The organism is Streptomyces sp. NPDC058664 (assembly GCF_042716635.1).
In the GTDB taxonomy this organism is placed as follows: domain Bacteria; phylum Actinomycetota; class Actinomycetes; order Streptomycetales; family Streptomycetaceae; genus Streptomyces.
This window is the reverse complement of sequence record NZ_JBHXRW010000018.1, coordinates 1-55,430: the sequence shown is the minus strand read 5'-3', so window position 1 is coordinate 55,430 and position 55,430 is coordinate 1. Positions and strand designations below refer to the sequence as shown.

The 55,430-nt window shown below is 68.2% G+C and carries 62 protein-coding genes and 1 tRNA gene (1 of these 63 running past the window's edge); 7 read left to right on the top strand and 56 right to left on the bottom strand.

Annotated features, from left to right (window positions below; translation table 11 throughout):
• From ACFWUY_RS16850 to ACFWUY_RS16840, 3 genes are all read right to left on the bottom strand, one after another.
• On the bottom strand, positions 1-154 hold the 5' portion of the coding sequence (locus ACFWUY_RS16850; RefSeq protein ID WP_384108057.1) for a holo-ACP synthase. The gene continues 215 nt to the left of window position 1, outside the view; the window shows 154 of its 369 coding nt (coding positions 1-154); it begins with the start codon at positions 152-154; its stop codon lies beyond the left edge, outside the window.
• A 7-nt stretch (positions 155-161) separates the two neighbouring features.
• Positions 162-2,009, bottom strand: coding sequence for a glutamine--fructose-6-phosphate transaminase (isomerizing) (gene glmS, locus ACFWUY_RS16845; RefSeq protein ID WP_384108054.1), 1,848 nt, complete (start codon positions 2,007-2,009; stop codon positions 162-164).
• A 138-nt stretch (positions 2,010-2,147) separates the two neighbouring features.
• Complete coding sequence (locus tag ACFWUY_RS16840) at positions 2,148-2,909, bottom strand: hypothetical protein (protein WP_384108052.1); 762 nt, start codon at positions 2,907-2,909, stop codon at positions 2,148-2,150.
• Between the two features lie 172 nt (positions 2,910-3,081).
• On the opposite strand from ACFWUY_RS16840, the gene coaA reads away from it, so the two are divergent.
• A complete protein-coding gene (gene coaA / locus ACFWUY_RS16835) occupies positions 3,082-4,143 on the top strand; it encodes a type I pantothenate kinase (RefSeq protein ID WP_384108050.1) in 1,062 nt (353 codons plus the stop codon).
• A gap of 37 nt (positions 4,144-4,180) precedes the next feature.
• Complete coding sequence (locus tag ACFWUY_RS16830; protein ID WP_384108048.1) at positions 4,181-5,128, top strand: DUF389 domain-containing protein; 948 nt, start codon at positions 4,181-4,183, stop codon at positions 5,126-5,128.
• Positions 5,129-5,225: 97 nt separating this feature from the next.
• Here the strand turns inward: ACFWUY_RS16830 and glmM are convergent, their stop codons facing one another.
• The 4 genes from glmM to ACFWUY_RS16810 form a co-directional block, all read right to left on the bottom strand.
• The gene (gene glmM, locus ACFWUY_RS16825; RefSeq protein ID WP_384108046.1) at positions 5,226-6,584 is read right to left on the bottom strand and encodes a phosphoglucosamine mutase; all 1,359 of its coding nucleotides are present in this window, start codon (positions 6,582-6,584) and stop codon (positions 5,226-5,228) included.
• Between the two features lie 152 nt (positions 6,585-6,736).
• Positions 6,737-7,255, bottom strand: coding sequence for a 30S ribosomal protein S9 (gene rpsI, locus ACFWUY_RS16820; protein ID WP_384108043.1), 519 nt, complete (start codon positions 7,253-7,255; stop codon positions 6,737-6,739).
• A 44-nt stretch (positions 7,256-7,299) separates the two neighbouring features.
• Complete coding sequence (gene rplM, locus ACFWUY_RS16815) at positions 7,300-7,743, bottom strand: 50S ribosomal protein L13 (protein ID WP_384108040.1); 444 nt, start codon at positions 7,741-7,743, stop codon at positions 7,300-7,302.
• A gap of 330 nt (positions 7,744-8,073) precedes the next feature.
• Complete coding sequence (locus ACFWUY_RS16810) at positions 8,074-9,705, bottom strand: ABC-F family ATP-binding cassette domain-containing protein (RefSeq protein ID WP_384108038.1); 1,632 nt, start codon at positions 9,703-9,705, stop codon at positions 8,074-8,076.
• A gap of 47 nt (positions 9,706-9,752) precedes the next feature.
• Here ACFWUY_RS16810 and ACFWUY_RS16805 point away from each other — a divergent pair, with 47 nt between their 5' ends.
• Positions 9,753-10,736 (top strand): hypothetical protein, encoded by a 984-nt coding sequence (locus ACFWUY_RS16805; protein ID WP_384108035.1) that lies wholly within the window; start codon positions 9,753-9,755, stop codon positions 10,734-10,736.
• On the opposite strand, the gene truA is transcribed toward ACFWUY_RS16805, so the two are convergent.
• The 33 genes from truA to ACFWUY_RS16640 form a co-directional block, all read right to left on the bottom strand.
• Complete coding sequence (gene truA / locus ACFWUY_RS16800) at positions 10,707-11,564, bottom strand: tRNA pseudouridine(38-40) synthase TruA (protein WP_384108033.1); 858 nt, start codon at positions 11,562-11,564, stop codon at positions 10,707-10,709. The genes ACFWUY_RS16805 and truA overlap by 30 nt on opposite strands.
• 79 nt (positions 11,565-11,643) lie before the next feature.
• Entirely contained in the window at positions 11,644-12,108 is a 465-nt protein-coding gene (gene rplQ / locus ACFWUY_RS16795; RefSeq protein WP_017239591.1) for a 50S ribosomal protein L17, read from the bottom strand.
• A gap of 141 nt (positions 12,109-12,249) precedes the next feature.
• Positions 12,250-13,272, bottom strand: coding sequence for a DNA-directed RNA polymerase subunit alpha (locus ACFWUY_RS16790; RefSeq protein ID WP_024755423.1), 1,023 nt, complete (start codon positions 13,270-13,272; stop codon positions 12,250-12,252).
• Between the two features lie 125 nt (positions 13,273-13,397).
• On the bottom strand, positions 13,398-13,802 hold the full coding sequence (rpsK, locus tag ACFWUY_RS16785) for a 30S ribosomal protein S11 (protein ID WP_003956432.1): 405 nt from the start codon (positions 13,800-13,802) through the stop codon (positions 13,398-13,400).
• 66 nt (positions 13,803-13,868) lie between these two features.
• Positions 13,869-14,249 (bottom strand): 30S ribosomal protein S13, encoded by a 381-nt coding sequence (gene rpsM, locus ACFWUY_RS16780; protein WP_015035595.1) that lies wholly within the window; start codon positions 14,247-14,249, stop codon positions 13,869-13,871.
• A 205-nt stretch (positions 14,250-14,454) separates the two neighbouring features.
• Positions 14,455-14,568, bottom strand: coding sequence for a 50S ribosomal protein L36 (gene rpmJ, locus ACFWUY_RS16775; RefSeq protein ID WP_003956441.1), 114 nt, complete (start codon positions 14,566-14,568; stop codon positions 14,455-14,457).
• A 62-nt stretch (positions 14,569-14,630) separates the two neighbouring features.
• Positions 14,631-14,852, bottom strand: coding sequence for a translation initiation factor IF-1 (infA, locus tag ACFWUY_RS16770; RefSeq protein WP_003956442.1), 222 nt, complete (start codon positions 14,850-14,852; stop codon positions 14,631-14,633).
• A 284-nt stretch (positions 14,853-15,136) separates the two neighbouring features.
• Positions 15,137-15,988 carry a type I methionyl aminopeptidase gene (map, locus tag ACFWUY_RS16765; protein WP_384108031.1) on the bottom strand — a complete coding sequence of 284 codons (852 nt, stop codon included), beginning with the start codon at positions 15,986-15,988 and terminating at the stop codon, positions 15,137-15,139.
• A 96-nt stretch (positions 15,989-16,084) separates the two neighbouring features.
• Complete coding sequence (locus ACFWUY_RS16760) at positions 16,085-16,732, bottom strand: adenylate kinase (RefSeq protein WP_384108029.1); 648 nt, start codon at positions 16,730-16,732, stop codon at positions 16,085-16,087.
• The gene (secY, locus tag ACFWUY_RS16755) at positions 16,732-18,051 is read right to left on the bottom strand and encodes a preprotein translocase subunit SecY (protein WP_384108027.1); all 1,320 of its coding nucleotides are present in this window, start codon (positions 18,049-18,051) and stop codon (positions 16,732-16,734) included. Before secY ends, ACFWUY_RS16760 begins: the two co-directional genes overlap by 1 nt.
• Before the next feature lie 213 nt (positions 18,052-18,264).
• The gene (rplO, locus tag ACFWUY_RS16750; RefSeq protein WP_187623360.1) at positions 18,265-18,720 is read right to left on the bottom strand and encodes a 50S ribosomal protein L15; all 456 of its coding nucleotides are present in this window, start codon (positions 18,718-18,720) and stop codon (positions 18,265-18,267) included.
• A gap of 1 nt (position 18,721) precedes the next feature.
• Positions 18,722-18,904: a 50S ribosomal protein L30 gene (gene rpmD / locus ACFWUY_RS16745; RefSeq protein ID WP_015035589.1), complete on the bottom strand. Its 183-nt coding sequence runs from the start codon at positions 18,902-18,904 to the stop codon at positions 18,722-18,724.
• On the bottom strand, positions 18,904-19,506 hold the full coding sequence (rpsE, locus tag ACFWUY_RS16740) for a 30S ribosomal protein S5 (protein ID WP_017239585.1): 603 nt from the start codon (positions 19,504-19,506) through the stop codon (positions 18,904-18,906). Before rpsE ends, rpmD begins: the two co-directional genes overlap by 1 nt.
• Before the next feature lie 46 nt (positions 19,507-19,552).
• Positions 19,553-19,936: a 50S ribosomal protein L18 gene (rplR, locus tag ACFWUY_RS16735; protein ID WP_015035587.1), complete on the bottom strand. Its 384-nt coding sequence runs from the start codon at positions 19,934-19,936 to the stop codon at positions 19,553-19,555.
• A gap of 3 nt (positions 19,937-19,939) precedes the next feature.
• Positions 19,940-20,479 (bottom strand): 50S ribosomal protein L6, encoded by a 540-nt coding sequence (gene rplF, locus ACFWUY_RS16730; protein WP_030214030.1) that lies wholly within the window; start codon positions 20,477-20,479, stop codon positions 19,940-19,942.
• Positions 20,480-20,500: 21 nt separating this feature from the next.
• Positions 20,501-20,899 carry a 30S ribosomal protein S8 gene (rpsH, locus tag ACFWUY_RS16725; protein ID WP_015035585.1) on the bottom strand — a complete coding sequence of 133 codons (399 nt, stop codon included), beginning with the start codon at positions 20,897-20,899 and terminating at the stop codon, positions 20,501-20,503.
• A 206-nt stretch (positions 20,900-21,105) separates the two neighbouring features.
• Positions 21,106-21,291, bottom strand: coding sequence for a type Z 30S ribosomal protein S14 (locus tag ACFWUY_RS16720; protein ID WP_003948630.1), 186 nt, complete (start codon positions 21,289-21,291; stop codon positions 21,106-21,108).
• Positions 21,292-21,296: 5 nt separating this feature from the next.
• A complete protein-coding gene (gene rplE, locus ACFWUY_RS16715; RefSeq protein WP_351793114.1) occupies positions 21,297-21,854 on the bottom strand; it encodes a 50S ribosomal protein L5 in 558 nt (185 codons plus the stop codon).
• Positions 21,851-22,162, bottom strand: coding sequence for a 50S ribosomal protein L24 (gene rplX / locus ACFWUY_RS16710; protein ID WP_030214024.1), 312 nt, complete (start codon positions 22,160-22,162; stop codon positions 21,851-21,853). The genes rplE and rplX overlap by 4 nt, the downstream gene beginning before the upstream one ends.
• A 2-nt stretch (positions 22,163-22,164) precedes the next feature.
• Positions 22,165-22,533, bottom strand: a complete 369-nt coding sequence (gene rplN, locus ACFWUY_RS16705) for a 50S ribosomal protein L14 (RefSeq protein WP_003956455.1) — start codon at positions 22,531-22,533, stop codon at positions 22,165-22,167.
• Positions 22,534-22,631: 98 nt separating this feature from the next.
• A complete protein-coding gene (gene rpsQ / locus ACFWUY_RS16700) occupies positions 22,632-22,913 on the bottom strand; it encodes a 30S ribosomal protein S17 (RefSeq protein WP_030318650.1) in 282 nt (93 codons plus the stop codon).
• Positions 22,913-23,137 carry a 50S ribosomal protein L29 gene (gene rpmC / locus ACFWUY_RS16695; protein WP_015035581.1) on the bottom strand — a complete coding sequence of 75 codons (225 nt, stop codon included), beginning with the start codon at positions 23,135-23,137 and terminating at the stop codon, positions 22,913-22,915. The genes rpsQ and rpmC overlap by 1 nt, the downstream gene beginning before the upstream one ends.
• A complete protein-coding gene (gene rplP / locus ACFWUY_RS16690) occupies positions 23,137-23,556 on the bottom strand; it encodes a 50S ribosomal protein L16 (protein ID WP_015035580.1) in 420 nt (139 codons plus the stop codon). Before rplP ends, rpmC begins: the two co-directional genes overlap by 1 nt.
• A gap of 5 nt (positions 23,557-23,561) precedes the next feature.
• Positions 23,562-24,410 (bottom strand): 30S ribosomal protein S3, encoded by an 849-nt coding sequence (rpsC, locus tag ACFWUY_RS16685; RefSeq protein WP_033201982.1) that lies wholly within the window; start codon positions 24,408-24,410, stop codon positions 23,562-23,564.
• Complete coding sequence (rplV, locus tag ACFWUY_RS16680; RefSeq protein ID WP_004571827.1) at positions 24,410-24,757, bottom strand: 50S ribosomal protein L22; 348 nt, start codon at positions 24,755-24,757, stop codon at positions 24,410-24,412. Before rplV ends, rpsC begins: the two co-directional genes overlap by 1 nt.
• A gap of 43 nt (positions 24,758-24,800) precedes the next feature.
• A complete protein-coding gene (rpsS, locus tag ACFWUY_RS16675; protein ID WP_015035577.1) occupies positions 24,801-25,082 on the bottom strand; it encodes a 30S ribosomal protein S19 in 282 nt (93 codons plus the stop codon).
• Between the two features lie 12 nt (positions 25,083-25,094).
• Positions 25,095-25,931, bottom strand: coding sequence for a 50S ribosomal protein L2 (gene rplB / locus ACFWUY_RS16670; RefSeq protein ID WP_030318653.1), 837 nt, complete (start codon positions 25,929-25,931; stop codon positions 25,095-25,097).
• Positions 25,932-25,971: 40 nt separating this feature from the next.
• Positions 25,972-26,295, bottom strand: a complete 324-nt coding sequence (gene rplW, locus ACFWUY_RS16665) for a 50S ribosomal protein L23 (protein ID WP_024755407.1) — start codon at positions 26,293-26,295, stop codon at positions 25,972-25,974.
• A complete protein-coding gene (gene rplD / locus ACFWUY_RS16660; protein ID WP_384108021.1) occupies positions 26,295-26,945 on the bottom strand; it encodes a 50S ribosomal protein L4 in 651 nt (216 codons plus the stop codon). The genes rplW and rplD overlap by 1 nt, the downstream gene beginning before the upstream one ends.
• A 7-nt stretch (positions 26,946-26,952) precedes the next feature.
• The gene (gene rplC / locus ACFWUY_RS16655; RefSeq protein WP_017239574.1) at positions 26,953-27,597 is read right to left on the bottom strand and encodes a 50S ribosomal protein L3; all 645 of its coding nucleotides are present in this window, start codon (positions 27,595-27,597) and stop codon (positions 26,953-26,955) included.
• A 13-nt stretch (positions 27,598-27,610) separates the two neighbouring features.
• Positions 27,611-27,919: a 30S ribosomal protein S10 gene (gene rpsJ, locus ACFWUY_RS16650; protein WP_003948644.1), complete on the bottom strand. Its 309-nt coding sequence runs from the start codon at positions 27,917-27,919 to the stop codon at positions 27,611-27,613.
• A gap of 446 nt (positions 27,920-28,365) precedes the next feature.
• Entirely contained in the window at positions 28,366-29,607 is a 1,242-nt protein-coding gene (locus ACFWUY_RS16645) for an RNA polymerase sigma factor (RefSeq protein ID WP_384108019.1), read from the bottom strand.
• Positions 29,604-29,966, bottom strand: a complete 363-nt coding sequence (locus ACFWUY_RS16640) for a YciI family protein (RefSeq protein WP_384108017.1) — start codon at positions 29,964-29,966, stop codon at positions 29,604-29,606. The genes ACFWUY_RS16645 and ACFWUY_RS16640 overlap by 4 nt, the downstream gene beginning before the upstream one ends.
• A gap of 195 nt (positions 29,967-30,161) precedes the next feature.
• On the opposite strand from ACFWUY_RS16640, the gene ACFWUY_RS16635 reads away from it, so the two are divergent.
• Positions 30,162-32,144 carry a PIG-L family deacetylase gene (locus ACFWUY_RS16635; protein WP_384108015.1) on the top strand — a complete coding sequence of 661 codons (1,983 nt, stop codon included), beginning with the start codon at positions 30,162-30,164 and terminating at the stop codon, positions 32,142-32,144.
• 92 nt (positions 32,145-32,236) lie between these two features.
• Here the strand turns inward: ACFWUY_RS16635 and tuf are convergent, their stop codons facing one another.
• The 15 genes from tuf to ACFWUY_RS16560 form a co-directional block, all read right to left on the bottom strand.
• Positions 32,237-33,430, bottom strand: a complete 1,194-nt coding sequence (tuf, locus tag ACFWUY_RS16630; protein WP_360785336.1) for an elongation factor Tu — start codon at positions 33,428-33,430, stop codon at positions 32,237-32,239.
• A 150-nt stretch (positions 33,431-33,580) separates the two neighbouring features.
• Positions 33,581-35,710 carry an elongation factor G gene (gene fusA / locus ACFWUY_RS16625; RefSeq protein WP_017239571.1) on the bottom strand — a complete coding sequence of 710 codons (2,130 nt, stop codon included), beginning with the start codon at positions 35,708-35,710 and terminating at the stop codon, positions 33,581-33,583.
• 39 nt (positions 35,711-35,749) lie between these two features.
• On the bottom strand, positions 35,750-36,220 hold the full coding sequence (rpsG, locus tag ACFWUY_RS16620) for a 30S ribosomal protein S7 (protein WP_351213415.1): 471 nt from the start codon (positions 36,218-36,220) through the stop codon (positions 35,750-35,752).
• A gap of 2 nt (positions 36,221-36,222) precedes the next feature.
• Positions 36,223-36,594 carry a 30S ribosomal protein S12 gene (gene rpsL / locus ACFWUY_RS16615; protein ID WP_003948652.1) on the bottom strand — a complete coding sequence of 124 codons (372 nt, stop codon included), beginning with the start codon at positions 36,592-36,594 and terminating at the stop codon, positions 36,223-36,225.
• A gap of 469 nt (positions 36,595-37,063) precedes the next feature.
• Positions 37,064-37,891 carry a hypothetical protein gene (locus ACFWUY_RS16610; RefSeq protein WP_384108011.1) on the bottom strand — a complete coding sequence of 276 codons (828 nt, stop codon included), beginning with the start codon at positions 37,889-37,891 and terminating at the stop codon, positions 37,064-37,066.
• A gap of 135 nt (positions 37,892-38,026) precedes the next feature.
• On the bottom strand, positions 38,027-41,926 hold the full coding sequence (locus tag ACFWUY_RS16605; RefSeq protein WP_384108009.1) for a DNA-directed RNA polymerase subunit beta': 3,900 nt from the start codon (positions 41,924-41,926) through the stop codon (positions 38,027-38,029).
• A gap of 100 nt (positions 41,927-42,026) precedes the next feature.
• Positions 42,027-45,509 carry a DNA-directed RNA polymerase subunit beta gene (rpoB, locus tag ACFWUY_RS16600; RefSeq protein WP_384108007.1) on the bottom strand — a complete coding sequence of 1,161 codons (3,483 nt, stop codon included), beginning with the start codon at positions 45,507-45,509 and terminating at the stop codon, positions 42,027-42,029.
• Between the two features lie 547 nt (positions 45,510-46,056).
• Complete coding sequence (gene rplL / locus ACFWUY_RS16595; RefSeq protein WP_266968276.1) at positions 46,057-46,440, bottom strand: 50S ribosomal protein L7/L12; 384 nt, start codon at positions 46,438-46,440, stop codon at positions 46,057-46,059.
• A gap of 113 nt (positions 46,441-46,553) precedes the next feature.
• Entirely contained in the window at positions 46,554-47,084 is a 531-nt protein-coding gene (rplJ, locus tag ACFWUY_RS16590) for a 50S ribosomal protein L10 (RefSeq protein WP_384108004.1), read from the bottom strand.
• A 247-nt stretch (positions 47,085-47,331) separates the two neighbouring features.
• Positions 47,332-48,255, bottom strand: coding sequence for a hypothetical protein (locus ACFWUY_RS16585; protein ID WP_384108002.1), 924 nt, complete (start codon positions 48,253-48,255; stop codon positions 47,332-47,334).
• A gap of 119 nt (positions 48,256-48,374) precedes the next feature.
• Positions 48,375-49,103: a 50S ribosomal protein L1 gene (rplA, locus tag ACFWUY_RS16580; protein WP_384108000.1), complete on the bottom strand. Its 729-nt coding sequence runs from the start codon at positions 49,101-49,103 to the stop codon at positions 48,375-48,377.
• A gap of 82 nt (positions 49,104-49,185) precedes the next feature.
• A complete protein-coding gene (gene rplK / locus ACFWUY_RS16575; RefSeq protein ID WP_015035536.1) occupies positions 49,186-49,620 on the bottom strand; it encodes a 50S ribosomal protein L11 in 435 nt (144 codons plus the stop codon).
• Positions 49,621-49,779: 159 nt separating this feature from the next.
• Positions 49,780-50,715, bottom strand: a complete 936-nt coding sequence (nusG, locus tag ACFWUY_RS16570; protein ID WP_384107998.1) for a transcription termination/antitermination protein NusG — start codon at positions 50,713-50,715, stop codon at positions 49,780-49,782.
• 44 nt (positions 50,716-50,759) lie between these two features.
• Positions 50,760-51,047, bottom strand: a complete 288-nt coding sequence (gene secE / locus ACFWUY_RS16565) for a preprotein translocase subunit SecE (protein ID WP_384107996.1) — start codon at positions 51,045-51,047, stop codon at positions 50,760-50,762.
• A gap of 103 nt (positions 51,048-51,150) precedes the next feature.
• A tRNA-Trp gene (locus tag ACFWUY_RS16560) sits at positions 51,151-51,223 on the bottom strand.
• Positions 51,224-51,441: 218 nt separating this feature from the next.
• Here ACFWUY_RS16560 and ACFWUY_RS16555 point away from each other — a divergent pair.
• On the top strand, positions 51,442-52,668 hold the full coding sequence (locus ACFWUY_RS16555; protein ID WP_384107994.1) for a pyridoxal phosphate-dependent aminotransferase: 1,227 nt from the start codon (positions 51,442-51,444) through the stop codon (positions 52,666-52,668).
• A gap of 123 nt (positions 52,669-52,791) precedes the next feature.
• Complete coding sequence (locus tag ACFWUY_RS16550; RefSeq protein ID WP_384107992.1) at positions 52,792-53,811, top strand: adenosine deaminase; 1,020 nt, start codon at positions 52,792-52,794, stop codon at positions 53,809-53,811.
• Here ACFWUY_RS16550 and ACFWUY_RS16545 read toward each other — a convergent pair.
• Positions 53,804-54,400, bottom strand: a complete 597-nt coding sequence (locus tag ACFWUY_RS16545) for a TetR/AcrR family transcriptional regulator (RefSeq protein WP_384107990.1) — start codon at positions 54,398-54,400, stop codon at positions 53,804-53,806. The two genes, ACFWUY_RS16550 and ACFWUY_RS16545, sit on opposite strands and share 8 nt — an antisense overlap.
• Positions 54,401-54,485: 85 nt before the next feature.
• On the opposite strand from ACFWUY_RS16545, the gene ACFWUY_RS16540 reads away from it, so the two are divergent.
• Positions 54,486-55,118 (top strand): NAD(P)-dependent oxidoreductase, encoded by a 633-nt coding sequence (locus ACFWUY_RS16540; protein ID WP_384107988.1) that lies wholly within the window; start codon positions 54,486-54,488, stop codon positions 55,116-55,118.
• Positions 55,119-55,430 lie beyond the last annotated feature (312 nt).

Sequence of the window (55,430 nt, the reverse complement as noted above, 5' to 3'; positions counted from 1 at the left end):
ACCGCACCGCGAGCGAGGCGGGCCCGCGCCGTTCACCGCTGGGGAGCAGCAGCTCCCGTTCGACGAAGAGGCGCTGGAGCAGCCCCGGTGTCCGTTCGATCGACGTGGCGAAACGGTCGATCTCCGCCACGTCGATCCCCACCCCAATGATCATTTCCCACTCACTCCACAGTCACGGATTTGGCCAGGTTGCGCGGCTGGTCGACCTCGTTGCCCCGCGCGGTGGCGAGCTCGCAGGCGAAGACCTGGAGCGGCACCGTGGAGACCAGCGGCTGGAGCAGCGTAGGCGTGGCCGGGATCCGGACGAGGTGGTCGGCGTACGGGACGACGGCCTCGTCGCCCTCCTCCGCGATCACGATGGTCCGCGCCCCGCGCGCCCGGATCTCCTGGATGTTGGAGACGATCTTGTCGTGGAGGACGGAGCGGCTCTTCGGCGAGGGCACCACGACGACGACCGGCAGGTCCTCCTCGATGAGTGCGATCGGCCCGTGCTTGAGCTCTCCCGCCGCGAAGCCCTCGGCGTGCATGTAGGCGAGCTCCTTGAGCTTCAGGGCGCCTTCGAGGGCGACCGGGTAGCCCACGTGCCGGCCGAGGAAGAGGACGGTGTTCTTGTGGGCGAGGGAGCGGGCGAGGGCCCGTACCGGCTCCATGGTCTCCAGGACCCGCTCGACCTCGTCGCCGATCCTGGCGAGTTCGCGGACGACCGCCCGGATCTCGTCGCCCCACTTGGTGCCGCGCACCTGTCCCAGATAGAGGGCGAGGAGGTAGCAGGCGACGAGCTGGGTGAGGAAGGCCTTCGTGGACGCGACGGCGACCTCGGGTCCGGCGTGCGTGTAGAGCACGGCGTCCGACTCGCGGGGGATGGTCGAGCCGTTGGTGTTGCAGACGGCGAGGACCTTCGCGCCCTGATCGCGGGCGTGCCGGAGCGCCATGAGGGTGTCCATGGTCTCGCCGGACTGGGAGATGGCGATGACGAGGGTCCGCTGGTCGAGGATCGGGTCCCGGTAGCGGAACTCGCTGGCGAGCTCGACCTCGCAGGGGATCCTGGCCCAGTGCTCGATGGCGTACTTGGCGATGAGCCCGGCGTGGAAGGCGGTGCCGCAGGCGATGACGACGACCTTGTCGGCCTCGCGGAGGACGTGGCCCGGGATGCGCACCTCGTCGAGGGCGAGCCGGCCCGCGCCGTCGATCCGGCCGAGGAGGGTGTCGGCGACTGCCTTGGGCTGCTCGGCGATCTCCTTGAGCATGAAGTAGTCGTAGCCGCCCTTCTCGGCGGCGGAGGCGTCCCAGTCCACGTGGTAGGCCCGTACGTCGGCGGGCACCCCGTCGAAGTCGGTGACGGTGACGCCGTCCCTGGTCAGCTCGACGACCTGGTCCTGGCCGAGTTCGATGGCCGAGCGGGTGTGGGCGATGAAGGCGGACACGTCGGAGGCGAGGAAGTTCTCGCCCTCGCCGACGCCGACGACGAGCGGCGAGTTGCGGCGGGCGCCGATGACGACGTCGGGCTGGTCGCCGTGCACGGCGACCAGGGTGAACGCCCCGTCGAGCCGCCGGCACACGAGCCGCATGGCCTCCGCCAGGTCGCCGACGGAGGAGAACTCCTCGGCGAGGAGGTGGGCGACGACCTCGGTGTCCGTCTCGGAGACCAGGTCGTGACCGCGCTCGGCGAGCTCCTCGCGCAGGGCGGCGAAGTTCTCGATGATGCCGTTGTGGACGACGGCGACGCGGCCCGCGTTGTCCAGGTGCGGGTGCGCGTTGGCGTCGGTCGGCCCACCGTGGGTGGCCCAGCGGGTGTGTCCGATGCCCACGGACCCGCCGACGAGCGGCCGCTCCAAGAGCTCCTTCTCCAGGTTGACGAGCTTGCCCGCCTTCTTGGCCGCGGCCAGCCCTCCGTCGGAGAGCACGGCGACACCGGCCGAGTCGTAGCCTCGGTATTCGAGCCTCTTGAGACCCGCGACCACCACATCAAGCGCCGACTGCCTGCCGACGTATCCCACGATTCCACACATGACGGAAGCGTAGGGCGGAAGACGGCCGGAGGGCCGGAGTCAGCCGGGTTCGGCGGGCGCGCGTCGGCCGGTCGCCGCCGCGCGCCCGCCGGCCCTGACACCGACCCGTGCCTCCGCGCGCCCCCACCGGTCCCGGCGTCAGCCCAGCTTCTTGGCCTGCGCGTCGATGACGGCCGTCGGCAGCTCCTTGACGCCTTCGGGGGCGAAGCTGATGGTCGAGAACGACGCGAGCGCGTTGCCCTTGCGGAAGACGACGAGCTTGCTGACGAAGGGCCTGCCCTCCATGTCGCTGGTGACGGTGAACGCGACCGCCTCGTCACCGGCGGTGACGCTCACCGGCTCGACCTTGCTGACCTTCGTCTTCTCCTTGAGGTGGCCCACCGTGAAACCGCCGGCGCACTCGGTGCCGGCCGTCTTCACCGAGGCGAAGGCCTCCTGGGCACCCTGCCCGTCGTACGAGCCGAGCGTCACCGCCGTCACGTGGACGCCGAGCCCGCCGAGGAGCGCGTCCTCCGGCGAGGCCGTCGCGCTCTTCTTCGGCTCCGCCATCACCTTGCGCTGCGCCGAGGCGGCGGGTGAGCCGGGCGAGATGAAGGACATGGCGTGGGCGATCGGCGCGCAGGCGGCCTTTTCGGTGGTGACCTTGTCCGCCGACACGATGTCGCCGGTCCCGGTCTTCTGCACCTTGTGGCCCTTGACGTCCGCCGTCTCGACGATCAGCTTGTCCAGCTCGGCGGCGGACAGTGCCTTGGCCGCGGGCGCGTCGGACGTGGCGGAGGCGCCGGGCGCGCTGTCCTTGCCCTGGTCGTCGCTCTCCTTCCCGCCCCCGCAGGCGGTGAGGAGCAGCGCGAGGGAGACGGCGGTGACGGCGACGGGGGCGGTTCTGGCGGACGTACGCATGGGTGGTGGCTCTCTGCTTCTCTTCGTGCCGCCGGCCGGCGGCTCCCCCCGCGTGAAGTGCTGAGACACGCGGCAACGACATGATCACCCTAGAGGAGGGGGCGGACAACGGCTTTTGTCGCGTGACCCACCCCACGACCCACGAAGGCCGCCGACCCCCGACAATGGCGGGGTGATCACTTCGCCGCCACGAAGCCCTGACGGGGACGTCCCCGACGGGAACGGCCCCGCCCACGGGACCGGCCCCGCCCCCGGAGACGGCCCCCGCAACGGCTCCGGGCCCCGCCGCCCCTCCGAGGCGACCCCCTACGTCGACCTCACCCGGGCCGAGTGGAGCGACCTGCGGGACAAGACGCCCCTCCCCCTCTCCGCCGACGAGGTCGAGCGGCTCCGCGGTCTCGGGGACGTGATCGACCTCGACGAGGTACGGGACATCTACCTCCCCCTCTCCCGGCTGCTCAACCTGTACGTGCAGGCCACCAGCGGTCTGCGCGGCGCCCTCAACACCTTCCTCGGCGAGAGCGCGGAGCAGCGCGGCACCCCCTTCGTCATAGGGGTCGCGGGTTCGGTCGCCGTCGGCAAGTCGACGGTCTCCCGCCTCCTCCAGGCCCTGCTGGCCCGCTGGCCCGAGCACCCCCGCGTGGAGCTGGTGACCACGGACGCCTTCCTCTACCCGATGGAGGAGCTGAAGGCCCGCGGCCTCATGTCCCGCAAGGGCTTCCCCGAGTCGTACGACCGCCGGGCCCTGACCCGGTTCGTCGCGGACATCAAGGCCGGCAAGGAGGAGGTCACGGCCCCGGTCTACTCGCACCTGATCTACGACCGGGTGCCCGACGAGCGGCTCGTCGTCCGCCGCCCGGACATCCTGATCGTGGAGGGGCTGAACGTCCTCCAGCCGGCCCTGCCCGGCAAGGACGGCCGGACCCGCGTCGGCCTCGCCGACTACTTCGACTTCTCGGTGTACGTGGACGCGCGGCCCGAGGACATCGAGCGCTGGTACCTCAACCGCTTCCGCAAGCTGCGCGACACCGCGTTCCAGAACCCCTCCTCGTACTTCCAGCGCTACACGCGGGTCTCCGAGGAGGAGGCCCTCGACTACGCCCGCACGATGTGGCGGACCATCAACAAGGTGAACCTCCTGGAGAACGTGGCGCCCACCCGGGGCCGGGCGACCCTGGTGGTCCGCAAGGGCCCCGACCACAAGGTGCAGCGGCTGAGTCTCCGCAAGCTCTGACCTTCCGTACGCCCCGGCCGTCCGTAAGCTCTTCCGCATGTTGCATCTCCGGATGATCGTCCCGCCCGAGCGCACCCCGGCCGCCGTCAAGCTCGTCGAGTCGACGGTGGGCACCGCCCACCTGGTGGTGCTGCCGGGCGCGGCCCGGGACCCGGCCGGCGACGTGGTCATGTGCGACGTGGCCCGCGAGGCGGGTGACGAGCTCCTGAACGGGCTGCGCGAGCTGAAGATCGACCAGGCCGGTTCGATCGCCGTCGGCAACATCGACCTGTCCCTCTCCAGTCGGGCGGACGCGGCCGAGGAGGAGGCGCCGGGCGAGCCCGCGGACGCGGTGATCTGGGACAAGCTGGCGGGGGCGACCCACGAGGAGTCGTCGCTGTCCGTCACGTACAGCGCGTTCATGATCCTGGCGACGATGATCGCGGCCTGCGGTGTCGTCCTGGACAACGCGGTCCTGATCGTGGGCGCGATGGCGGTCGGCCCGGAGTTCGGCCCGCTCGCCGGTGTCTGTACGGCGGTGGTGCAGCGGGCCCCGAAGCTGGCGGCGCGGTCGCTGACCGCGCTGCTCGTCGGCTTCGCGGCGGCGATCGCGGCGACGACGGTGTTCAGTCTGGGGATGGACGCGTTCGACCTGTTCAGCAGGGAGCAGCTGGACGCGGACCGTCCCAACACCGCGTTCATCTGGCAGCCCGACCCGTTCTCCTTCGTCGTGGCGCTGCTGGCGGGCGCGGCCGGCATGCTCTCGCTGACCTCCGCCAAGTCCGGTGCGCTCGTGGGCGTGGCGATCTCGGTGACGACGGTCCCGGCGGGCGCGAACGCGGCCGTGGCGCTCAGCTACGGGGACGTCGGCCAGATGTGGGGGTCGACCGAGCAGCTGCTGCTCAACCTCTTCGGGATCATGCTGGCCGGAGTGCTGACGCTGTACGGGCAGAAACTGCTGTGGCGCATCCAGCGCGGCCGCCGGCGCCGCACGCCGAAGGCCTGAGAACCCGGGGCGCACGGCGGCGGCAGGGCCCCGTGACGGCGGAGGGCCCCCACCGGCACGGTGAGGACCCTCTTCGCATGACGATGCCTCAGAAAGACTAGCCCAGCGCGGACTTCACCACGTCCGCGAGCCGCTGCGCGACCGAGCGGGCCTGCTCGATGTCCGCGGCCTCGACCATGACCCGGACCAGCGGCTCGGTGCCCGAGGAGCGGAGCAGCACGCGGCCGGTCGAGCCGAGCTCGCGCTCGGCCTCGACGACGGCGGTGGCCAGGTCGGCGGAGGTGGCGACGCGCGACTTGTCGACGTCCTTCACGTTGATGAGGATCTGCGGCAGCCGCTCCATCACCCCCGCCAGCTCCGCGAGCGACTTGCCGGTGGCGGCCAGCCGGGCGGCCAGCATGAGACCGGTGAGGGTACCGTCGCCGGTGGTGGCGTGGTCGAGGACGATGACGTGCCCGGACTGCTCGCCGCCGAGCGCGTAGCCGTTCTCCTTCATGGACTCCAGGACGTAGCGGTCACCGACCGCCGTCTGGACGAGGTTCAGGCCCTCGCGCTCCATGGCGAGCTTGAAGCCCAGGTTGGACATGACGGTCGCGACGACGGCGTCCCCGCGCAGCGTCCCGGCCTCGCGCATGGCGAGGGCGAGGACGGCGAGGATCTGGTCGCCGTCGACCTCGTTGCCCGCGGCGTCCACGGCGAGGCAGCGGTCGGCGTCGCCGTCGTGGGCGATGCCCAGGTCGGCGCCGTGCTCGACGACGGCGGCCCGGAGCAGCTCCAGGTGGGTGGAGCCGCAGCCGTCGTTGATGTTGAGGCCGTCGGGCTCGGCACCGATGGTGACGACCTCGGCGCCGGCCCGGGAGAAGGCCTCGGGCGAGACGCGGGCGGCGGCGCCGTGGGCCTCGTCGAGGACGACCTTCAGTCCGTCGAGACGGTTGGGGAGGACGGCGATGAGGTGGGCGACGTACGTGTCGAAGCCCTCGTCGTAGTCACGGACCCGGCCGACGCCGGCACCGGTCGGGCGCTCCCAGGGGGCGCCGGTGCGGTGCTCCTCGTAGACGGCCTCGATCCTGTCCTCGAGGTCGTCGGCGAGCTTGTGGCCGCCGCGCGCGAAGAACTTGATGCCGTTGTCGGGCATGGCGTTGTGGCTGGCGGAGAGCATCACGCCGAGGTCGGCGCCGAGGACGCCGGTGAGGTGGGCCACGGCCGGGGTGGGCAGGACGCCGACGCGCAGCACGTCGACGCCGGCGCTGGCGAGCCCCGCCACGACGGCGGCTTCGAGGAACTCCCCGGACGCGCGGGGGTCACGTCCGACCACGGCGACCGGCCGATGCCCCTCGAAGGTGCCCGCCTCCGCGAGCACGTGCGCCGCCGCGACCGAGAGGCCGAGCGCGAGCTCCGCCGTCAGATCCGCGTTGGCCACACCGCGTACGCCGTCCGTGCCGAAGAGTCGTCCCACAGCTGTCCTCCGAAAATACGTGCCCAAGCCGATGAAAGAGCTGATCAAAGATGAAGGTGAGGATGAAAGAGAAAAAGGTTATGAAAAAACGTACGCCCCGACGGCACGGGCAGTGCCGCCGGGGCGTACGAAAGCAGACCGAGCAGGCGTGATTAACGCTTGCTGTACTGCGGGGCCTTACGGGCCTTCTTGAGACCGGCCTTCTTGCGCTCGACCGCACGGTCGTCGCGGGAGAGGAAGCCGGCCTTCTTCAGCGCCGGGCGGTTGTTCTCGACGTCCGCCTCGTTCAGCGCACGGGCCACACCGAGGCGCAGGGCGCCGGCCTGGCCGGAGACACCGCCACCCGCGATGCGGGCGATGACGTCGTAGCGGTTGTCGAGCTCGAGCACCTTGAAGGGCTCGTTGACTTCCTGCTGGTGCACCTTGTTGGGGAAGTAGTCCTCAAGGGTGCGACCGTTGATCTTCCACTTGCCGGTGCCCGGAACGATCCGGACGCGGGCGATGGCGTTCTTGCGACGGCCCAGGCCGGCGGCCGGCTGCGGGTCGCCGAAGCGGGAAGCGAGCGACTCGGAGGTGTACTCACCCTCGACGAGCTCGGTCTCGGTCTCGGTCGTGTACTCCTCGACGCCCTCGAACTCGTCGACGGGGGTCTCAGGGGTGGTCTCGGCCACGATTCTCCTCAGATTTCTTTCGTTCTTAGGGGGTGTGGCCGGAACTACTGCGCGACCTGGGTGATCTCGAACGGAACCGGCTGCTGAGCAGCGTGCGGGTGGTTCTCGCCCGCGTAGACCTTCAGCTTCGAGATCATCTGACGGCCCAGGGAGTTCTTGGGGATCATGCCCTTGATGGCCTTCTCGACGGCCTTCTCGGGGTTCTTGGCGAGCAGCTCGTCGTAACGGACGGAGCGCAGACCACCCGGGAAGCCGGAGTGGCGGTACGCCAGCTTCTGGGTCTTCTTGTTGCCGGACAGGTGGACCTTGTCAGCGTTGATGATGATGACGAAGTCGCCCATGTCCATGTGGGGGGCGTAGACGGGCTTGTGCTTGCCTCGGAGGAGGTTCGCAGCCGTGGTCGCCAGACGGCCCAGGACAACGTCCTGCGCGTCGATGATGTGCCACTGGCGAGTGACATCGCCGGGCTTGGGGCTGTACGTACGCACTTCGTAGCCTTCGCTTCTTCAGTGGATGGAGTCCAGACACACCTGAAGCGATCATGCAGCTGGGGCCTGCACTGCCGGGGCACCGCCCGTATGCGAGCCACTGGTAACTGCTCCAGGGAACCTGCGTAAGGGCCCTTCGTGCGAGAACGACGAAGCCAATACGCATAACAAACCGCAACAGTACCCGCGCCACCCCGGACGGGTCAAAACGCCGCGAGACACCAGGTCAGCGCACCCGCTCGACCTGTCCCCCACACCGCGCTCGCACGGCTGCGCCGGACTCCGTCCGCCGACCGTGGCCCGAGGTCGAGTTCCGCCGACCGCTCGAGGTCACCGCGCCCGCTCGACCCGCCGCTCGTCCCACACCGGCTCGCTCGTCTCCCGTACGACCCCGTCCGACCCGAAGACCAGGTACCGGTCGAACGACTTCGCGAACCACCGGTCGTGGGTCACGGCCATCACGGTCCCGTCGTACGCCTCGAGCCCGTCCTGCAGCGCCTCCGCCGACTCCAGGTCCAGGTTGTCCGTGGGCTCGTCGAGCAGCAGCGCCGTCGTGCCGGCCAGTTCAAGGAGCAGGATCTGGAAGCGGGCCTGCTGTCCGCCCGACAGCTTGTCGAAGGGCTGGTCCCCCTGCCGCTCCAGCTCGTACCGCCGCAGCACCGACATCGCCCCGCCCCGGTCCTTGGCGTGCTCCGTCCACAGGATGTCGACGAGCGGCCGCCCGGCCAGCTCCGGGTGCGCGTGGGTCTGCGCGAAGTGCCCGGGCACGACCCGCGCGCCGAGCTTCCAGTCGCCCGTGTGGGCGACCGACGGGTCCCCCGCGAGGAGCCGCAGGAAGTGTGACTTGCCCGACCCGTTCGACCCGAGGACGGCGACCCGCTCCCCGTAGAAGATCTCGAGTGAGAACGGCTTCATGAGCCCGGTCAGCTCAAGGTTCTCGCAGGTCACCGCACGCACACCGGTGCGCCCGCCCCGCAGCCGCATCCGGATGTCCTGCTCGCGCGGCGGCTCCGGCGGCGGCCCCGCCTCCTCGAACTTCCGCAGCCGGGTCTGCGCCGCCGCGTACCGGGAGGCCATGTCGTGGCTGACCGACGCCGCCTGCCGCAGGTTGACGACCAGCTTCTTCAGCTGGGCGTGCTTCTCCTCCCAGCGCCGCTTCAGCTCTTCGAAGCGGGCGAACCGCTCCCGCCGCGCCTCGTGGAAGGTGTCGAAGCCGCCACCGTGCACCCACACGTCCGAACCGGCCGGGCCGGGCTCGACCGCGACGATCTTCTGCGCGGCCCGGGAGAGCAGCTCCCGGTCGTGCGAGATGAACAGCACGGTCTTACGGGTCTCCCGGAGCCGCTCCTCCAGCCACCGCTTGCCGGGCACGTCGAGGTAGTTGTCCGGCTCGTCGAGGAGCAGCACCTCGTCGGGGCCCCGCAGCAGGGACTCCAGGACCAGCCGCTTCTGCTCGCCGCCGGAGAGCGTCCGCACCTCCCGGAACTGCGCCTTCTCGTACGGGACGCCGAGCGCCGCCATGGTGCAGATGTCCCACGCGGTCTCGGCCTCGTACCCCTGCACCTCGGCCCAGTCGCTGAGGGCCTGCGCGTACTTCATCTGCGCGGCCTCGTCGTCGACGGTCATGATCAGGTGCTCGGCCTCGTCGACGGCCTTCGCGGCCTCCCGGATCCGCGGCTGGGCCACCGAGACCAGCAGGTCACGGACGGTAGACCCGTCCCGTACGGAGCCGACGAACTGCGGCATCACGCCGAGCCCGCCGCTGACCGTGACACTGCCGCCGTGCGGCTGGAGCTCTCCGGAGATCAGCCGGAGCAGTGTGGTCTTGCCGGCGCCGTTGGCCCCGACGAGGGCGACGACGGCGCCCTCCCCCACCCGGAAGGAGGCGTCCCCGAGCAGGACCCTCCCGTCGGGAAGGTAGTACTCAAGATGCGCGGCCTCGACATGTCCCATGAGGTGCATTGTCGCCGCCCGCGTCGGCTCGGCCCAACCGGTTTAGGATGCGCGGCATGAGCTTTGGGGGACCGCAGTGGCCGCACGAGCCGCAGCAGCAGGGTCAGCAGGGGTACGGGCAGCAGCCGCAGGGGCCGCAGGGGTACGGGCAGCCGCAGGGTCAGCAGGGGTACGGCGGACAGCCCCGGGGCCCGCAGGGGTACGGCGGGCAGCCGGACCCCTTCCCGGGCGCCCAGGGCGGCGGCTCGACCCCGGACTGGGGCGCCCTGGCCGACGCCTCGGCCTCCCGTAACCGGCGCAAGCGCTGGCTGATGATCGGCGGCGGGGTCGTGGCCGCGCTCGTCGTCGGCGCGATCGTGGCGACCGCCGTGGTGGCCACCGGCAAGAAGAACGACGAGGCCAAGAACGGCGGGGTGCCGACCGTCTCGGTCTCCCCCACGGACTCCCCCACCCCCGAGCCGACCTTCTCCTCGGTGGCGCCGCCGCCCCCGCCGAACCCGAAGGACTACATCTCGGACCCGAAGAAGGACAAGGCCCCGCTCACCGCCGAGGGCCTCTTCCCGGGCAGGAAGCTGACGATGGACAAGCGCCCGTACAAGAAGGGCGCGACCTCGGCGACCACGAACTGCGCGGCCGTCACCCAGGGCGGCCTCGGCGCCGTCCTGAAGAAGAACGGCTGCCAGCGGGTGCTCCGCGCCACCTACGTGCGGGACGGCGTGGCGATCACCGTCGGCGTGGCCGTCTTCCCGTCCGAGGCCGCCGCCCTGAGGGCGAAGAACCAGGCCACCGGCGGCATCGCCCCGCTGGCCGGCGCGGGCGTGAAGGAGTTCTGCCGCGCCACGGTCTGCCTGCGCCGCTCGAACTCGATCGGCCGCTACGCCTACTTCACCCAGGCCGGCTTCACCAGCGGCGAGAAGGTCACCACGGCCGACAAGCCGATCTTCCGGGCCAGCGACGACCTCGGCACCTTCGCCTTCAACCAGATCTACGCCCGCGGCAAGGCCCAGGCCTCAGCAGCAGCCAACGCTCCCGGGGAGTGACCGCTTGTTCCTGGCCTCCAGATTGCGGGCGGCCAGGAGTTCGTCGGCCGGGTAGCCGACCTCTTCGAGGGTGAGGCCGTGCGGGCGCACGACGTGCACGGCCGAGTCCCGGACACCGGCCGCGAGCACCTTGCCGGGCCACTCCACCGGCCGGTGCCCGTCGCCGACGAACAGCAGGGCGCCGACCAGCGAGCGGACCATGTTGTGGCAGAAGGCGTCGGCCTTCACGGTGGCCTCCATCACACCGCCCGGGCGCCGCTCCCAGCGCAGCTCCTGGAGCGTGCGGATGGTGGTCGCGCCCTCGCGCTTCTTGCAGTACGCGGCGAAGTCGTGCTCGCCGACCAGCGCGGCGGCGGCCTCGTTCATGGCGTCCATGTCGAGGGGCCAGTCGTGCCACAGGACGTGCCCGCGCAGCAGCGGGTCGACGCCGCCGGGGTCGTCGGTGACCCGGTAGGCGTACCGGCGCCAGATCGCGGAGAAACGCGCGTTGAAGCCCGCGGGGGCCTCTTCCACCCTCCACACCCGCACGTCGTGCGCGAGGCGCCCCGCGAGCCGCCGGAGCAGCTTGTCGCGGTGCTCGGCCCACAGCTCGACGGGCAGGTCGACATGGGCGACCTGGCCGCGCGCGTGGACCCCGGCGTCGGTCCGGCCGGCCACGGTCAGCTCGTACGTCTCCTTGGACCGGGTCACGGTCCGCAGGGCGGCCTCGATGTCCCCCTGAACGGTCCGCTGCCCCTGCTTCTGCTTGGCCCAGCCGGAGAAGTCCCTGCCGTCGTACGAAAGGTCGAGGCGTACCCGTACGAACCCGTCCTGCACGTCATCGCTCACCTGGAAATCCTCTCAAACACACGGGAACGGGCCCGCACCCCAGGGGGTACGGGCCCGCACACGGAAACAGTCGGAACGCTTACGCGTCCTTCGACTCCTCCGCCGGAGCCTCGGCGGCCGCGTCGGCCTCCTTGACGGCGCGCACGGTGGCGGCCTCGGCCTCGGCGACGGTCGCCTTCTTGGCGATCTCGCCCTCGACCAGCTCGATCACGGCCATCGGGGCGTTGTCGCCACGACGGTTGCCGATCTTGGTGATGCGGGTGTAGCCACCGGGGCGCTCGGAGTAGCGCGGCGCGATCTCGGTGAAGAGCGTGTGGACGATGCCCTTGTCGGTGATCGACTGCAGCACGAGGCGACGGTTGTGGATGTCGCCCTTCTTCGCCTTGGTGATGAGGCGCTCGGCGACCGGACGCAGGCGACGGGCCTTGGCCTCGGTCGTGGTGATGCGGCCGTGCTCGAAGAGCGACTTCGCCAGGTTGGCGAGGAGCAGCTTCTCGTGCGCGGCGGAACCGCCGAGGCGGGCACCCTTCGCGGGACGCGGCATGGTGTTTCTCCTTGTGATCTGCACCGGCCGTATGAGGTACCGATGTCAGTGTCCGAGCGGGCGGTCACCCGTCGGAGACCCCGCGCCCCACAGGGCGCGGGGAACTGCGCGACCAGCCGAAACCGGCCCGCAGACGATCTACTAGTACTGCTCGGTCTCGACGAAACCGGCGTCCGCGTCGTCGTCGGCGCCGAAGGCGTCCGCCGCGGCGGTCGGGTCGAATCCGGGCGGCGAGTCCTTCAGCGCGAGGCCCATACCGGCCAGCTTCGCCTTGACCTCGTCGATCGACTTCGCACCGAAGTTGCGGATGTCGAGCAGGTCCGCCTCGGAGCGCGCCACGAGCTCACCCACGGAGTGGATGCCCTCGCGCTTGAGGCAGTTGTACGAACGAACGGTGAGCTCGAGCTCCTCGATCGGCAGCGCGAGATCGGCGGCAAGGGCGGCGTCCGTGGGGGACGGGCCCATGTCGATGCCCTCGGCGTCGATGTTGAGCTCGCGCGCCAGGCCGAACAGCTCGACCAGGGTCTTGCCGGCGGACGCCATGGCGTCACGCGGGCGCATGGCCTGCTTGGTCTCGACGTCGACGATCAGCTTGTCGAAGTCGGTGCGCTGCTCGACACGGGTCGCCTCGACCTTGTACGTGACCTTGAGCACCGGGGAGTAGATGGAGTCGACCGGGATACGGCCGATCTCCTGGCCCGCCTGCTTGTTCTGCACGGCGGAGACGTAGCCGCGGCCGCGCTCGACGGTCAGCTCCATCTCCAGCTTGCCCTTGCCGTTGAGCGTGGCGAGGACGAGGTCGGGGTTGTGCACCTCGACACCGGCCGGGGGCGCGATGTCGGCGGCGGTGACCAGACCCGGGCCCTGCTTGCGCAGGTACATCACGACCGGCTCGTCGTGCTCCGAGGAGACGACCAGCTGCTTGATGTTGAGGATGAGGTCGGTGACGTCCTCCTTGACGCCCGGCACGGTGGTGAACTCGTGCAGGACACCGTCGATGCGGATGCTGGTGACAGCGGCACCCGGGATCGAGGAGAGGAGGGTACGGCGGAGGGAGTTGCCGAGGGTGTAGCCGAAGCCCGGCTCCAGCGGCTCGATGACGAACCGGGAGCGGAACTCGTCGACGACCTCTTCGGTCAGCGACGGACGCTGAGCGATCAGCATGTCTTTTGTCCTTCAGTCGTGGACGCCCACTATTTGACGCCCGACGGGATGCAGCACCTACAAGGGTACGGGCGGTACGGTCCGAAGAGCCGTACCGCCCGAAGTCCTGGTCAAGCAGCCGTGCGTCAGACGCGGCGGCGCTTGGGGGGACGGCAGCCGTTGTGCGGCGTGGGGGTGACGTCCTGGATCGAACCGACCTCGAGGCCCGTGGCCTGGAGGGAACGGATCGCGGTCTCGCGGCCGGAGCCCGGACCCTTGACGAAGACGTCAACCTTGCGCATGCCGTGCTCCTGCGCGCGGCGGGCGGCCGACTCGGCGGCCATCTGCGCGGCGAACGGAGTCGACTTGCGCGAGCCCTTGAAGCCGACGTGGCCGGCGGAGGCCCAGGAGATCACGTTGCCCGAGGGGTCCGTGATCGAGACGATCGTGTTGTTGAACGTGCTCTTGATGTGGGCGTGCCCGTGAGCGACGTTCTTCTTTTCCTTGCGGCGCACCTTCTTGGCAGCGCCCTGACGACCCTTGGGGGGCATCTATATCTCCTACGGGAGGTGGTCGGTCCTACAGCGAAGACCGCTTGGTCAAGCGTCCGCTGAGGACTACTTCTTGCCCGGCTTCTTCTTGCCGGCGATGGCGCGACGCGGGCCCTTGCGGGTACGAGCGTTCGTGCTGGTGCGCTGGCCGCGGACGGGCAGGCCACGACGGTGGCGAAGACCCTGGTAGCAGCCGATCTCGACCTTGCGGCGGATGTCGGCGGCGATCTCGCGGCGGAGGTCACCCTCGGTCTGGAGGTTGGCGTCCACGTACTCGCGGATCTTGACGAGGTCTTCCTCGGCAAGGTCGCGGACACGGGTGGACGGGTTCACGCCGGTCGCGGCGAGGATCTCCTCGGACCGGGTACGTCCGATACCGAAGACGTAGGTGAGTGCGACCACCACACGCTTTTCGCGCGGGATGTCAACACCGGAAACGCGTGCCATTCAATGGCTCCTGTGTTCTCGGGGGTCTGCTGCAGAACCGCTCCCGACCGCCGACCCTCCGAAGCTTCGAAGGGTGGTACGTCCGGGTCCCCGGCCCCCGCCGGAGGTGCCGTCAACCGTGGAACACGGTCCGACGGGCTCTGCGTATGTACGTATTGCTATGCGTCGCGCGAAGAACTGCGAAATGCAGGTCGGTCGGCGTGCGTCAGCCCTGGCGCTGCTTGTGGCGCAGGTTGTCGCAGATGACCATGACCCGGCCGTGACGGCGGATCACCTTGCACTTGTCGCAGATCTTCTTGACGCTCGGCTTGACCTTCATGGGTGTGAGGTTCTCCGGGTCAGTGCCATCACCCGCGCGAGAACGCGGGGTGCGGGCAAGATCTACTTGTAGCGGTAGACGATCCGGCCACGCGTCAGGTCGTACGGAGAGAGCTCCACGACGACCCGGTCGTCCGGGAGGATTCGGATGTAGTGCATCCGCATCTTGCCGGAGATGTGCGCGAGGACCTTGTGACCGTTCTGGAGCTCCACCTTGAACATGGCGTTCGGGAGGGACTCGATCACGGTGCCCTCGATTTCGATGGCACCTTGCTTCTTGGCCACGCTTCGCCTTTCGAATCGGCTACCTTGATCGACTCCCGCCCCCGTGTGCGGACACACGGGTACACGAGAGCCGACGCATCAGTCTACGTCAGGCCCCAGGAAAAGACGAATCGGGAAGTCTGCCCAGGGAAGGAGATCACTACGCCAGCGGAACCCGTCCTCCGACGCAGCCCTCGCGGGCTCGGCGCCCTGGGGCGCCTCACAAGCTTCGGCCCGCTGCGGCGGACTCCGTCCGCCGGCCTCCGCCCCGCGCCCGCGAGCCCGGCAACGCCAAGGCTTCCGCCTTACGCCAGCGGATCCGGCGCCGCCGTGACACCCAGCTCCGCCAGCTTCGCCTTACCGCCGTCGACCGCCGTCAGGACCAGCGGGCCCTCCTCCGTGAGGGCGACCGAGTGCTCCCAGTGGGAGGACCAGGTGCCGTCCGTGGTGATGACGGTCCAGTCGTCCTTCAGGACCTCCGTCTGCGGGGTGCCGAGGGAGACCATCGGCTCGATCGCCAGGCAGAAGCCGGGGACCAGCTTCGGGCCCTTGCCGCGCTTGCGGGAGACGTAGTTCAGCAGGTGCGGGTCCATGTGCATCTCGGTGCCGATGCCGTGGCCGCCGTAGTCCTCGATGATCCCGTACCGGCCGAGGCTGTGGTCGCCGACCGCCGGCCGCGGCTGCCGCTTGATGTACGTCTCGATCGCCCTCGACACGTCCACCAGACGGTTGCCGAGCTTCATGGCGGCGATACCGGCCCACATCGACCCCTCGGTCACCCGGGAGAGCTCGATCAGCTCCGGAGCGTGCCCCGTGCCCACGAAGGCCGTGTACGCGGCGTCGCCGTGCCAGCCGTCCACGATCGCGCCGCAGTCGATGGAGATGACGTCGCCGTCCTTGAGGACGGTCTTGTCGTCGGGGATGCCGTGGACGACGACCTCGTTGACCGAGGTGCAGATCGTCGCGGGGAAACCGCCGTACCCGAGGAAGTTCGACTTCGCCCCGTGGTCGGCGATGACCTTCCGCGCGACCTCGTCGAGGTCACGGGTCGTGGCGCCCGGCACGGCGGCCTCACGGGTCGCCGCGTGAATGGCGGCGACGACCAGGCCCGCCTCGCGCATCTTCGCGATCTGCTCGGGGGTCTTGATCTGCACCATCGTGGCCGCGGCCTTTCCATCGAGTACGGGGAACAGAACAACGATACGGCCGCGGCGCCCCTGAGGGGCACCGCGGCCGTATCGGACGAACCGGGGTTACTTCTCGAGCGCGGCCATCGCCTTCTTGGTGACCTCGTCCACCTTGCCGAGCGCCGCGATCGTCACGACCAGGTTCTGCGCCCGGTAGTAGTCGATGATCGGCTCGGTCTGCGTGTGGTAGACCTCCAGGCGCTTGCGGACGGTCTCCTCGGAGTCGTCCGGGCGCTGGTAGAGCTCGCCGCCGCAGACGTCGCAGACGCCCTCGGTCCTCGGCTGGTTGTAGAGCACGTGGAAGACGTGCGCGCTGTCGTTGCGGCAGGTGCGGCGACCCGCGATCCGCTTCACGACCTCGTCCTCGGGGACCTCCAGGTCCAGCACCGCGTCCAGCTGCATGTCCTCGGCCTTCAGGACCACGTCCAGAGCCTCGGCCTGAGCCACGTTGCGGGGGAACCCGTCGAGCAGGAAGCCGTTGGCGGCGTCCGGCTGCTCCATCCGGTCCTTGGCCATCCCGATGGTCACCTCGTCGGGTACCAGGTCGCCGGCGTCCATGAACGCCTTGGCCTTGAGACCCAGCTCCGTGCCCTTGGAGATGTTGGCACGGAAGAGGTCACCCGTGGAGATGTGCGGGATGTCCAGGTTCTTGGCAAGGAACGCGGCCTGCGTACCCTTGCCGGCACCGGGCGGTCCGACGAGGACGATTCGCATCAGCGGAGGAACCCTTCGTAATTGCGCTGCTGGAGCTGGCTCTCGATCTGCTTCACGGTCTCCAGCCCCACACCCACGATGATGAGGATGCTCGTCCCACCGAAGGGGAAGTTGGCATTGGCGCCACCGAAGCCTGCCAACGCCATCGTCGGCACAAGAGCGATCAGACCCAAGTACAGCGAGCCCGGCCAAGTGATCCGGTTGAGCACGTAGCTCAGGTACTCGGCAGTAGGTCGACCAGCCCGGATACCCGGGATGAAGCCACCATACTTCTTCATGTTGTCCGCGACTTCCTCGGGGTTGAACGAGATCGCCACGTAGAAGAAGGCGAAGAACACGATCAGGAGGAAGTACGTAGCGATGTAGTAGGGGTGGTCACCCTTGACGAAGTGGGCTTCGATCCAGGTCTTCCACCCCGCGGTGGAGCTGGAGAACTGGGCGATCAAGGCCGGGATGTAGAGCAGCGACGACGCGAAGATGACAGGAATCACACCCGCCTGGTTCACCTTCAGCGGGATGTAAGTGGACGTACCGCCGTAGGAACGCCGGCCGATCATCCGCTTCGCGTACTGCACCGGGATGCGCCGCTGGGCCTGCTCGACGAAGACCACGAGGGCCACCATCACGAAGCCGATCAGGATGACGGTGCCGAACTCGATCCAGCCCTTGGCGAGCTTGCCGCTCTCCTTGATGGCCCACAGGGCGCCCGGGAAGCCGGCGGCGATCGAGATGAACATCAGGATCGACATGCCGTTGCCGATGCCCCGGTCGGTGATGAGCTCACCGAGCCACATGACCACACAGGTACCCGCGGTCATCGTGAGGACCATCACGGAGATGGTGAAGATCGACGGGTCGGGCACGACCTGGTCGGCGACGCGGCAGCCGCTGAAGAGAGCACCGCTCTTGGCGGTGGCGACGAGACCGGTGCCCTGCAGCACGGCGAGGGCGACGGTCAGGTACCGGGTGTACTGCGTGATCTTGGCGGTACCCGACTGCCCCTCCTTCTTGAGGGCCTCCAGGCGCGGGATCACGACGGTCAGCAGCTGCAGGATGATGCTCGCCGTGATGTACGGCATGATGCCGAGCGCGAAGATGGTGATCTGCAGCAGCGCTCCGCCACTGAACATGTTGACCAGGCCGAACAGGCTGTTGTTGCCTTCACTGGCCTGCTTGACACACTCCTGGACGGCCTTGTAGCTGACGCCGGGGACCGGGATGTGGGCCCCGAGGCGATACAGCACGATGATGGCGAGCGTGAAGAGCAGCTTCTTGCGCAGGTCGGGCGTCTTGAACGCCCGGGCGAACGCGGTGAGCACGGTGCCTCCTGCGACCCCCGCGCTATGCGTCAAGGGTGACGGTCTTGAGGTTCGACGATTAGGTATCGGTCATCAATTCCGTACGGGCATACCGCACGGAGCCTAGACAGTGCACGCCACCTTACCGGCGACCATGCCCACCTAGGAACGACCAATCGGGGATGCCCCTTTTGAGAGGCATCCCCGATCGGATGTTCAAGCCATCGAGTCGTCTCAGACGAGCTCGGTGACGGTGCCGCCGGCGGCGGTGATCTTCTCCTTGGCGGAGCCGGAGACGGCGTCAACCGAAACCTGCAGCGCCACGGTGATCTCGCCGGTGCCGAGCACCTTGACGAGCTGGTTCTTGCGCACCGCGCCCTTGGCGACCAGGTCGGCCACCGTGACCTCTCCACCCTCGGGGTAGAGAGCGCCGAGCTTGTCCAGGTTCACGACCTGGAACTCGGTGCGGAAGGGGTTCTTGAAGCCCTTCAGCTTCGGCAGACGCATGTGGAGGGGCATCTGCCCGCCCTCGAAGCGCTGCGGAACCTGGTAGCGGGCCTTCGTACCCTTCGTACCACGACCGGCCGTCTTACCCTTCGACGCCTCACCACGACCGACACGGGTCTTCGCGGTCTTGGCGCCGGGGGCGGGACGGAGGTTGTGGGCCTTCAGCGGGCTGTTCTCCGCCATGTCAGTCAACCTCCTCGACCGTCACGAGGTGGCGGACGGTGTGCACCATGCCGCGGAACTCGGGACGATCCTCCTTGACAACCACGTCGTTGACCTTCTTGAGGCCGAGCGAACGCAGGGTGTCGCGGTGGTTCTGCTTGCTGCCGATGTACGACTTCGTCTGCGTGACCTTGAGGCGAGCCATTACGCACCCGCCCCAGCACGCGCACGGAGCAGAGCCGCGGGGGCGACGTCCTCGAGGGGCAGACCACGGCGAGCCGCGATCTCCTCGGGACGCTGCAGGCCCTTGAGGGCCGCCACGGTCGCGTGCACGATGTTGATCGCGTTGTCGGAGCCGAGCGACTTCGACAGGATGTCGTGAACGCCGGCGCACTCGAGCACGGCGCGCACCGGGCCACCGGCGATAACACCGGTACCGGGGGAAGCCGGCTTGAGCAGGACGACGCCCGCGGCCTTCTCGCCCTGGATCGGGTGAGGGATGGTGCCCTGGATGCGCGGAACCTTGAAGAAGTTCTTCTTGGCTTCCTCGACACCCTTGGCGATGGCCGCGGGAACTTCCTTGGCCTTGCCGTAACCGACACCTACGGTGCCGTCACCGTCGCCCACCACGACCAGCGCGGTGAAGCTGAAGCGGCGACCACCCTTGACAACCTTGGCGACGCGGTTGATCGCGACAACGCGCTCAACGTACGCGGTCTTCTCGGCGGCAGCGCCACCGTCGCGGCCCTTCCGGTCCCGCCGCTCGCCGCCACCGGCACCGCTTCCGCGGCGCTGGGGTCCAGCCATTGGATTTACCTCTCTCTGTTACGTCCGTTAGTCCCGGAACCGGGGCTTAGAACTTCAGCCCGGCTTCGCGGGCGGCGTCAGCCAGAGCGGCAATGCGCCCGGCGTACCTGTTGCCACCACGGTCGAACACGACAGCCTCGACACCAGCGGCCTTGGCGCGCTCAGCGACGAGAGCACCGACCTGCTTGGCCTGCGCGGACTTGTCACCCTCGCCACCGCGGATCGACGCGTCCAGGTTCGACGCCGACGCAAGGGTGTGACCCTTGAGGTCGTCGATGACCTGAGCGGTGATGCCACGGTTCGAACGCGTCACGACGAGGCGCGGACGCTCCGCCGTACCCGACACGTTCTTGCGGATGCGGATGTGGCGGCGAGCCTTGGCCGCACGCTTGTAAGCGTCGCCCTTGGCGATCTTCACACCGTATGCCATGGCTTACTTACCAGCCTTTCCGACCTTGCGGCGGATGACCTCGCCGGCGTACTTGACGCCCTTGGCCTTGTACGGGTCGGGCTTCCGCAGCTTGCGGATGTTCGCCGCGACCTCGCCGACCTTCTGCTTGTCGATGCCCTCGACCGAGAACTTGGTCGGCGACTCGACCTTGAACGAGATGCCCTCGGGCGCCTCGATCAGGATCGGGTGGCTGTAGCCGAGCTGGAACTCCAGGCTGGAGCCCTTCGCGGCGACGCGGTAACCGACACCGCTGATCTCGAGCGCCTTCACGTAACCCTGGGTCACACCGGTGATCATGTTGGCCACCAGCGTGCGGGACAGGCCGTGAAGGGCCTTGTTCTGACGCTCGTCGTTCGGACGGTTGACGTTGAGCACGCCATCCTCGCCCTTAACGATCTCGATCGGCGCGGCGACGGTGTGGCTCAGGGTGCCCTTGGAACCCTTCACCGTGACCGTGCGGCCATCGATGGTGACGTCCACGCCGGCGGGAACCTGGATAGGCAGCTTGCCAATACGCGACATGAGCTTTCCTTCCTTTCCCGACTACCAGACGTAGGCGAGGACTTCCCCACCTACGCCCTTCTTGCCTGCCTGCTGGCCGGTCAGGAGACCGTGGGACGTGGAGATGATCGCCACGCCCAGGCCGCCGAGGACCTTCGGCAGGTTGGTGGACTTCGCGTAAACACGGAGGCCCGGCTTCGAGATCCGCTTGATGCCCGCGATGGAGCGCTCACGGTTCGGACCGAACTTGAGCTCGAGGACGAGGTTCTTGCCGACTTCGGCGTCCTCGACCTTCCAGCCCGTGATGAAGCCCTCCTGCTGGAGGATTTCCGCGATGTGAGACTTGATCTTGCTGTGCGGCATCGTCACGGAGTCGTGGTATGCCGAGTTCGCGTTACGCAGACGAGTCAGCATGTCCGCGATCGGATCAGTCATGGTCATGAATTGGCCTTCGGCCTCTCTCGCCGGGGTTTCCAGTGCGCCATCCCTCTCCCCACACAGGGGCGGGACGGGTGCGGCGCGGGGACCTACGGCGTAGTAAGTCGTACGGGCGGCGGACGCCCAACCCTCCTAGCCTAAGCCATGGAGGCCTGGGCATCCGCCAACCCAGTGCTTACCGAGAGACTCCGGTCATCCCAAGTAAGGGATTACCAGGAGCTCTTGGTCACGCCCGGCAGCTCGCCACGGTGAGCCATCTCACGAAGGCACACGCGGCACAGGCCGAACTTGCGGTACACGGAGTGGGGTCGACCACAACGCTGGCAGCGCGTGTAGCCACGCACGCCGAACTTGGGCTTGCGGGCAGCCTTCGCGATGAGAGCCTTCTTCGCCATCTCGCTTACGCCTCCTTGAACGGGAAGCCGAGGTGACGCAGAAGGGCACGGCCCTCGTCGTCGTTGGTCGCCGTGGTCACCACGGTGATGTCCATACCCCGGACACGGTCGATCTTGTCCTGGTCGATCTCGTGGAACATGACCTGCTCCGTGAGACCGAAGGTGTAGTTGCCACGCCCGTCGAACTGCTTGGGGGACAGACCACGGAAGTCGCGGATGCGCGGAAGCGCGAGCGACAGGGTGCGGTCCAGGAACTCCCACATGCGGTCGCCACGGAGGGTGACGTGCGCACCGATCGGCTGGCCCTCACGCAGCTTGAACTGCGCGATGGACTTGCGAGCCTTGGTGACGGCCGGCTTCTGACCGGTGATCGTGGTCAGGTCACGGACGGCACCGTCCATGAGCTTCGAGTCACGGGCGGCGTCGCCGACACCCATGTTGACCACGATCTTCACGAGGCCGGGAATCTGCATGACGTTCTCGTAGGAGAACTCCTCACGCAGCTTGCCCGCGATCTCCTCGCGGTACTTCGTCTTGAGACGCGGAGTGGTGGTAGCCATCAGATGTCCTCACCCGTCCGCTTGGCAACGCGGATCTTGTTGCCCTCGTCGTCGAAGCGGTAACCGACACGCGTGACGACCTTCTGGCCGTCCTTCTCCACGACGAGCTGAACGTTGCTCACGTGGACCGGGGCCTCGGTCGTGACGATGCCACCGGCCTGCGACGGGCCGGCCTTGGTGTGCTTCTTGACCCGGTTGACACCCTCGACGAGGACGCGGTTCTCGCGGGGGAAGGCCGTGATGACCTTGCCCTGCTTGCCCTTGTCCTTACCGGTGATGACCTGGACCAGGTCGCCCTTCTTGATCTTCATGCTTACAGCACCTCCGGCGCGAGCGAGATGATCTTCATGAACTTCTTCTCGCGCAGCTCACGGCCCACCGGGCCGAAGATACGGGTGCCACGAGGGTCGCCGTCGTTCTTGAGAATGACAGCGGCGTTCTCGTCGAAGCGGATGTACGAGCCGTCCTGGCGGCGGCGCTCCTTGACGGTGCGAACGATGACCGCCTTGACGACGTCACCCTTCTTCACGTTGCCACCGGGGATCGCGTCCTTGACGGTGGCGACGATGACGTCACCGATGCCCGCGTAGCGGCGACCCGAGCCACCGAGAACACGGATGCAAAGGATCTCCTTGGCACCAGTGTTGTCGGCGACACGCAGTCGCGACTCCTGCTGGATCACGTCTATCTCCTGATTGTCTGCCGGTTCCCGGCCGGGGCTTCACGAGGAAGCCCCGGCCGAGCCTGGCGGAACTGACCTGAGGGAAACCCCTCAGGTAATTACTTGGCCTTCTCGAGGATCTCGATGACGCGCCAGTGCTTCGTCGACGACAGCTTCCGGGTCTCCATCAGGAGGACGCGGTCGCCGATGCCGGCAGCGTTCTGCTCGTCGTGAGCCTTGAGCTTGTTCGTACGGCGGATGACCTTGCCGTACAGCGCGTGCTTGACGCGGTCCTCGACAGCGACGACGACGGTCTTGTCCATCTTGTCGCTGACGACCAGGCCCTCGCGGACCTTGCGGGCGTTGCGCTCGGTCTTCTCAGTCACGTTGCTCTCGCTCATCAGGCGCTCTCCACCGTCTCGATGCCCAGCTCGCGCTCACGCATCAGGGTGTAGATCCGCGCGATGTCCTTACGGACGGACTTGAGCCGGCCGTGGTTCTCGAGCTGGCCCGTCGCCGCCTGGAAGCGGAGGTTGAACAGCTCTTCCTTGGCTTCGCGGAGCTTGTTGAGAAGCTCCTCGTTGCCCAGCTCGCGCAGCTCGGACGCCTTGGTACCGGCCGACATCACAGCTCACCTGCTTCGCGCTTAACGATCTTGCACTTCATCGGCAGCTTGTGGGCCGCACGGGTCAGGGCCTCGCGCGCGATCTTCTCGTTCGGGTAGGACAGTTCGAACATCACCCGACCCGGCTTGACGTTCGCGATCCACCACTCCGGAGAACCCTTACCGGAACCCATGCGGGTCTCGGCGGGCTTCTTCGTCAGGGGGCGGTCCGGGTAGATGTTGATCCAGACCTTGCCGCCACGCTTGATGTGGCGGGTCATCGCGATACGAGCAGCCTCGATCTGGCGGTTCGTCACGTACGCCGGCGTGAGGGCCTGAATGCCGTACTCGCCGAACGCAACCTGCGTACCACCCTTGCTCATACCCGAGCGCTTGGGGTGGTGCTGCTTGCGGTGCTTGACCCTACGGGGGATCAGCATTTCGGTCAGGCCTCCGTTCCGGTGCTCTCAGCCGGAGCGGCAGCGGCGGCGGGAGCCTCGGCCTTGGGGGCCTCGGCAGCCGGCGCGGACTGCTGCTGCGGCTTGCGGCCGCGGCCGCCACGCTCGCCACCGCGGCCACCACGGCCGGCGGGACGGTCGCCAGCGCCTGCGCCACGGGCCGGGCGGTTACCCGCACGGGCCGCAGCGTTCTCGGCGCGGACCTCGGCGATGTTCTTGACGTCGCCCTTGTAGATCCAGACCTTGACGCCAATGCGACCGAAGGTCGTCTTGGCCTCGAAGAAGCCGTAGTCCACGTTCGCGCGGAGCGTGTGCAGCGGCACACGACCCTCGCGGTAGAACTCCGAGCGGGACATCTCGGCGCCGCCGAGACGACCGCCGCACTGGATCTTGATGCCCTTGGCGCCGGCCTTCATCGTGCCCTGCATGCTCTTACGCATGGCGCGACGGAAGGAGACGCGGGAGGAGAGCTGCTCGGCAACGGCCTGGGCGACCAGCTGAGCGTCCATCTCGGGGTTCTTGACCTCGAGGATGTTCAGCTGGACCTGCTTGCCCGTGAGCTTCTCGAGGTCGCCGCGGATGCGGTCGGCCTCGGCGCCACGGCGGCCGATGACGATGCCGGGACGCGCGGTGTGGATGTCCACCCGCACGCGGTCACGGGTGCGCTCGATCTCAACCTTCGAGATGCCGGCGCGCTCCATGCCGGACGTCATCATCCGACGGATGGCGACGTCTTCCTTGACGTAGTCCTTGTACAGCTTGTCGGCGTACCAGCGGGACTTGAAGTCCGTGGTGATGCCGAGCCGGAACCCATGCGGGTTAACCTTCTGGCCCATTACCGGGTTCCTTCCTTGCTGCTGACGACCACGGTGATGTGGCTGGTCCGCTTACGGATCCGGTAGGCACGGCCCTGAGCACGCGGACGGAACCGCTTCAGGGTCGGGCCCTCATCCACGTACGCCTCGCTGATGACCAGCGAAGAGGCGTCAGTGTGGTCGTAGTTGTGCGCGGCGTTGGCGATGGCGCTGTCCAGCACCTTGCCAACCGGCACGCTCGCGGCCTGCGGGGCGAAACGCAGGACCGCCTGAGCCTCCGTGGCGTCCATGCCACGGATAAGGTCCACCACGCGGCGGGCCTTCATGGGCGTGACGCGGATGTACCGCGCCTGGGCCCTGGCTTCCATGGTTGTCCTTCCAGTGTCTGTCATGGTCGATTCCACCCCGCTACTAGCGGCGCTTCGACTTCCGGTCGTCCTTCACGTGACCCCGGAAGGTGCGCGTCGGCGAGAACTCGCCGAGCTTGTGGCCGACCATCGACTCGGTGACAAACACCGGAATGTGGGTCTTGCCGTTGTGCACCGCGATCGTGTGGCCGAGCATGGCCGGGATGATCATCGAGCGACGGGACCAGGTCTTGATGACGTTCTTGGTACCGGCTTCGTTCTGAGCGTCCACCTTCTTTACGAGGTGGCCGTCAACGAAGGGTCCCTTCTTGAGACTGCGCGGCATCTAAACCCGCTCCTAGCGCTTCTTGTTCGTCTTGCGGCGGCGGACGATGTACTTGCTCGAAGCCTTCTTCGGCGAGCGAGTACGACCCTCCTTCTGACCCCACGGGGAGACCGGGTGGCGACCACCGGAGGTCTTGCCCTCACCACCACCGTGCGGGTGGTCCACCGGGTTCATCGCCACACCGCGGACGGTCGGGCGAACGCCCAGCCAGCGCTTACGGCCGGCCTTGCCCCAGTTGATGTTCGACTGCTCGGCGTTGCCGACCTCGCCGATGGTGGCGCGGCAGCGGGCGTCGACGAGACGGATCTCGCCGGACGGCATACGAAGGTGGGCCATCGTGCCCTCCTTCGCCAGCAGCTGCACGGAGGCACCAGCCGAGCGCGCGAACTTGGCACCGCCACCGGGACGGAGCTCGATCGCGTGGATCGTGGTACCGACCGGGATGTTGCGGAGCGCCAGGTTGTTGCCGGGCTTGATGTCAGCGCCGGGGCCGTTCTCGACGCGGTCACCCTGCGTCAGACCCTTGGGGGCGATGATGTAGCGCTTCTCGCCGTCCACGTAGTGGAGCAGCGCGATGCGCGCGGTGCGGTTGGGGTCGTACTCGATGTGAGCGACCTTGGCCGGCACGCCGTCCTTGTCGTGACGACGGAAGTCGATCACGCGGTAGGCGCGCTTGTGGCCGCCACCCTGGTGTCGAACCGTGATCCGACCGGTGTTGTTACGGCCGCCCTTGCTGTGCAGGGGGCGGACCAGCGACTTCTCCGGCGTGGACCGCGTGATCTCGACGAAGTCGGCTACGGAGGAGCCACGGCGGCCCGGCGTAGTCGGCTTGTACTTGCGGATTCCCATTTCTCAGTCCTCGTCCGATTCCGGACGATCCAGACCGCCGTTAGGCGGTCGGACCGCCGAAGATGTCGATACGGTTACCCTCGGCAAGGGTCACGATGGCGCGCTTGGTGTCCTTGCGCTTACCGAAACCGGCCTTGGTGCGCTTGCGCTTGCCCTGGCGGTTGATCGTGTTGACCCCGGTGACCTTGACCGAGAAGACCGCCTCGACGGCCTGCTTGATCTGGGTCTTGTTGGAGCCAGGCGCGACGATGAACGTGTACTTGTTCTCGTCCAGCAGGGCGTAGCTCTTCTCCGAGACGACCGGCTTGACGAGAATGTCGCGCGGGTCCGAGAAGGTCTTGCTGGTGACGACGGCCTCAGTCATCAGGCGTCGCTCCCTTCGGTCTCAGCGGTCTGGGGGCCAGACACGAAGGACTCGAGGGCGGCCTGGGTGAAGACCACGTCGTCGGAGACGATCACGTCGTACGTGTTGAGCTGGCCCGGCTCCAGGATGTGCACCTGGGGCAGGTTACGAGCGGACAGCCACGCGGCCTCGTCGGAGCGCTCGACGACCAGGAGCAGGTTCTTGCGCTCCGAGATCTTGCCGAACAGCGTCTTCGCGGCCTTGGTGGAGACCTCACCCTCGACCACGCCGGTGACGACGTGGATGCGGGAGTGCGTGGCCCGGTCCGAGAGGGCACCGCGGAGGGCGGCGACCTTCATCTTCTTGGGGGTCCGCTGCGAGTAGTCACGCGGCTGCGGGCCGTGGACGACGCCACCACCGGCGAACTGCGGGGCGCGGGTCGAACCCTGACGGGCGCGGCCGGTGCCCTTCTGGCGGTAAGGCTTCTTGCCACCACCGCGGACTTCGCCACGGGTCTTGGTCTTGTGCGTGCCCTGACGGGCCGCGGCCAGCTGCGCGACGACGACCTGGTGGATCAGCGGAACGCTGACCTTGGCGCCGAAGATCTCCTCGGGGAGGTCGACGGTCCCGGCCTTGTCGCCTGCCGGCGAAAGGATGTCAATGGTGCTCATCGGTTCCTCAAACCCCCTTGGCCGCGGTGCGGACCAGGACGAGGCCACCGTTCGGGCCGGGGACGGCGCCCTTGATGAGCAGCAGACCCTTCTCGGCGTCAACGGCGTGGACGGTCAGGTTCTGGGTGGTCACACGCTCGTTGCCCATGCGACCGGCCATGCGCATGCCCTTGAAGACACGGCCCGGGGTGGCGCAGCCACCGATGGAACCGGGCTTGCGGTGCACGCGGTGGGCACCGTGCGACGCCTTGCCACCACGGAAGTTGTGGCGCTTCATGACACCGGCGAAGCCCTTGCCCTTGCTCTTGCCCGTGACGTCGACCTTCACGCCGGCCTCGAAGAGCTCGGCGGTGATCTCCTGGCCGAGCGTGTACTCGGAGGCGTCAGCGGTGCGGAGCTCCACCAGGTGGCGGCGCGGGGTGACGTCGGCCTTGGCGAAGTGACCCTTGAGGGGCTTGTTCACCTTGCGAGGGTCGATCTCGCCGAAGGCGATCTGGACCGACTCGTAGCCGTCGACGTCGTTCGTACGGACCTGGGTCACGACATTCGGGCCGGCCTTGACGACGGTCACCGGGACGACCCGGTTGTTCTCGTCCCAGACCTGCGTCATGCCGAGCTTCTCGCCCAGGATGCCCTTGATGTTCTTAGCCATCTCGCGCGTCACCTCAGAGCTTGATCTCGATGTCGACGCCCGCCGGCAGGTCGAGGCGCATGAGCGAGTCAACCGTCTTCGGCGTGGGGTCGAGGATGTCGATGAGGCGCTTGTGCGTGCGCATCTCGAAGTGCTCGCGCGAGTCCTTGTACTTGTGCGGCGACTTGATGACGCAGTACACGTTCTTCTCAGTGGGCAGCGGCACCGGGCCCGCGACCGACGCACCAGTGCGGGTCACCGTCTCGACGATCTTCTTCGCCGAGGAGTCGATGACCTCGTGGTCGTAGGCCTTGAGCCGGATGCGGATCTTCTGTCCCGCCATGGCTACTAGTAGTCCTTTGTCTCGTTAACGCTCTGGAACCCGGTCGGCTGTGCTTGATGGACAGCGCCGCTCTGCTCCGACCCACGCGGTCGGGCGTGTCGCGCTCCCTCTACGCAGAAATCCCTGAGGATTTCCCAACCAAGGGGGCACGGTCGCCATGACCGCAGGCCGGGGGCCGAACACCCACCGGGTGCCTGGTCGATACCCCGCTGACGCTTCCCAGAAGATTCCCGTACGTCCGCTCCTGAGAAGGAGCGACGAGTACTGTGGGACTCGCTTCCGGTCCTCCCGACGGGAGGCGCGCAGCATCGGCACTCAACCGAGCAACCCCGACAGTCTGCCACACCGGGCCATCCGGCCGCCAATCGGAACCGGAGACTGTACCCCACGTCACGTACGGTCATGCGCCGAGGCGCGTGCGCCGGAACCCGCCGCCCCCCTCCGTCTCATCCCAAACGCCGTGCGCGCTCCGTGAGATGGCGCCGTTCGGGGGCGCTCGTCGTCCGGCGGGCCGCCTCCCGGTAGGCGGCGGCCGCGGCCTCCTTGTCGCCGAGCAGTTCGAGAAGATGGGCCCGGGTCGCGAGCAGCCGGTGGTGCCGGGCGGTGCGCCTGTCCTCCGCCAGCTCGTCCAGGAGGGCGAGACCGGCACCGGGACCGTGGACCATGGCGACGGCCACCGCGCGGTTGAGGGTGATCATGGGATTCGGCCCGGTCCGCTCCAGGAGCTCGTAGAGCGCGAGGATCTGCGCCCAGTCGGTGGCCTCGGCGGACTCCGCCTCGTCGTGGACGGCCGCGATGGCCGCCTGGAGCTGGTACGGGCCGACCTGACCGCGCGGCAGGGTGCGGCTGATCAGCTCGACGCCCTCCGCGACCAGCCCGGCGTCCCAACGCCCCCGGTCCTGCTCCGCCAGCGGCACCAGCTCACCGTGCGGGCCCGTGCGGGCCGGCCTGCGGGCGTCGGTGAGCAGCATCAGGGCGAGCAGGCCCGCCGTCTCCGCGTCCTCGGGCAGCAGCCGGTGGAGCAGCCGCGCGAGCCGGATCGCCTCCGTGGACAGCTCGGGCGCGGTGAGCGCGTCCCCGCCGCTGGCCGTGTAGCCCTCGTTGAAGACCAGGTAGAGCACGTGCCGCACCTCGGCGATGCGGGCCGCCCGGTCCTCCCCCTCGGGCAACGCGAGCGAGCCGCCCGCCGCCTTGATCGTCTGCTTCGCCCGGCTGATGCGCTGCGCCATGGTCGACTCGGGCACGAGGAAGGCGGCGGCGATCTGCGCGGTGGTGAGGCCGCCGACGGCGCGGAGGGTGAGCGCGATCCGGCTGGCCGGCGAGAGGTCCGGGTGACAGCAGAGGAAGAGCAGCGACAGCGAGTCGTCCCGGTCGGTCGTCGGGGCGTCGTCGGCGGCGCGGGCGAGCAGCGCGGAGTCCGGGGTGGCCAGGGCCAGGGCGTCCTCGCGGCGCCTGCGCGCGGCCTCACTGCGGACCTGGTCGACGAACCGGCGGGCGGCGACGGTGAGCAGCCAGCCGCGCGGCCGGTCGGGGACGCCCTGCCGGGGCCACTGCTCGGCGGCGGCGATCAGGGCCTCCTGGACGGCGTCCTCGCAGAGGTCGAAGTCGCCGTACCGCCGCACGAGCGTGCCGAGGACCTGCGGCGCGTACGCGCGCAGCAGGTCCTCGATGTTCTCCGTGCCGGTCACACGTCCGCCGCGGACTCGTGCAGGACCGGCCACAGCTCGACGGGATCGACGTCCGCGAAGGGCATGTCGGCGGCGATCTGCTGGGCCCGCTCCAGGCTGTCGCAGTCGAGCAGGTAGAAGCTGGCCAGGTACTCCTTGGTCTCCAGGTACGGGCCGTCGGTGACCGCGGGGGCGCCGTCCTCACGCCGTACCAGCTGGGCGGCGGCCGCGTCGGCGAGTCCGTACGCGCCGAGCAGTTCGCCGCTCTCCCGGTACTTCCGGTTGAAGGCCTCCTGCCTGGCGATCGCCTCGGGCCACTCCTCCGCGGGGAAGGAGTCCCACTTCGCCTGGTTGCCGTAGATCATCGCGACGTACTTCATCTCGGGTGTCCTCCCCGTCCCGCACGCCCTCGTGGCGCGCTGTCACCCTTCGGTCGGAGCCATGATCGCGCGCTCGACATCCCTCCGCGAGATTCTTCCGGATCTTTCCCGCCCGCCGTCCGCACGGCACAACCTCTTCGCCCGCGGAGCCGTCTTCCAGGCGACCTCCGAGCGAAGGAAGCGAAGGACCCGGACGTGCAGCCCACCCCACCCCGCCGGCGATCGGTGCTCGCCGCAGCCCTCGCGGTCACCACGGCCGCCGCCGGGTGCTCCGTACCCGAGCCGCGCAGGACCGCGCCGACCGCCGATCCGGCACCGGGGAAGCCGATAGCGCCGGCACGGGCCCGGCGGGCGCTGCTCATGCAGTTCTCCGCGCATCCGGACGACGACCTGTACTTCATGAACCCCGACACGCAGCGGCTGCTCGACGCGGGCGTCCCGCTCGTCTCCGTGTACGTGACGGCCGGCGAGCACACCGGCCGGAACCGGATCGCGGGGATGCCCGAGACTCCCCCGGACCGGGCGGCCTACTCCGCCGCCCGTCACCAGGGCCTGCGGCAGTCGTACGCGGTGGCGCTCGGCCTTCCGGTGTTCACGCCCTGGCGGCGGGAGGCGCTGACGCTGCCCGGCGGCCGGCGGGCCGAGGTCGACACGCTCACCCGCGGCGGCCGCCGGATCGAGCTGGTCTTCCTCAACCTGCCGATGCACACCTCCCGCCGGTACATGGCCATGCCCGCGCTCTGGGACGACCGGGCCCTGGAGGTGCGGACCCATCTGCCGGCCGGCTCCCCCGTCACCCGCGCGGACACCTACGACTACGACCAGCTGGTCGGCACCCTCGCCGGGCTGCTGACCCGATACCGGCCGACGGTGGTGCACACCCTGGACCCCGACCCGGACGTCCAGCACGGCGACGACGCCACCCGGCGGCGGAACTCCGAGCAGCCCGGGTACGCGGACCACGGGGACCACACGGCGGTCGCCTGCTTCACCTGGGCGGCGCTGGCCCGCTGGGTCTCGGACGCGGTCCGCGCCGGCGAGCCGGTACCGGCGTTCACGACGACGGCCTTCCGCGGCTACTACAACCGGCACTGGCCGAAGAACCTCCCCCCGGCGGTCCTGGCGGAGAAGGCCGCGCGCCTCGTCCCCTACGGCGGGGACCCGGACTGGCGCTGCGGAAACCCCTCGGGCTGCGGGGACTACGGCGTCGGCGGCGACCGGCCGCTGACCAACCGCAAGGGCTGGGTCCGCTCCACCCACCACCGCTGGCCGGGGGCCGGCCCGGCGCTCGCCGCCGAGCCGGACGGGCGGCTCACGGCGTACGGGGTCCTCGGGCTGCGCGCGGTCCGCTGGCGCGAGTCGGCGCCCAGGGTCTGGGGCGAACCGGTGGACCTCGGTGGCGGTCCGCTCGCGCCCGCGCTCGGTTCGGCGGTGCTCGGCGACGGCCGGGTGCTGCTCTTCGGGGTGCGGTTCGCCGCGCTCGACGGGCACGGCGGGGCCAACCGGCGCGAGGTGGTGCTCCTGGAGCAGCGCTCCCCCGGCGGCCCGTTCCTTCCCTGGCGGGGGCTCGGCTGCCCGGAACGCCTCGACGACCGGGGACGGCGGATCGGCGCCCCGGTGGCGTCCCCGGCCCCCGACGGCCGGGTCCACCTCTTCGTACGGAACGCGGACAAGGGCGTCTCGACGCGGGTGCGTGCGGTGGACGGGTCCTGGGGCCCGTGGCGGGCCCTCCCGGGGACGGCGGAGGTGCAGGACGGCCTGGCCGTCTCGGTGGACGCGGCCGGCCGGACGCACGTGTACGCGGCGGGCCGGGAGTCCGTACGGCACTGGGTGGACGGGCGGGAGCGGACGGAACGGCTGCCGCGCTCCGGGTCCACGGTGGCGAGCGCGGACGGCGAGCTGTACCACCGGGCTCCCGCCGCCGCGAAGCTGCTCGGTCCGGGCGGCGACGCCGGTCTCGACGGGTACGGGGGCGTGGTCGCCGCGCACTCGGGGGCGCTCGGGACGGTCCTGCTCGGCACGGACGCGAAGGGCCGGGTGACGGTACGGGCCGGTGGCCGCCTCCGTACCCGTACGAGGGGCACGGCGGCGGTGTCGGCCGCGCTGCACCTGGGGGCGCGCGGGGCGACCGTGGTGGGGCTCGGCGCCGACGGGCATCCCTGGAGCTGGCGGCCGTAGCGGTCCGGGAACGCGAGAAGGCCCCGCACCGTGAGGTGCGGGGCCTTCTCTCACTGCTAGCAGCTCGTGCGAGCTACCAGGTCAGTTCAAGATCAGGCGTTGATCTTGACGACCTGGCCGGCGCCGACGGTCCGGCCACCCTCACGGATGGCGAACTTGAGGCCCTCCTCCATGGCGATGGGCTGGATCAGCTCAACGCTCATGGCGGTGTTGTCGCCCGGCATGACCATCTCGGTGCCCTCGGGGAGGGTCACGACGCCGGTCACGTCCGTGGTACGGAAGTAGAACTGCGGGCGGTAGTTGTTGAAGAAGGGGGTGTGACGGCCACCCTCGTCCTTCGACAGGATGTAGGCCTGGGCCTCGAAGCTGGTGTGCGGCGTGACCGAACCCGGCTTGATGATGACCTGGCCGCGCTCGACATCCTCGCGCTTGATGCCACGGAGGAGCAGACCGACGTTCTCGCCGGCCTGGCCCTCGTCGAGCAGCTTGCGGAACATCTCGATACCGGTGACCGTGGTGGTGGTCTTCTCGGTCTTGATGCCGATGATGTCGACGGTCTCGTTGACCTTGAGGATGCCGCGCTCGATACGACCGGTGACGACGGTGCCACGACCGGTGATCGTGAAGACGTCCTCGATCGGCATCAGGAACGGCTTGTCGACGTCACGCTCGGGCTGCGGGATGGACTCGTCGACGGCCTTCATCAGACCGAGGAGCTTGTCCGCCCACTCCTTGTCGCCCTCAAGCGCCTTGAGCGCCGAGACGCGGACGACCGGCAGGTCGTCGCCCGGGAACTCGTACTCGGAGAGGAGCTCACGGACCTCGAGCTCGACGAGCTCCAGGATCTCCTCGTCGTCCACCATGTCGGCCTTGTTCAGGGCGACGACGATGTACGGAACGCCGACCTGGCGGGCCAGGAGCACGTGCTCCTTGGTCTGCGGCATCGGGCCGTCGGTGGCCGCGACCACGAGGATGGCGCCGTCCATCTGCGCCGCACCCGTGATCATGTTCTTGATGTAGTCCGCGTGACCGGGGCAGTCGACGTGGGCGTAGTGACGCGACTCGGTCTGGTACTCGACGTGCGCGATCGAGATCGTGATACCGCGCTGGCGCTCCTCGGGAGCCTTGTCGATCTGGTCGAAGGCCGAGGCCTCGTTCAGGTCCGGGTACGCGTCGTGCAGCACCTTGGTAATGGCGGCCGTGAGGGTCGTCTTACCGTGGTCGATGTGACCGATGGTGCCGATGTTGACGTGCGGCTTAGTCCGCTCGAACTTCGCCTTCGCCACGGGGGTCCTCCTGGAGAGTGGTTCTGTACGCCTTGCTTCATCGGCGCCAGGTGATCTTTGCTGGGATGCCAGTCGCCGGGGCACGTTCCTCGGTTTGCGGGGCCGGGCCCCGACGACTGGTGTCAAGCCTAAAGCGTGAACTCGGGAGAGTTACTCGCCCTTGGCCTTCGCGATGATCTCCTCGGCGACGTTCCGCGGAACCTCGGCGTAGGAGTCGAACTGCATCGAGTAGCTTGCGCGACCCGAGGTCTTGCTGCGGAGGTCGCCGACGTAGCCGAACATCTCCGAAAGGGGCACGAGGCCCTTCACGACGCGAGCGCCGCTGCGCTCCTCCATGGCCTGAATCTGACCACGGCGGGAGTTGATGTCGCCGATGACCTCACCCATGTAGTCCTCGGGCGTGGTGACCTCGACGGACATCATGGGCTCGAGGATGACCGGCGAAGCCTTCCGCGCGGCCTCCTTGAAGGCCTGCGAACCGGCGATCTTGAACGCGAGCTCGGAGGAGTCGACCTCGTGGTAGCCACCGTCGAGAAGGATGACGCGGACGCCAGTCATCTCGTAGCCGGCCAGGATGCCGAACTGCATGGCCTCCTGCGCACCCGCGTCGACCGAAGGGATGTACTCCTTCGGGATGCGGCCACCGGTGACCTTGTTCACGAACTCGTACGAGGCGTCGCCGCCCTCGATGGGCTCGATCGCGATCTGCACCTTGGCGAACTGACCGGTACCACCGGTCTGCTTCTTGTGGGTGTAGTCAAGACGCTCGACGGCCTTACGGATCGTCTCGCGGTACGCGACCTGCGGCTTGCCGACGTTCGCCTCGACCTTGAACTCGCGACGCATGCGGTCGACGAGGATGTCGAGGTGAAGCTCGCCCATACCACCGATGATGGTCTGGCCGGTCTCCTCGTCCGAGTGCACCTGGAAGGAGGGGTCCTCCTCCGCGAGACGCTGGATGGCGACACCCAGCTTCTCCTGGTCACCCTTGGACTTGGGCTCGATGGCGACCTGAATGACCGGCGCCGGGAAGTCCATGGACTCCAGGATGACCGGGTTCTTCTCGTCGCACAGCGTCTCACCGGTGGTGGTCTGCTTGAGGCCCATGACGGCGACGATGTCGCCGGCGCCCACCGAGTCGATCTCCTCACGCTTGTTCGCGTGCATGCGGTAGATCTTGCCGATGCGCTCCTTCTTGCCCTTGACGGAGTTCAGCACCGCGGTGCCGGCCTCCAGGCGACCGGAGTAGATCCGGACGAAGGTGAGCTTGCCGAGGTGCGGGTCGCTCGCGATCTTGAACGCGAGGGCCGACAGCGGCTCGTCGTCGGACGGCTTGCGCCGCACGATCTCCTCCGCGTCCTTGACGCTGTGGCCCTCGATGGCCTCGACGTCCAGGGGGGAGGGGAGGTAACGCACGACCGCGTCGAGCAGGGGCTGGACGCCCTTGTTCTTGAACGCGGTGCCACAGAAGACGGGGGTGACTGTCTTCTCGCCGCCACCCTTGCCGGAGGCGATGGTGATGCGACGGACGGCAGCGTAGAGCTGCTCCTCGGTGGGCTCGACGCCCTCGAGGAAGAGCTCCATGAGCTCCTCGTCGTTCTCGGCGACGGTCTCGACCAGCTTCGCGCGCCACTCTTCGGCGAGCTCGGTGTGCGAGGCCGGGATGTCGACGACGTCGTACATCTCGCCCTTGCTGGCCTCGGCGGACCAGACAAGCGCCTTCATGCGGACGAGGTCGACGACGCCCTGGAAGTCCATCTCGGCGCCGATCGGGAGCTGCATGACGATCGGGACGGCGCCGAGGCGCTCCACGATCATGTCGACGCAGCGGAGGAACTCGGCGCCCGTACGGTCGAGCTTGTTGACGAAGCAGATGCGCGGGACGCCGTAGCGGTCCGCCTGACGCCAGACAGTCTCGGACTGGGGCTCGACGCCGGCCACACCGTCGAACACGGTGACAGCACCGTCGAGCACGCGCAGCGAACGCTCCACCTCGACGGTGAAGTCGACGTGACCCGGCGTGTCGATGATGTTGATCGTGTGATCGACATTCTCGAGCGGCCAGTGACAGGTCGTCGCGGCGGACGTGATCGTGATGCCGCGCTCCTGCTCCTGCTCCATCCAGTCCATCGTGGCAGCGCCATCGTGGACTTCACCGATCTTGTACGAGACGCCGGTGTAGAACAGGATCCGCTCGGTGGTGGTCGTCTTGCCCGCGTCGATGTGCGCCATGATGCCGATGTTGCGCACCTTGGCAAGGTCAAGCGAAGTGGTAGCCATATCGGCTCAGTCTTCTCTCGGTCTCGATGTGGGTTGCGACTACCAGCGGTAGTGCGCGAAGGCCTTGTTGGACTCGGCCATCTTGTGCGTGTCCTCACGCTTCTTGACGGCCGCACCGAGGCCGTTCGAGGCGTCGAGGAGCTCGTTCATGAGGCGCTCGGTCATGGTCTTCTCGCGACGGGCGCGGGAGTAACCGACGAGCCAGCGGAGGGCCAGCGTGGACGCGCGGCCCGGCTTGACCTCGATCGGCACCTGGTAGGTGGCGCCACCGACACGGCGGGACTTGACCTCAAGAGCCGGCTTGACGTTCTCGAGAGCGCGCTTCAGCGTGATGACCGGGTCAGCACCGGTCTTCTCGCGGAGGCCCTCCATGGCGCCGTAGACGATGCGCTCGGCGGTGGAGCGCTTGCCGTCCAGCAGGATCTTGTTGATCAGCGAGGTGACAAGAGGAGAGGCGTAGACCGGGTCGATGATGACCGGGCGCTTCGGGGCGGGGCCCTTACGAGGCATTCTTACTTCTCCTTCTTGGCGCCGTAGCGGCTGCGAGCCTGCTTACGGTTCTTGACGCCCTGCGTGTCGAGGGAACCGCGGATGATCTTGTAGCGAACACCCGGCAGGTCCTTCACACGGCCACCGCGCACGAGCACGATCGAGTGCTCCTGCAGGTTGTGGCCCTCACCCGGGATGTAGGCCGTGACCTCGATGCCGGAGGTCAGACGCACACGCGCGACCTTACGGAGGGCCGAGTTCGGCTTCTTCGGGGTGGTCGTGAACACACGCGTGCAGACGCCGCGACGCTGAGGGGAACCCTCGAGTGCGGGCGTCTTGTTCTTCTCGACCTTGTCCTGCCGGCCCTTCCGGACCAGCTGCTGGATCGTAGGCACTACTTCTCCGGTTTCTGTGTGCCGTCGTAAAACTAACCTGGAACATCCACCGACCCACGCGGTCGGGTGTGTCGAATCCTGCGGACCCTCCGCACAAGGCGGAAAGGGCAAGGATCACGGTGGCCGGTATATGACTCGCCTTGCGGTTGAGGACACGCACGCGAGCCCAGGCACACCCCAGGCACAAGGCTTGAGCGTACCTATCGCATGGACTCCGGTCAAAACAAATGCCCACGCGCTCGGCCGCGACGCATCCAGCGCCGTCGGCGGCTCCTGCGGAACCGCCCGATCCGACCGTCCGGCGTGTCACGGAGCGAGACGCCGAGCGGCGGACGATCCCGCGCACGACCTCCAGGTCAGGCATGCTCTGCCGCTGCCGCAGGCACGTCACGGCGGCGCGGCGCGCCCCCGTCCCGTCCACGATCCGGACGTGCCACCACCGCGCGGACGGGCGGCGCGGGGTGCTTCGTCAGGCCGCCAGGAAGCGGTGGAGGGAATCGGTGAGGGCGGCGACGAAGCGGTCGCGGGTCTCCTCGGACACGAGGTCCAGGGAGAGGTAGGGGTTGAGGTCCTCCAGCTCGACGAGCAGCAGCTCGCCGCCGGGGGCACGGCAGGCGTCCACGCGCTGGATGCCGTGGTCGAGGGTGTTCCAGTCGACGAAGCGGCGGGCGAAGGCGAGGTCGTCCCCGGTGGGCTCGTACGGCTCGAGGACCCAGCGGCGCCCGGGATCGGGGGCGTACAGGGCGTACTGGAAGAGGTCGTCGACGAAGTAGAAGGAGACCTCGTACCGGAAGTCGACGCGGGGCTGGACGAGGAGCTCACCATCGTGGGCGAGGCCGGCGAGCTCCTCGTACGGGAGGAAGCGCAGTCCTATGGAGTCGGCCCCGACCTTGGGCTTGACGGCGTACGCGGCGGCCTCGGGCAGGCGGTGGAGGTCCTCGGGCCGGTCGACGGTGGGGATGACGGGCTGTCCGGCGGCCGTCAGATCGAGGAGGTACTGCTTGCCGGCCATGTCGCCGCGGCCGTGGAGCGGGTTGTAGACGCGGGTGCCGCGGGCGAGGGCCCGGTCGCGGAAGGCCTCGTACTCCCGCTGGTAGCCGAGGACCGGGCCGCTGTTGCGCACGACGACGGCGTCGAAGCCGTCCATGAGGGCGGCGGCGTCGCGCGGATGGCAGAGCGCCAGGCCGAAGTCCTCGCGCAGCCGGGCGGTGAGGTGGATGTCCTCGTCGCAGTAGCGCCGTCCACGGGCCGGGTAGGCGAGGTCGGTGACGTACAGGAGGGTGGGGCGGGCGGGCACGGGGCGGCTCCTCGGTCGGTGACGGTCACGGTATCGGGCGCCGTACAGCTCCGGGAGCGCGCGGAGACCACCCGATGACACGCCGAAGGGCGGCCACCCCGTCTCCGGGGTGGCCGCCCTTCGGTTTCGCACTACTTACTGGTTGTACGGACCGTAGTCGTAGTCCTCCAGCGGAACGGCCTGGCCGGAGCCCGAGCCGAACGGCGAGTAGTCGATGTCGTCGTAGCCGACGGCCGAGTACATCGCGGCCTTGGCCTCTTCGGTCGGCTCGACCCGGATGTTGCGGTAGCGGGACAGACCCGTACCGGCCGGGATGAGCTTACCGATGATGACGTTCTCCTTGAGGCCGATGAGGCTGTCGGACTTGGCGTTGATCGCCGCATCCGTCAGGACTCGGGTCGTCTCCTGGAAGGAGGCGGCCGACAGCCAGGATTCCGTCGCCAGCGAGGCCTTGGTGATACCCATCAGCTGCGGACGGCCGGAGGCGGGGTGACCGCCCTCGGTGACCACACGACGGTTCTCGGTCTCGAACTTCGAGCGCTCGACGAGCTCGCCCGGCAGCAGCTCCGCGTCGCCGGACTCGATGATCGTCACGCGGCGCAGCATCTGCCGGATGATGATCTCGATGTGCTTGTCGTGGATCGACACGCCCTGCGAGTTGTAGACCTTCTGGACTTCGGCGACCAGGTGGATCTGGACCGCGCGCTGACCGAGGATCCGCAGCACGTCGTGCGGGTTGGTGGCACCCACGGTGAGCTTCTGGCCCACCTCGACGTGGTCGCCCTCGCCCACGAGCAGACGGGCACGCTTCGAGATCGGGAACGCCGTCTCGTCGGTGCCGTCGTCCGGGGTGACGACGATCTTCTTGGTCTTCTCGGTCTCCTCGATGCGGACGCGGCCGGCCGCCTCCGAGATCGGGGCGACACCCTTGGGCTGACGAGCCTCGAAGAGCTCGACGACACGGGGCAGACCCTGGGTGATGTCGTCACCGGCCACACCACCGGTGTGGAAGGTACGCATCGTCAGCTGGGTACCGGGCTCACCGATGGACTGGGCGGCGATGATGCCGACCGCCTCACCGATGTCGACCAGCTTGCCGGTGGCGAGCGAACGGCCGTAGCAGAACGCGCAGGTACCGACGGCGGACTCACAGGTCAGGACCGAGCGGGTCTTGACCTCCTCGACACCGGCGCCCACGAGGGCGTCGATGAGCACGTCACCCAGGTCGACGTTGGCCGGCGCGATGACCTTGCCGTCGACGACGACGTCCTCGGCGAGCATCCGCGCGTACACGGAGGTCTCGACGTCGTCCGTCTTGCGCAGCACGTTGTCGGCGCCGCGCTCGGCGATCCGCAGCTTCAGACCGCGCTCGGTGCCGCAGTCCTCCTCGCGGATGATCACGTCCTGCGAGACGTCCACCAGACGACGGGTCAGGTAACCCGAGTCGGCGGTACGCAGGGCGGTGTCCGCCAGACCCTTACGGGCACCGTGCGTGGAGATGAAGTACTCCAGAACGGTGAGGCCCTCGCGGAAGGACGCCTTGATGGGACGGGGGATCGTCTCGTTCTTGGCGTTCGACACCAGACCACGCATACCCGCGATCTGACGCATCTGCATCATGTTTCCTCGGGCACCCGAGTCGACCATCATGAAGATGGGGTTCGTCTTCGGGAAGTTCGCGTTCATCGCCTCGGCAACCTCGTTGGTCGCCTTGGTCCAGATCGCGATGAGCTCCTGAGTGCGCTCTTCCTTCGTGATGAGACCGCGCTCGTACTGCTTCTGGACCTTCTCGTCCTGCTCCTCGTAGCCCTTGACGATGGCCTTCTTGGCCTCGGGCACGACGACGTCGGAGATGGCCACGGTGACACCGGAACGGGTCGCCCAGTAGAAGCCCGCCGCCTTCAGGTTGTCGAGCGTCGCCGCCACGATGACCTTGGGGTAGCGCTCGGCGAGGTCGTTGACGATCTCGGAGAGCTGCTTCTTGCCGACGGAGTAGTCGACGAACGGGTAGTCCTCGGGCAGCAGCTCGTTGAAGAGCGCGCGGCCCAGGGACGTGCGCAGGCGGAACGAGTCACCCTGCTGCCACTCCGGCTCGCCCTCCTCGGTGACCGGGGGAACCCAGCCACGGGGAGCGACGGTGCCGACGGGGAAGCGGATGTCGATCTGCGACTGCAGCGCGAGCTCGCCGGCGTCGAACGCCATGATCGCCTCGGCCGTGGAGCCGAACGCGCGGCCCTCGCCCTTGGTGTCACGGAGCTCGCCGTCGGTGGTCAGGAAGAACAGACCGAGGACCATGTCCTGGGTCGGCATCGTGACCGGACGGCCGTCGGCGGGCTTCAGGATGTTGTTCGAGGACAGCATCAGGATGCGGGCCTCGGCCTGCGCCTCCGCGGAGAGCGGCAGGTGCACGGCCATCTGGTCACCGTCGAAGTCCGCGTTGAACGCGGTGCAGACGAGCGGGTGGATCTGGATGGCCTTGCCCTCGACCAGCTGCGGCTCGAAGGCCTGGATGCCGAGGCGGTGCAGCGTGGGCGCACGGTTCAGCAGAACCGGGTGCTCGGCGATGACCTCTTCGAGGACGTCGTACACGACCGTGCGGCCGCGCTCGACCATCCGCTTGGCGCTCTTGATGTTCTGCGCGTGGTTCAGGTCCACCAGGCGCTTCATCACGAACGGCTTGAAGAGCTCCAGGGCCATGGCCTTCGGCAGACCGCACTGGTGCAGCTTCAGCTGCGGACCGACGACGATCACGGAACGCGCGGAGTAGTCCACGCGCTTGCCGAGGAGGTTCTGACGGAAACGACCCTGCTTGCCCTTCAGCATGTCGCTGAGGGACTTCAGGGGACGGTTGCCGGGACCGGTCACCGGACGACCACGACGACCGTTGTCGAAGAGGGCGTCCACGGCCTCCTGAAGCATGCGCTTCTCGTTGTTCACGATGATCTCGGGGGCACCGAGGTCAAGGAGTCGCTTCAGACGGTTGTTGCGGTTGATCACGCGGCGGTACAGGTCGTTCAGGTCGGAGGTCGCGAAGCGGCCACCGTCCAGCTGCACCATCGGACGCAGGTCCGGCGGGATGACCGGCACGCAGTCGAGAACCATGCCCTTGGGGCTGTTCGCGGTCTGCAGGAACGCGGAGACGACCTTGAGGCGCTTGAGCGCACGGGTCTTCTTCTGGCCCTTGCCGGTGCGGATGATCTCGCGGAGGCGCTCGGCCTCCTCCTCCAGGTCGAAGGACTCGAGACGCTTCTGCAGCGCCGCGGCACCCATCGAACCGTCGAAGTACGTGCCGAAGCGGTCACGCAGCTCGCGGTAGAGGAGCTCGTCGCCCTCCAGGTCCTGGACCTTGAGGTTCTTGAAGCGCGACCAGACCTCGTCCAGACGGTCGATCTCGCGCTGCGCACGGTCGCGCAGCTGCTTCATCTCACGCTCGGCACCCTCGCGCACCTTGCGGCGCACGTCGGCCTTCGCGCCCTCGGCCTCCAGCTCACCGAGGTCGTTCTCGAGCTTCTTGGCGCGGGCCTCCAGGTCGGAGTCGCGACGGTTCTCGATCTGCTGACGCTCGACGGAGACGTGCGCCTCCAGGGAGGGCAGGTCACGCGTACGACGCTCGTCGTCGACGTACGTGATCATGTACGCCGCGAAGTAGATGACCTTCTCGAGGTCCTTCGGGGCGAGGTCGAGCAGGTAGCCGAGGCGCGACGGGACGCCCTTGAAGTACCAGATGTGGGTGACGGGGGCGGCGAGCTCGATGTGGCCCATCCGCTCACGGCGCACCTTCGCGCGGGTGACCTCGACGCCACACCGCTCACAGATGATGCCCTTGAAGCGGACACGCTTGTACTTGCCGCAGTAGCACTCCCAGTCCCGGGTCGGACCGAAGATCTTCTCGCAGAAGAGTCCGTCCTTCTCGGGCTTGAGCGTGCGGTAGTTGATGGTCTCCGGCTTCTTGACCTCGCCGTGGCTCCACTGACGGATGTCGTCAGCGGTGGCCAGACCGATCCGGAGCTCGTCGAAGAAGTTGACGTCGAGCACTATGCGTCAATCCCTCTCAGGGTTGTAAGGCTTGGGGTCTGATACGGGGGTCCTGGGGCCGGCGGGGGGACCGTGAATGGTCCCCCCGGCCGGACTCCCGTCAGACCTCTTCGACGCTGCTCGGCTCGCGCCGGGACAGGTCGATGCCGAGCTCCTCCGCTGCGCGGAAGACGTCCTCGTCGGTGTCGCGCATCTCGATGGACATGCCGTCCGAGGACAGCACCTCCACGTTGAGGCACAGGGACTGCATCTCCTTGATGAGCACCTTGAAGGACTCGGGGATGCCGGGCTCAGGGATGTTCTCGCCCTTGACGATGGCCTCGTAGACCTTCACGCGGCCGGTCACGTCGTCGGACTTGATCGTCAGCAGCTCCTGGAGGGCGTAAGCGGCGCCGTACGCCTCCAGCGCCCACACCTCCATCTCACCGAAGCGCTGGCCACCGAACTGGGCCTTACCACCCAGCGGCTGCTGGGTGATCATCGAGTACGGGCCGGTCGAACGCGCGTGGAGCTTGTCGTCGACCAGGTGGTGCAGCTTGAGGATGTACATGTACCCGACCGAGACCGGGTCCGGGAACGGCTCGCCGGAGCGGCCGTCGAACAGCCTCGCCTTACCGGTCGGGAGCACCATGCGCTCGCCGTCGCGGTTCGGGATGGTGTGGTTCAGCAGACCCGCGAGCTCGTCCTCACGCGCACCGTCGAAGACGGGGGTGGCGACGTTGGTGCCCGGGGCGACCTGGTCGGCGCCGATCGCCTGGAGGCGCTGCGCCCACTCGTCCGCGAGGCCGGAGACGTCCCAGCCGCGGCTGGCGAGCCAGCCGAGGTGGATCTCCAGGACCTGTCCCGGGTTCATTCGGGACGGGACACCCAGCGGGTTGAGGATGATGTCGACCGGGGTGCCGTCCTCGAGGAAGGGCATGTCCTCGATCGGAAGGATCTTGGAGATGACACCCTTGTTGCCGTGACGGCCGGCGAGCTTGTCACCGTCGGTGATCTTGCGCTTCTGGGCGACGTAGACGCGGACCAGCTGGTTCACGCCCGGGGGAAGCTCGTCGCCCTCCTCGCGGTCGAAGACGCGGACGCCGATGATCTTGCCGATCTCGCCGTGCGGCACCTTCAGCGAGGTGTCACGGACCTCACGGGCCTTCTCACCGAAGATCGCGCGGAGCAGGCGCTCCTCCGGCGTCAGCTCGGTCTCGCCCTTGGGCGTGACCTTGCCGACGAGGATGTCGCCGGCGACGACCTCGGCACCGATACGGATGATGCCGCGCTCGTCGAGGTCGGCGAGGACCTCCTCGGAGACGTTCGGGATGTCCCGGGTGATCTCCTCCGGGCCGAGCTTGGTGTCACGGGCGTCGACCTCGTGCTCCTCGATGTGGATCGAGGAGAGGACGTCGTCCTGCACGAGGCGCTGCGACAGGATGATCGCGTCCTCGTAGTTGTGACCCTCCCACGGCATGAACGCCACGAGCAGGTTCTTGCCGAGCGCCATCTCGCCGTCTTCGGTGGCGGGACCGTCGGCGAGGACCTGGCCCTCGATGACGCGGTCGCCCTCGTCCACGACGACCTTCTGGTTCACAGAGGTGCCCTGGTTGGAGCGGGAGAACTTGTGCAGGCGGTACGTGATGTACGTGCCGTCGTCGTTGGCGACCGTGATGTAGTCGGCCGACAGCTCCTGGACGACACCGTCCTTCTCGGCCTTGAGCACGTCACCGGCGTCGGTGGCACAGCGGTACTCCATGCCGGTGCCGACCAGCGGCGCCTCGCTCTTGATGAGCGGGACGGCCTGACGCATCATGTTCGCGCCCATGAGGGCACGGTTGGCGTCGTCGTGCTCGAGGAACGGGATCATGGCGGTCGCGACCGACACCATCTGGCGCGGCGAGACGTCCATGTAGTCGACCTCGGACGGCAGGACGTAGTCGACCTCGCCGCCACGCTTGCGCACCAGGACGCGGTTCTCGGTGAGCCGCATGTCGTCGTTGAGCGCGGCGTTGGCCTGCGCGATGACGAAGCGGTCCTCCTCGTCGGCGGTGACGTAGTCGACCTCGTCGGTGACCTGGCCGTCGATGACCTTGCGGTACGGCGTCTCGATGAAGCCGAACGCGTTGACGCGGCCGTACGAGGCGAGCGAACCGATCAGACCGATGTTCGGGCCTTCCGGGGTCTCGATCGGGCACATGCGTCCGTAGTGGGACGGGTGCACGTCTCGGACCTCGAAGCCGGCCCGCTCACGGGACAGACCACCAGGGCCCAGCGCCGAGAGACGACGCTTGTGCGTCAGACCCGACAGCGGGTTGTTCTGGTCCATGAACTGGGACAGCTGGCTGGTGCCGAAGAACTCCTTGATGGAGGCGACGACCGGCCGGATGTTGATCAGGGTCTGCGGCGTGATCGCCTCGACGTCCTGGGTGGTCATGCGCTCGCGCACGACGCGCTCCATACGAGCCAGACCCGTGCGGACCTGGTTCTGGATGAGCTCGCCGACGTTGCGCAGACGACGGTTGCCGAAGTGGTCGATGTCGTCGGTCTCGACGACGATCTCGTTGCCGTTCTCGCCGATCGTCTCGGTCTCGCCCGCGTGGAGCTTGACCAGGTACTTGATCGTGGCGATGACGTCGTCGGTGGTGAGCACGCCGGCGTCCAGCGGCTCGTCCGCGCCGAGCTTCTTGTTCACCTTGTAGCGGCCGACCTTGGCGAGGTCGTAGCGCTTCGGGTTGAAGTAGAGGTTCTCGAGCAGCGTCTGAGCGGCCTCACGGGTCGGCGGCTCGCCCGGACGCAGCTTGCGGTAGATGTCGAGCAGCGCGTCGTCCTGGCCCTGGGTGTGGTCCTTCTCCAGGGTGGCGCGCATGGACTCGTACTCGCCGAACTCCTGGAGGATCTGCTCGGTGGTCCAGCCGAGAGCCTTGAGGAGGACGGTGACGGACTGCTTGCGCTTGCGGTCGATGCGGACACCGACCAGGTCGCGCTTGTCGATCTCCATCTCCAGCCAGGCACCCCGGGACGGGATGATCTTGGCGGAGAAGATGTCCTTGTCGGACGTCTTGTCGATCGAGGAGTCGAAGTAGACACCCGGCGATCGGACCAGCTGCGACACCACGACACGCTCGGTGCCGTTGATGACGAAGGTGCCCTTGTTGGTCATGAGCGGGAAGTCGCCCATGAAGACCGTCTGGGACTTGATCTCGCCGGTCTCGTTGTTGGTGAACTCGGCGGTGACGAAGAGCGGGGCGCCGTACGTGAAGTCACGGTCCTTGCACTCGTCGATGGAGTTCTTCGGCGGCTCGAAGCGGTGGTCGCGGAAGGTCAGCGACATCGACCCGGAGAAGTCCTCGATCGGCGAGATCTCCTCGAAGATCTCTTCCAGGCCGGACTTCGTGGGGACGTCCTGTCCCGACTCAAGGGCAGCCTCGACACGAGCCTTCCAGGCGGCGTTGCCGAGCAGCCAGTCAAAGCTCTCGGTCTGCAGCGCGAGGAGGTTCGGAACCTCGAGGGGCTCCTTGATCTTTGCAAAGGAGATGCGCAGCGGGGCGGTGCTTGCGCCGTTGTTCGTATTGGTCGAGGCGTTGCGCGAGGCGGCCAAGAGGGGGTCCTTCCGAGGGCTCGGACTCACTACGCGCGTACCGGTCCCCAGCAGTGCTTCACGGCAGACTTTTCCTGAGATGACCGAAAGGCCAGGTCAGACGGGGTCGGTCCACGAAGCGGATGCGAAGGTATGCCCCTGGTGACGGGCAGGGGGCAGCTAACAGGCAGCGCAAAGGGTCAGTGTAGCCAAGTGGCTCACTGATGTCCAGGGCGAATAATTCGCGACCCTCGTTGCTCTCAACTCCGCGGTGCCTCGCGCCAAGTGGCGCACCTCGATACTGCCCGTTCAGCCGTCGATCCATGCCTCGGAAACGGATCGTTGTGACGACGCGTCCTGAGAATTGCGCGCTGCGTGCGGTTCGTCAAGGCCCCCGGTCTGCGGGGCGCACGGCGAAGATCACCATACTCCGCTTCCGGCCACCCTCAGGGACCCCGCCACGCCCTTCCCGGGGAACGCCGAAAGGCGACCACCCACAAGGGTGATCGCCTTTCGGTGCTCCCGCGTTACACGGGGGCAGGAGTCAGCTCAGCGAGCCGAAACGGTCTTACTTGACCGTGACGGAGGCGCCGGCGGCCTTGAGGGACTCGGCAGCCTTCTCGGCGGCCTCCTTCGCGACCTTCTCGAGGACCGGCTTCGGGGTGCCGTCGACGAGGTCCTTGGCCTCCTTGAGGCCCAGGGAGGTGAGCTCGCGCACGACCTTGATGACCTGGATCTTCTTGTCGCCGGCACCCTCAAGGATGACGTCGAACTCGTCCTGCTCCTCGACGGCCTCGGCACCGGCGGCCGGGGCGCCCGGGCCGGCAACGGCGACGGCCGCGGCGGCGGTGACGTCGAACTTCTCCTCGAAGGCCTTCACGAACTCGGAGAGCTCGATGAGGGTCATCTCCTCGAACTGGGCGAGGAGGTCGTCCTGAGAGAGCTTCGCCATGATGGGCGATCCTTCCACTAATTCGGCAGGTGCCGGATGTATGTAGAGGCGGGCGTACTTTCGGCCCGCTGCGACCGTCCCCCTAGTGGGAGGCGGTCAATGCGCGAGCCGAGTTACTCGGCACCGCCCTGCTCGGCGAGCTTGACGCGAAGCGCCTCCGCGGTGCGGACGAACTTCGACGGCAGCGCCTGGAGGAGCGAGGCAGTCTGGGACTGCTTGCCCTTGAACGCGCCGGCCAGCTTGCTGAGCAGAACCTCGCGGGACTCGAGGTCCGCGAGCTTCTTGAACTCGTCGGCGGACAGCGCCTTGCCGTCAAGGACACCGCCCTTGATGACGAGGTTCGGGTTGTCCTTGGCGAAGTCACGCAGAGCCTTCGCCGACTCCACCGGGTCACCGGTGACGAAGGCGACCGCGGTCGAACCAGCAAGCTGGTCGTCCAGCGCGGCGATCCCGGCCTGGTTGGCCGCAATCTTGGTCAGCGTGTTCTTCACCACGGCGTACTGGGCGTTCTCACCGAGCGAACGACGCAGCGTCTTGAGCTGCGCCACGGTGAGCCCCGTGTACGAGGTCAGCACGACGGCGTTCGAGCTGCGGAACTTGTCCTCAAGCTCGGCTACCGCGGCAGCCTTGTCGGGCCTTGCCATAGAGCGTCGGCCTCCTTCCGGGTGATGAGGACCGCTCAGAAGGGGCTGACAAAACAAAACGCCCCGGCGCAGGCGCTCGGGGCTCAGCTCTACCGCATCACGAAGATCCGGGAACTCTTCCACAATCACCTGCGCGGGTCGTTCGCGTCTCAGCGAATCCTTCGGCCACCGCGCCCTGGGGCGCAGTAACGACCAGCGGTCTTTGGCTTCTGTGGAAGAGTACGTGACGGTGTCGGCTTCGGGCAAATCAGCTCTGACCGGCGCCCTCGCCGAGGCCCTTGAGCATCTCCATGAGGTCGAAGGTGTCCTTGGCCGGCGGGGCCTCGACGCTCGCCTTCGTGCCGTAGTCGGAGTAGAAGGCGGTCATGTTCATCGTGCCCTCGGGCATCTTCATGCCGACGACCATCTTGACCGGGTAGCCGTCGCCGTTGACCCAGAGCTCGGTGTCGTAGCCCTTGATCCCCGAGTCCTTCATCGTCGCGACGAGCTTGTCGCGGTCCGCCTTCGGCATGCCGTCGAAGGCCTTGTTGGCATCCAGCATGTCCTCGAAGGCGACCGAGCCCTTGTAGTGCTGGGCGTCGACGCCCTCGACCTTCTCCGGGCCGATGTGCTTGATGCCCGGGGCCTCCAGGAGGAGCGCGAGCTGCTGGGCCGGGTCCTGGTTCATACCGCCCAGGCCCTGCGACATCTGCTTCCCCAGGACGGCGTCCGTCTCCTTCGCGATACCCGCGAAGTCCATCTTCATCCAGCGCTTGCCGTCCATCTCGGCGGCCTGCTCGGCACCCATGTCCATGTACATGACGTTGTCACGCATGATCATGCGGATCTTCTCGGGCATTCCGGCGGCGCCCGCGCCGGCGAACATGCCCCCGGACATCGTCACGTCCATCGCGGCCGGGTCCCAGCCCTGCACACCGGTCATGGTGGTGGTGCCGGTGTCCGGGCCGGTGCCCGTCATCTCGATGGTCATCCGGATCTTCGCGGCCTTGGCCTCGGAGGTCTTCGTGTACGCGGCCCGGATGACCTTGGTGACGTCCTCCAGGCTCTGCGTCCGCGGCTTCACGGGCGCGTCGGCCGCCTTCGTGCCGCCGTCCTGACACCCCGCGACGCCCACCACGACGGCCGTGGCCGTCAGGGCGACGCCCGCGCGCTTCCATGCGGACACGTTCATGAGTGTTCCCCACCCCTTGATCAACGTCTTCACGGTTTCTTGGACCGTAACAAAGAACAGGCCCCCGCCTCTCCGAGGAGAGGCGGGGGCCTGTTGACCACTCAGCGAACCGATGGGGTTCAGACCGCGGCCGGGTCCTCCTCGACGAGGAGGTTGCGGGTGCGGTTGGAGTCCAGCGGGATGCCGGGGCCCATCGTCGTCGTCAGGGTCGCCTTCTTGATGTAGCGGCCCTTGGCGGCGGACGGCTTCAGACGGAGGATCTCCTCCAGAGCCGCGGCGTAGTTCTCCACCAGCTTGGTCTCGTCGAAGGAGACCTTGCCGATGATGAAGTGCAGGTTCGAGTGCTTGTCGACGCGGAACTCGATCTTGCCGCCCTTGATGTCGTTGACAGCCTTCGCGACATCGGGGGTGACGGTGCCGACCTTGGGGTTCGGCATGAGACCACGCGGGCCGAGGACGCGGCCGAGGCGGCCGACCTTGCCCATGAGGTCCGGGGTGGCCACCACGGCGTCGAACTCGTTCAGGCGGTTGCCCTTGGAGATCTCGTCGATGAGCTCGTCCGAGCCGACGATGTCGGCGCCGGCGGCGATCGCGGCCTCGGCACGGTCACCGGTCGCGAAGACCAGGACCCGGGCGGTCTTACCGGTGCCGTGCGGAAGGTTCACGGTGCCACGGACCATCTGGTCGGCCTTGCGCGGGTCGACACCCAGGCGGAAGGCGACCTCGACGGTGCCGTCGAACTTCGTGGTGGCGGTGTCCTTGGCGAGACGGACGGCCTCGAGGGGGGCGTAGTTCCGCTCCCGGTCGATCTTGGCGTCCGCGCCGCGGAGAGCCTTGCTGCGCTTCACTTCTTCTCCTGGTGGTTCAGGTGTGGAGTCGTGGTGCGGGCCGGCGCTGGCCCTACCACTGAAAAGGTCGAACGGGGGCTGCTCAGCCCTCGACCGTGATGCCCATCGAACGGGCGGTGCCAGCGATGATCTTGGACGCGGCGTCCAGGTCGTTGGCGTTCAGGTCGGGGAGCTTGACCGTGGCGATCTCGCGGACCTGGGCGGCCGTGAGCTTGGCGACCTTGGTCTTGTGCGGCTCGCCGGAGCCCTTGTCCACACCCGCGGCCTTGAGGATCAGCTTGGCGGCCGGCGGAGTCTTGGTGATGAAGGTGAAGGTGCGGTCCTCGTAGACCGTGATCTCCACCGGCACGACCATGCCACGCTGCGACTCGGTCGCGGCGTTGTAGGCCTTGCAGAACTCCATGATGTTGACGCCGTGCTGACCGAGCGCGGGGCCGACCGGCGGGGCCGGGTTCGCCGCACCGGCGTTGATCTGGAGCTTGATAAGCCCCGTGACCTTCTTCTTCTTGGGAGGCATTGCTCTCTCCGGGTCCTAGTGAGAGTGTTCAGCCCGCCATCCGGTCATCCGGATGGAGGCATACCGCACAACGATAACGGGTATACACGCGCGGCTAAAAACCGAGCAGGTCAGAGCGGCTGTGACAGCCACTCTGACCTGGTCGGAAACTTGATGAGATCAGTTCTTCTGGATCTGGTCGAAGCTGAGCTCGACCGGGGTCTCGCGACCGAAGATCTCGACGAGGCCCTTGACCTTCTTCGAGTCGGGGTTGATCTCGTTGATCGTCGCCTGGAGGGTCGCGAAGGGCCCGTCGGTGACGGTGACCGAGTCGCCGACCTCGAAGTCCAGGACCTGGACCTCCAGCTTGCGGGCCGGAGCCGGCTTGCCCTCGGCCTCGGCGGCCTCGCGGGCGGCCTTCTCCTCGGCCTCCGGGGCGAGCATCTTGACGATCTCGTCCAGGGTCAGCGGGTACGGGTCGTAGGCGTTGCCCACGAAGCCGGTGACGCCGGGGGTGTTGCGGACGACGCCCCAGGACTCGTTCGTCAGGTCCATGCGGACGAGAACGTAGCCGGGAAGCTTGTTCTGCTTGACGTTCTTCCGCTCGCCGCCCTTGATCTGGACGATCTCTTCCTCGGGGACCTCGGCCTGGTAGATGAAGTCCTCGACGTTGAGCGAGACGGCACGCTGTTCGAGGTTGGCCTTCACGCGCTTCTCGTAGCCCGCGTAGGTGTGGATGACGTACCACTCGCCGGGGAGGGTGCGCAGCTCCTCGCGGAGCGCGGCGACCGGGTCGACCGGGGCGGCCGGCTCGGCCTCCTCGTCGGTCTCTTCCTCGGCGTCCTCGTCCTCGACGCCCTCGGTGGCCTCGACGGTCTCGTCCTCGACGCCCTCGGTGGCCTCGACGGTCTCGTCCTCGTCGCCCTCGGCGGCGTCGACGTCCTCGTCGGTGTCCAGCTCGTCCTCGTCCTCGACGTGGAGAGCGGCTTCCTCCGCGGCCTCGCCGGCAACGTCGTCAGCAGCGTCGGCCTGGTCCTCGTCGGCGGCCTCGACGATGTCCAGCTCGTCCTCGACGGACTCGGACTCGAAGGCCTCGTTCAGGTTCGCGTCAGACACGGTGGCTGCTTCTTCCTGCGATACAGATGGGGTGGAACAAAAAGTCAGCCGAAGACGTACTTGACTGCTTCCTGGAAGCCATAGTCAATCACGGTGACAAGGCCGATCATGATGACGACGAAGACGATGACCACAGTGGTGTACGTCGACAGCTGGCTACGAGTGGGCCAGACGACCTTGCGGAGCTCCGCGACGATCTGACGGTAGAAGAGCGCGAGACGGCCGAGAGGGCCCTTCTTTCCGCGCTTGCCGCCCTTACGGGACTTCTTCTTCGACTCGGAGGTCTCGTCATCGGCATCAGGCATGTCGATGGAGCCTACGGCGTCCGTCACGATCTCTCACCTGATTCCGGGTCGGCCGTGCCGCGCCCGGGTGGAGCCGCACGGCGGTGCAATGAAGTACGTACATGCGCACAACACCTGGCGGTGTGTGTAGCAGGGCCGGAGGGACTTGAACCCCCAACCGCCGGTTTTGGAGACCGGTGCTCTACCAATTGAGCTACGACCCTTTGTTGGTGTCCCCCAACCTACCGCATCGTGAGATGTGGTCGGTGCGGGCCAACGAGCAGTGAGCATACGTGGTCAGAGGGCTCCACGTCGAACAGAAACCGCGAGCGGACCCCGACCGACCTGCCGTCGGACGCGCGTACGACCGGGAATGACCGTTCCTGTCCGGTCCGTGAAACCTGTGTGCCGGGCCTTCGGGCGGTCTGGGACGATGGGCCGTATGAGCGCTGCTACCCCTCCCACCGAGCGTCGGGTCTCCGCCCGGATCGGTGCGATCTCCGAGTCCGCCACCCTCGCCGTCGACGCCAAGGCCAAGGCCCTCAAGGCCGCCGGGCGCCCGGTGATCGGTTTCGGCGCGGGTGAGCCCGACTTCCCGACCCCGGACTACATCGTCGACGCGGCCGTCGAGGCCTGCAAGAACCCGAAGTACCACCGCTACACGCCGGCCGGCGGTCTGCCCGAGCTGAAGGCCGCCATCGTCGCCAAGACACTGCGCGACTCCGGTTACGAGATCGACGCCTCCCAGGTCCTGGTGACCAACGGCGGCAAGCAGGCGATCTACGAGGCCTTCGCGGCGATCCTCGACCCGGGCGACGAGGTCATCGTCCCGGCGCCGTACTGGACGACGTACCCCGAGTCGATCCGCCTCGCGGGCGGTGTCCCGGTGGAGGTCGTGGCCGACGAGACCACCGGCTACCGGGTCTCGGTGGAGCAGCTGGAGGCGGCCCGCACGGAGCGGACCAAGGTCGTCCTCTTCGTCTCCCCCTCGAACCCGACCGGCGCCGTCTACAGCGAGGCCGAGACCGAGGCGATCGGCCGCTGGGCCGTCGAGCACGGTCTGTGGGTGCTGACGGACGAGATCTACGAGCACCTGGTCTACGGCGACGCGTCCGCGGCCTCGCTGCCCGCGGTCCTGCCGGAGCTGCGCGACAAGTGCATCGTCGTCAACGGCGTCGCCAAGACGTACGCGATGACCGGCTGGCGCGTGGGCTGGATCATCGGCCCGAAGGACGTGGTGAAGGCCGCGACGAACCTGCAGTCGCACGCCACGTCCAACGTGAGCAACGTGGCGCAGGCGGCCGCGCTCGCCGCCGTGTCGGGCAACCTGGACGCGGTCGCCGAGATGGGCCGTGCCTTCGACCGGCGCCGCCAGACGATCGTGCGGATGCTCAACGAGATCGAGGGCGTGTACTGCCCGACCCCGGAGGGCGCGTTCTACGTGTACCCGTCGGTGAAGGCGCTGCTCGGCAAGCAGATCCGCGGCAAGCGTCCGCAGACCTCGGTCGAGCTCGCGGCGCTGATCCTGGACGAGGCCGAGGTCGCGGTCGTCCCGGGCGAGGCCTTCGGCACGCCGGGCTACCTGCGTCTTTCGTACGCGCTCGGCGACGAGGACCTGGCGGAGGGCGTGTCCCGGATGCAGAAGCTGCTGGCCGAGGCCACCGACTGACACCGGTCCCTGCCGTGCGGGCCCCCGGTTCTTCGGAACCGGGGGCCCGTTCTTGCGTTCTAGCAAGGTCCCGATCGGGGAAAGGGGGTGTCCTGGTCCATTCGGGTGCGGCAGGATCGGCCAATGGAGCACGTACGCGATCTCACCCTGCTGCCCAAGGCCCATCTGCACCTGCACTTCACCGGTTCGATGCGGCCCACCACCCTCATCGAGCTGGCCGACAAGTACGGCGTGCACCTCCCCGAGGCGCTGAGCAGCGGTACGCCCCCCAGGCTGCGGGCGACCGACGAGCGCGGCTGGTTCCGCTTCCAGCGGCTCTACGACATCGCCCGCTCCTGCCTGCGCTCGCCCGAGGACATCCGGCGGCTGGTGCGCGAGGCTGCCGAGGAGGACGTCAGGGACGGCTCCGGGTGGCTGGAGATCCAGGTCGACCCCACCTCGTACGCCCCGCATCTCGGCGGGCTCATCCCGGCCCTGGAGATCATCCTGGACGCGGTCGACGCGGCCTCGCGGGAGACCGGGCTCGGGATGCGGGTGCTCGTCGCGGCGAACCGGATGAAGCACCCCCTGGAGGCGCGTACGCTCGCCCGGCTCGCCGTGCGGTTCGCGGACCGGGGGGTGGTCGGCTTCGGGCTCTCCAACGACGAGCGGCGGGGACTGGCACGGGACTTCGACCGGGCCTTCGCGATCGCCCGGGAGGGCGGTCTGCTCGCGGCCCCGCACGGCGGCGAGCTGACGGGTCCCTCGTCCGTACGGGACTGCCTGGACGACCTCCGGGCCTCGCGCGTCGGTCACGGGGTGCGGTCGGCGGAGGACCCGCGGCTCCTTCGGAAGCTCGCGGAGCGCGGGGTGACCTGCGAGGTCTGCCCGGCGTCCAACGTGGCGCTCGGGGTGTACGAGAGGCACGAGGACGTACCGCTGCGGACCCTCTTCGAGGCGGGGGTGCCGATGGCGCTCGGCGCGGACGACCCGCTGCTCTTCGGCTCGCGGCTCGCCGCCCAGTACGAGATCGTCCGCCGGCACCACGGGTTCACGGACGCGGAACTCGCGGAGCTGGCCCGGCAGTCGGTGCGGGGCTCGGCGGCCCCGGAGGGCGTCCGGGCGAAGCTGCTCGCGGGGATCGACGACTGGATCGCTAGCTGAGCCCTCGCAGCAGGGTGCGGGCGACGGCGCTCGCGAAGTCGTCGACGGAGTCCGGCGGCCTGCGGTCCGGGGTCGCCTCCCAGGCGAAGGCGCGCTGGGCGCAGGCGCCGAGGAGCAGGGACGCGGCCGCCATCGGGTCGGCGTCCGCGGCGACGCGGCCGTGCCGCTGCTCGGCGCGCAGATAGGCGGCGAGGCCCTCGATGGGCTTGTGGGGGCCGCTGCCGTACGTGCGCATGGCCTCGTCGTGGCGCTGCTTGAGCTGCGGTTCCGCGTAGAGGGAGGCGAGGACCGGGAAGGTCTGCTCGTAGAAGAGGGCCGCCTGCCGGGCGATCTCGGTGAGGTTCTCCTCGACGGTGCGGCCACCGGGGTCGGCGGCGAGCGTGCCGAGGAGTCCGCCGAGCTGGGGCAGCCGTTCATTGAGAACGGTGAGGAACAGCTCTTCCTTGCTGGTGAAGTACTTGTAGAGCGCGGCTTCCGAGCAGCCGGCGGCCTTGGCGATCTCCTTGGTCGTGGTGCGGGCGAGGCCCGCCGTCCGCATCAGGTCGCGAGCCGCGTCGACGATCCGTACGCGGGTCGGCTTCTGTTCCATGCATCCTCCAACGACGCTTGACGCGTGAGTGAGTATCCACCCACCCTGGGGGTGAGTGAATACTTACCCACCCCAGGAGGGCGACATGGAGCTCACGGTCTTCGGTGCGACCGGCGGCATCGGCCAGGAGATCGTCCGGCAGGCCCTGGCCTCGGGCCATCGGGTGACGGCGGTGGTGCGGGACCCGGCGCGGCTCACGGCGACCGGCGAACGGCTCACGGTCCTCCGCGCGGACCTGTCCGACCCGGAGGCCCTGCGCGGCGCCGTCAAGGGCCGGGACGCGGTGCTCTCGGGCCTCGGGGCCCGGAGCCGCGCGGACGCGGGGGTGGCCGCGCGGCTGACCCGCTCGGTGCTCACGGCCATGGAGGCGGAGAAGGTGCGCCGCCTCCTGGTGGTCAGCGCGGCCCCGCTCGGCCCGGTCCCCGACCGCCAGGCCCTACTGGACAGGGCCGTCCTCGCGGTCGTCAACGCGGTCCTGAAGGACGTCTACGCCGATCTGCGGGTCATGGAGTCCGACCTCGCCACCAGCACGACGGACTGGACCTCCGTACGCCCGCCCAAGCTGACGGACAAGCCGGCCACGGGCCGCTACCGCACGGTCGTCGGCGGCACCCCGCCCCGCGGCCGCTCACTCGCCCGCGCGGACGTGGCCCACGCGATGCTGGCGATGATCGACGACCCGGCGACGGTCAAGCAGGGCGTGGGCGTGGCCTATTAGGGCGGCGGCTCCAGGGCGTGTCCGGCGGATCAGGGTCGGATAGGTCGCGGCGCCTGGTGCGGCGCATCGCAAGGCGCCGGAGCGTCCTGATAGCGGAGCTATTCGGGCGTTTCGGCAACGCGGCGAGGTGCCGTGCCAGGCGTCGCGGCCCCGGCCATGATCCGCCGGACACGCCCTAGTAGTGCTTCGTTACGTTGGGTGATCTTTCCTGTTGGTGGGCATCTTCCGGCTATGAGACTGGGGGAGGTGGAACGGCTCCGGGGTGAGGTGGCGGAGTTCGTTGCCGATGTGTTCGCCTCGCTGCCGCGGCGG

Coding starts and splice junctions, on each gene's coding strand:
- glmS (WP_384108054.1), bottom strand. CDS start 2,009: ATGTGTGGAATCGTGGGATACGTCGGCAGGCAGTCGGCGCTTGATGTG.
- ACFWUY_RS16840 (WP_384108052.1), bottom strand. CDS start 2,909: ATGCGTACGTCCGCCAGAACCGCCCCCGTCGCCGTCACCGCCGTCTCC.
- ACFWUY_RS16830 (WP_384108048.1), top strand. CDS start 4,181: ATGTTGCATCTCCGGATGATCGTCCCGCCCGAGCGCACCCCGGCCGCC.
- ACFWUY_RS16810 (WP_384108038.1), bottom strand. CDS start 9,705: ATGCACCTCATGGGACATGTCGAGGCCGCGCATCTTGAGTACTACCTT.
- ACFWUY_RS16805 (WP_384108035.1), top strand. CDS start 9,753: ATGAGCTTTGGGGGACCGCAGTGGCCGCACGAGCCGCAGCAGCAGGGT.
- rplQ (WP_017239591.1), bottom strand. CDS start 12,108: ATGCCGCGTCCCGCGAAGGGTGCCCGCCTCGGCGGTTCCGCCGCGCAC.
- ACFWUY_RS16790 (WP_024755423.1), bottom strand. CDS start 13,272: ATGCTGATCGCTCAGCGTCCGTCGCTGACCGAAGAGGTCGTCGACGAG.
- rpsK (WP_003956432.1), bottom strand. CDS start 13,802: ATGCCCCCCAAGGGTCGTCAGGGCGCTGCCAAGAAGGTGCGCCGCAAG.
- rpsM (WP_015035595.1), bottom strand. CDS start 14,249: ATGGCACGCGTTTCCGGTGTTGACATCCCGCGCGAAAAGCGTGTGGTG.
- rpmJ (WP_003956441.1), bottom strand. CDS start 14,568: ATGAAGGTCAAGCCGAGCGTCAAGAAGATCTGCGACAAGTGCAAGGTG.
- map (WP_384108031.1), bottom strand. CDS start 15,988: ATGGTGCAGATCAAGACCCCCGAGCAGATCGCGAAGATGCGCGAGGCG.
- ACFWUY_RS16760 (WP_384108029.1), bottom strand. CDS start 16,732: ATGCGAATCGTCCTCGTCGGACCGCCCGGTGCCGGCAAGGGTACGCAG.
- rplO (WP_187623360.1), bottom strand. CDS start 18,720: ATGGCGGAGAACAGCCCGCTGAAGGCCCACAACCTCCGTCCCGCCCCC.
- rpmD (WP_015035589.1), bottom strand. CDS start 18,904: ATGGCTCGCCTCAAGGTCACGCAGACGAAGTCGTACATCGGCAGCAAG.
- rpsE (WP_017239585.1), bottom strand. CDS start 19,506: ATGGCTGGACCCCAGCGCCGCGGAAGCGGTGCCGGTGGCGGCGAGCGG.
- rplR (WP_015035587.1), bottom strand. CDS start 19,936: ATGGCATACGGTGTGAAGATCGCCAAGGGCGACGCTTACAAGCGTGCG.
- rplF (WP_030214030.1), bottom strand. CDS start 20,479: ATGTCGCGTATTGGCAAGCTGCCTATCCAGGTTCCCGCCGGCGTGGAC.
- rpsH (WP_015035585.1), bottom strand. CDS start 20,899: ATGACCATGACTGATCCGATCGCGGACATGCTGACTCGTCTGCGTAAC.
- ACFWUY_RS16720 (WP_003948630.1), bottom strand. CDS start 21,291: ATGGCGAAGAAGGCTCTCATCGCGAAGGCTGCCCGCAAGCCCAAGTTC.
- rplX (WP_030214024.1), bottom strand. CDS start 22,162: ATGAAGATCAAGAAGGGCGACCTGGTCCAGGTCATCACCGGTAAGGAC.
- rpsQ (WP_030318650.1), bottom strand. CDS start 22,913: ATGAGCGAGAGCAACGTGACTGAGAAGACCGAGCGCAACGCCCGCAAG.
- rpmC (WP_015035581.1), bottom strand. CDS start 23,137: ATGTCGGCCGGTACCAAGGCGTCCGAGCTGCGCGAGCTGGGCAACGAG.
- rplP (WP_015035580.1), bottom strand. CDS start 23,556: ATGCTGATCCCCCGTAGGGTCAAGCACCGCAAGCAGCACCACCCCAAG.
- rpsC (WP_033201982.1), bottom strand. CDS start 24,410: ATGGGCCAGAAGGTTAACCCGCATGGGTTCCGGCTCGGCATCACCACG.
- rplV (WP_004571827.1), bottom strand. CDS start 24,757: ATGGAAGCCAGGGCCCAGGCGCGGTACATCCGCGTCACGCCCATGAAG.
- rpsS (WP_015035577.1), bottom strand. CDS start 25,082: ATGCCGCGCAGTCTCAAGAAGGGACCCTTCGTTGACGGCCACCTCGTA.
- rplB (WP_030318653.1), bottom strand. CDS start 25,931: ATGGGAATCCGCAAGTACAAGCCGACTACGCCGGGCCGCCGTGGCTCC.
- rplW (WP_024755407.1), bottom strand. CDS start 26,295: ATGACTGAGGCCGTCGTCACCAGCAAGACCTTCTCGGACCCGCGCGAC.
- rplD (WP_384108021.1), bottom strand. CDS start 26,945: ATGAGCACCATTGACATCCTTTCGCCGGCAGGCGACAAGGCCGGGACC.
- rplC (WP_017239574.1), bottom strand. CDS start 27,597: ATGGCTAAGAACATCAAGGGCATCCTGGGCGAGAAGCTCGGCATGACG.
- rpsJ (WP_003948644.1), bottom strand. CDS start 27,919: ATGGCGGGACAGAAGATCCGCATCCGGCTCAAGGCCTACGACCACGAG.
- ACFWUY_RS16640 (WP_384108017.1), bottom strand. CDS start 29,966: ATGAAGTACGTCGCGATGATCTACGGCAACCAGGCGAAGTGGGACTCC.
- fusA (WP_017239571.1), bottom strand. CDS start 35,710: ATGGCTACCACTTCGCTTGACCTTGCCAAGGTGCGCAACATCGGCATC.
- rpsG (WP_351213415.1), bottom strand. CDS start 36,220: ATGCCTCGTAAGGGCCCCGCCCCGAAGCGCCCGGTCATCATCGACCCG.
- rplL (WP_266968276.1), bottom strand. CDS start 46,440: ATGGCGAAGCTCTCTCAGGACGACCTCCTCGCCCAGTTCGAGGAGATG.
- rplJ (WP_384108004.1), bottom strand. CDS start 47,084: ATGGCAAGGCCCGACAAGGCTGCCGCGGTAGCCGAGCTTGAGGACAAG.
- ACFWUY_RS16585 (WP_384108002.1), bottom strand. CDS start 48,255: ATGAACGTGTCCGCATGGAAGCGCGCGGGCGTCGCCCTGACGGCCACG.
- rplK (WP_015035536.1), bottom strand. CDS start 49,620: ATGCCTCCCAAGAAGAAGAAGGTCACGGGGCTTATCAAGCTCCAGATC.
- ACFWUY_RS16555 (WP_384107994.1), top strand. CDS start 51,442: ATGAGCGCTGCTACCCCTCCCACCGAGCGTCGGGTCTCCGCCCGGATC.
- ACFWUY_RS16550 (WP_384107992.1), top strand. CDS start 52,792: ATGGAGCACGTACGCGATCTCACCCTGCTGCCCAAGGCCCATCTGCAC.
- ACFWUY_RS16545 (WP_384107990.1), bottom strand. CDS start 54,400: ATGGAACAGAAGCCGACCCGCGTACGGATCGTCGACGCGGCTCGCGAC.
- ACFWUY_RS16540 (WP_384107988.1), top strand. CDS start 54,486: ATGGAGCTCACGGTCTTCGGTGCGACCGGCGGCATCGGCCAGGAGATC.